This window comes from Akkermansia muciniphila, from assembly GCF_900184965.1.
Classification (GTDB): domain Bacteria; phylum Verrucomicrobiota; class Verrucomicrobiia; order Verrucomicrobiales; family Akkermansiaceae; genus Akkermansia; species Akkermansia muciniphila_A.
The window spans coordinates 1-57671 of sequence record NZ_FXYA01000162.1 but is presented as its reverse complement, the minus strand read 5'-3'; the positions used below and the strand labels follow the sequence as shown (position 1 = coordinate 57671).

The 57671-nt window shown below is 57.3% G+C and carries 43 protein-coding genes, 2 tRNA genes and 1 pseudogene (1 of these 46 running past the window's edge); 28 read left to right on the top strand and 18 right to left on the bottom strand.

What is annotated here, in order from left to right; genetic code table 11:
- The 5 genes from CI070_RS04765 to CI070_RS04740 all read left to right on the top strand — a co-directional run.
- Positions 1-1495 carry the 3' portion of a tetratricopeptide repeat protein gene (locus tag CI070_RS04765; protein WP_094137031.1) on the top strand. 1262 nt of this gene lie to the left of the window's left edge, so the window shows 1495 of its 2757 coding nt (coding positions 1263-2757); its start codon lies off the left edge, out of view; its stop codon occupies positions 1493-1495.
- Between the two features lie 33 nt (positions 1496-1528).
- A complete protein-coding gene (locus CI070_RS04760; RefSeq protein ID WP_094137030.1) occupies positions 1529-2362 on the top strand; it encodes an NAD(P)-dependent oxidoreductase in 834 nt (277 codons plus the stop codon).
- 12 nt (positions 2363-2374) lie between these two features.
- A complete protein-coding gene (locus tag CI070_RS04755) occupies positions 2375-3931 on the top strand; it encodes a hypothetical protein (RefSeq protein WP_094137029.1) in 1557 nt (518 codons plus the stop codon).
- 353 nt (positions 3932-4284) lie between these two features.
- Positions 4285-5202 (top strand): dihydrodipicolinate synthase family protein, encoded by a 918-nt coding sequence (locus tag CI070_RS04745; RefSeq protein WP_094137027.1) that lies wholly within the window; start codon positions 4285-4287, stop codon positions 5200-5202.
- Positions 5203-5221: 19 nt separating this feature from the next.
- Positions 5222-6403, top strand: a complete 1182-nt coding sequence (locus CI070_RS04740; RefSeq protein WP_094137026.1) for an AGE family epimerase/isomerase — start codon at positions 5222-5224, stop codon at positions 6401-6403.
- A gap of 66 nt (positions 6404-6469) precedes the next feature.
- Here the strand turns inward: CI070_RS04740 and CI070_RS04735 are convergent, their stop codons facing one another.
- Positions 6470-7084 carry an aminotransferase class IV gene (locus CI070_RS04735; RefSeq protein WP_094137025.1) on the bottom strand — a complete coding sequence of 205 codons (615 nt, stop codon included), beginning with the start codon at positions 7082-7084 and terminating at the stop codon, positions 6470-6472.
- Positions 7065-8081, bottom strand: a complete 1017-nt coding sequence (locus CI070_RS04730) for an aminodeoxychorismate synthase component I (protein ID WP_094137024.1) — start codon at positions 8079-8081, stop codon at positions 7065-7067. Before CI070_RS04730 ends, CI070_RS04735 begins: the two co-directional genes overlap by 20 nt.
- 30 nt (positions 8082-8111) lie before the next feature.
- On the opposite strand from CI070_RS04730, the gene CI070_RS04725 reads away from it, so the two are divergent.
- Together CI070_RS04725 and CI070_RS04720 are read left to right on the top strand one after the other, a co-directional pair.
- On the top strand, positions 8112-8729 hold the full coding sequence (locus tag CI070_RS04725; RefSeq protein WP_179218510.1) for an anthranilate synthase component II: 618 nt from the start codon (positions 8112-8114) through the stop codon (positions 8727-8729).
- Between the two features lie 115 nt (positions 8730-8844).
- Complete coding sequence (locus CI070_RS04720) at positions 8845-9981, top strand: NADH:flavin oxidoreductase (RefSeq protein WP_094137023.1); 1137 nt, start codon at positions 8845-8847, stop codon at positions 9979-9981.
- Positions 9982-10040: 59 nt separating this feature from the next.
- On the opposite strand, the gene CI070_RS04715 is transcribed toward CI070_RS04720, so the two are convergent.
- On the bottom strand, positions 10041-10745 hold the full coding sequence (locus CI070_RS04715; protein WP_094137022.1) for a YwaF family protein: 705 nt from the start codon (positions 10743-10745) through the stop codon (positions 10041-10043).
- On the bottom strand, positions 10745-11236 hold the full coding sequence (locus CI070_RS04710) for a pyridoxamine 5'-phosphate oxidase family protein (RefSeq protein WP_094137021.1): 492 nt from the start codon (positions 11234-11236) through the stop codon (positions 10745-10747). Before CI070_RS04710 ends, CI070_RS04715 begins: the two co-directional genes overlap by 1 nt.
- Positions 11237-11332: 96 nt before the next feature.
- On the opposite strand from CI070_RS04710, the gene CI070_RS13040 reads away from it, so the two are divergent.
- The gene (locus CI070_RS13040) at positions 11333-11677 is read left to right on the top strand and encodes a hypothetical protein (protein WP_143245691.1); all 345 of its coding nucleotides are present in this window, start codon (positions 11333-11335) and stop codon (positions 11675-11677) included.
- An 82-nt stretch (positions 11678-11759) separates the two neighbouring features.
- Here CI070_RS13040 and dnaB read toward each other — a convergent pair whose 3' ends face one another.
- Together dnaB and CI070_RS04700 are read right to left on the bottom strand one after the other, a co-directional pair.
- The gene (gene dnaB / locus CI070_RS04705) at positions 11760-13715 is read right to left on the bottom strand and encodes a replicative DNA helicase (RefSeq protein WP_143245690.1); all 1956 of its coding nucleotides are present in this window, start codon (positions 13713-13715) and stop codon (positions 11760-11762) included.
- A gap of 40 nt (positions 13716-13755) precedes the next feature.
- Positions 13756-13989: a hypothetical protein gene (locus CI070_RS04700; RefSeq protein ID WP_094137020.1), complete on the bottom strand. Its 234-nt coding sequence runs from the start codon at positions 13987-13989 to the stop codon at positions 13756-13758.
- Here CI070_RS04700 and CI070_RS04695 point away from each other — a divergent pair.
- Positions 13977-14543 carry a DNA-methyltransferase gene (locus CI070_RS04695; protein WP_256943593.1) on the top strand — a complete coding sequence of 189 codons (567 nt, stop codon included), beginning with the start codon at positions 13977-13979 and terminating at the stop codon, positions 14541-14543. The two genes, CI070_RS04700 and CI070_RS04695, sit on opposite strands and share 13 nt — an antisense overlap.
- Before the next feature lie 243 nt (positions 14544-14786).
- Here the strand turns inward: CI070_RS04695 and CI070_RS04690 are convergent.
- Positions 14787-15164: pseudogene (locus tag CI070_RS04690) on the bottom strand (aminoacyl-tRNA deacylase); the annotation flags it as partial.
- A 262-nt stretch (positions 15165-15426) separates the two neighbouring features.
- On the opposite strand from CI070_RS04690, the gene CI070_RS04685 reads away from it, so the two are divergent.
- Both CI070_RS04685 and CI070_RS14100 read left to right on the top strand, forming a co-directional pair.
- Positions 15427-16848 carry a cytidylate kinase family protein gene (locus CI070_RS04685; protein ID WP_094137121.1) on the top strand — a complete coding sequence of 474 codons (1422 nt, stop codon included), beginning with the start codon at positions 15427-15429 and terminating at the stop codon, positions 16846-16848.
- A gap of 186 nt (positions 16849-17034) precedes the next feature.
- Complete coding sequence (locus CI070_RS14100) at positions 17035-17484, top strand: pyrimidine dimer DNA glycosylase/endonuclease V (protein WP_094137019.1); 450 nt, start codon at positions 17035-17037, stop codon at positions 17482-17484.
- Between the two features lie 217 nt (positions 17485-17701).
- Here CI070_RS14100 and CI070_RS04675 read toward each other — a convergent pair.
- A tRNA-Ala gene (locus tag CI070_RS04675) sits at positions 17702-17777 on the bottom strand.
- Positions 17778-18023: 246 nt separating this feature from the next.
- Between CI070_RS04675 and CI070_RS04670 the strand changes: the two genes are divergently transcribed.
- The gene (locus CI070_RS04670) at positions 18024-18254 is read left to right on the top strand and encodes a hypothetical protein (protein WP_143245689.1); all 231 of its coding nucleotides are present in this window, start codon (positions 18024-18026) and stop codon (positions 18252-18254) included.
- A 62-nt stretch (positions 18255-18316) separates the two neighbouring features.
- Positions 18317-18931, top strand: a complete 615-nt coding sequence (locus CI070_RS04665) for a PA14 domain-containing protein (RefSeq protein ID WP_179218507.1) — start codon at positions 18317-18319, stop codon at positions 18929-18931.
- Between the two features lie 775 nt (positions 18932-19706).
- Here CI070_RS04665 and CI070_RS14785 read toward each other — a convergent pair.
- Positions 19707-20342: a hypothetical protein gene (locus tag CI070_RS14785; protein ID WP_256943588.1), complete on the bottom strand. Its 636-nt coding sequence runs from the start codon at positions 20340-20342 to the stop codon at positions 19707-19709.
- A 431-nt stretch (positions 20343-20773) separates the two neighbouring features.
- On the opposite strand from CI070_RS14785, the gene metH reads away from it, so the two are divergent.
- The 6 genes from metH (at position 20774) to CI070_RS04620 (ending at position 28823) form a co-directional block, all read left to right on the top strand.
- Positions 20774-24535: a methionine synthase gene (gene metH / locus CI070_RS04645; RefSeq protein ID WP_094137013.1), complete on the top strand. Its 3762-nt coding sequence runs from the start codon at positions 20774-20776 to the stop codon at positions 24533-24535.
- 17 nt (positions 24536-24552) lie between these two features.
- Positions 24553-25329 carry a threonine/serine ThrE exporter family protein gene (locus CI070_RS04640; RefSeq protein WP_094137119.1) on the top strand — a complete coding sequence of 259 codons (777 nt, stop codon included), beginning with the start codon at positions 24553-24555 and terminating at the stop codon, positions 25327-25329.
- Positions 25326-25829, top strand: coding sequence for a threonine/serine exporter family protein (locus CI070_RS04635; RefSeq protein ID WP_094137012.1), 504 nt, complete (start codon positions 25326-25328; stop codon positions 25827-25829). The genes CI070_RS04640 and CI070_RS04635 overlap by 4 nt, the downstream gene beginning before the upstream one ends.
- A 94-nt stretch (positions 25830-25923) precedes the next feature.
- Positions 25924-25998: transfer RNA gene (locus CI070_RS04630), tRNA-Gln, on the top strand.
- Between the two features lie 258 nt (positions 25999-26256).
- On the top strand, positions 26257-27585 hold the full coding sequence (locus CI070_RS04625; RefSeq protein ID WP_094137118.1) for a homoserine dehydrogenase: 1329 nt from the start codon (positions 26257-26259) through the stop codon (positions 27583-27585).
- Positions 27586-27605: 20 nt separating this feature from the next.
- A complete protein-coding gene (locus tag CI070_RS04620) occupies positions 27606-28823 on the top strand; it encodes an aspartate kinase (RefSeq protein WP_022196953.1) in 1218 nt (405 codons plus the stop codon).
- Positions 28824-29234: 411 nt separating this feature from the next.
- On the opposite strand, the gene CI070_RS04615 is transcribed toward CI070_RS04620, so the two are convergent.
- Positions 29235-29732, bottom strand: coding sequence for a thioredoxin family protein (locus CI070_RS04615; protein WP_161994035.1), 498 nt, complete (start codon positions 29730-29732; stop codon positions 29235-29237).
- Positions 29733-29847: 115 nt separating this feature from the next.
- Here CI070_RS04615 and CI070_RS04610 point away from each other — a divergent pair, with 115 nt between their 5' ends.
- Positions 29848-30567, top strand: coding sequence for a YwaF family protein (locus tag CI070_RS04610; protein ID WP_094137011.1), 720 nt, complete (start codon positions 29848-29850; stop codon positions 30565-30567).
- 83 nt (positions 30568-30650) lie between these two features.
- Here CI070_RS04610 and CI070_RS04605 read toward each other — a convergent pair whose 3' ends face one another.
- On the bottom strand, positions 30651-32024 hold the full coding sequence (locus CI070_RS04605; protein ID WP_143245688.1) for an NADase-type glycan-binding domain-containing protein: 1374 nt from the start codon (positions 32022-32024) through the stop codon (positions 30651-30653).
- 703 nt (positions 32025-32727) lie between these two features.
- Between CI070_RS04605 and CI070_RS04600 the strand changes: the two genes are divergently transcribed.
- From CI070_RS04600 to aat, 4 genes are all read left to right on the top strand, one after another.
- On the top strand, positions 32728-36270 hold the full coding sequence (locus CI070_RS04600) for an adenosylcobalamin-dependent ribonucleoside-diphosphate reductase (protein WP_094137009.1): 3543 nt from the start codon (positions 32728-32730) through the stop codon (positions 36268-36270).
- A gap of 276 nt (positions 36271-36546) precedes the next feature.
- Positions 36547-37479, top strand: coding sequence for a shikimate dehydrogenase family protein (locus CI070_RS04595; RefSeq protein WP_179218506.1), 933 nt, complete (start codon positions 36547-36549; stop codon positions 37477-37479).
- The gene (locus CI070_RS04590; protein WP_179218505.1) at positions 37472-38497 is read left to right on the top strand and encodes an A/G-specific adenine glycosylase; all 1026 of its coding nucleotides are present in this window, start codon (positions 37472-37474) and stop codon (positions 38495-38497) included. Before CI070_RS04595 ends, CI070_RS04590 begins: the two co-directional genes overlap by 8 nt.
- Positions 38494-39072: a leucyl/phenylalanyl-tRNA--protein transferase gene (gene aat / locus CI070_RS04585; RefSeq protein WP_094137006.1), complete on the top strand. Its 579-nt coding sequence runs from the start codon at positions 38494-38496 to the stop codon at positions 39070-39072. Before CI070_RS04590 ends, aat begins: the two co-directional genes overlap by 4 nt.
- Positions 39073-39450: 378 nt before the next feature.
- Here aat and ppdK read toward each other — a convergent pair whose 3' ends face one another.
- The 7 genes from ppdK to CI070_RS04545 form a co-directional block, all read right to left on the bottom strand.
- Positions 39451-42195 carry a pyruvate, phosphate dikinase gene (gene ppdK / locus CI070_RS04580; RefSeq protein ID WP_094137005.1) on the bottom strand — a complete coding sequence of 915 codons (2745 nt, stop codon included), beginning with the start codon at positions 42193-42195 and terminating at the stop codon, positions 39451-39453.
- 373 nt (positions 42196-42568) lie between these two features.
- Positions 42569-44116: a glucose-6-phosphate isomerase gene (locus CI070_RS04570; protein ID WP_094137003.1), complete on the bottom strand. Its 1548-nt coding sequence runs from the start codon at positions 44114-44116 to the stop codon at positions 42569-42571.
- A gap of 15 nt (positions 44117-44131) precedes the next feature.
- Positions 44132-45220 (bottom strand): tetratricopeptide repeat protein, encoded by a 1089-nt coding sequence (locus tag CI070_RS04565; protein WP_022197391.1) that lies wholly within the window; start codon positions 45218-45220, stop codon positions 44132-44134.
- A 96-nt stretch (positions 45221-45316) separates the two neighbouring features.
- Complete coding sequence (locus CI070_RS04560) at positions 45317-46210, bottom strand: class I SAM-dependent methyltransferase (protein WP_094137117.1); 894 nt, start codon at positions 46208-46210, stop codon at positions 45317-45319.
- Positions 46211-46410: 200 nt separating this feature from the next.
- Positions 46411-47115, bottom strand: a complete 705-nt coding sequence (locus CI070_RS13890) for a PEP-CTERM sorting domain-containing protein (protein ID WP_179218504.1) — start codon at positions 47113-47115, stop codon at positions 46411-46413.
- Positions 47116-47469: 354 nt separating this feature from the next.
- Entirely contained in the window at positions 47470-49614 is a 2145-nt protein-coding gene (gene scpA, locus CI070_RS04550; protein ID WP_094137001.1) for a methylmalonyl-CoA mutase, read from the bottom strand.
- 23 nt (positions 49615-49637) lie between these two features.
- Entirely contained in the window at positions 49638-51692 is a 2055-nt protein-coding gene (locus CI070_RS04545; protein WP_094137000.1) for a methylmalonyl-CoA mutase family protein, read from the bottom strand.
- 205 nt (positions 51693-51897) lie between these two features.
- Between CI070_RS04545 and CI070_RS04540 the strand changes: the two genes are divergently transcribed.
- From CI070_RS04540 to CI070_RS04525, 4 genes are read left to right on the top strand one after another with little or no spacing between them, the layout of a single operon-like run.
- A complete protein-coding gene (locus CI070_RS04540) occupies positions 51898-54531 on the top strand; it encodes a hypothetical protein (RefSeq protein ID WP_094136999.1) in 2634 nt (877 codons plus the stop codon).
- Positions 54528-55181 carry a hypothetical protein gene (locus tag CI070_RS04535; RefSeq protein ID WP_094136998.1) on the top strand — a complete coding sequence of 218 codons (654 nt, stop codon included), beginning with the start codon at positions 54528-54530 and terminating at the stop codon, positions 55179-55181. The genes CI070_RS04540 and CI070_RS04535 overlap by 4 nt, the downstream gene beginning before the upstream one ends.
- Positions 55182-55234: 53 nt before the next feature.
- Positions 55235-56236: a prenyltransferase/squalene oxidase repeat-containing protein gene (locus CI070_RS04530; protein WP_094136997.1), complete on the top strand. Its 1002-nt coding sequence runs from the start codon at positions 55235-55237 to the stop codon at positions 56234-56236.
- Positions 56226-57668, top strand: coding sequence for a hypothetical protein (locus tag CI070_RS04525; RefSeq protein WP_143245687.1), 1443 nt, complete (start codon positions 56226-56228; stop codon positions 57666-57668). The genes CI070_RS04530 and CI070_RS04525 overlap by 11 nt, the downstream gene beginning before the upstream one ends.
- Positions 57669-57671: the final 3 nt, after the last annotated feature.

The window sequence follows — 57671 nt, the reverse complement described above, 5'->3', positions numbered from 1 at the left end:
GGAAGAAAACCAGCTGCTGCGCTCCACCATCGCCAAGCAGCTCCGCATCCTTTCCGTGCAGGACCAGAGCCGCTCCCTGCTCATCAGCACCTATAAGCGGCTGCATCAGGAAAACCCGGATACAGCGGAAATAGCCTCCCTGATGGATAATGAAGAAGCCATCAGGCTCACCCCCGCGGAAAAACAAATTGTCAATGCCATTGCCAAGGATAACAATATCAATGTTCCCCTGACGGCTCAGCAAAAGGAAAAAATCAATAAGCTGGCTCAAGCCCTCTCTGCGGAACGCGGCAAGGCCGCCCAGCTTGCCCGGGATTTGGAACTGGCGCGCAGCCAGATGAAAACCAAAGCGGACAAATCCGCCAAAAACGACAAAAAACAGGCGGAAGCCCTGGCGCGGGCCCAGAAGGCCCTGGAACAGAAAAACATTCAGGTGGAAGAACTCACCCGGCAGATGGAAGAACTGAAAAGACGTTCCGCCGAACAGGCCCGCCTGGCCGCCATCTCCGCCGGGGCCATTACTCCGGACCAGGAAAAGGCGCTGAACCGGAGCATGGAAGCCACAGTGCGCCGGAAGCTGGAGGCGGAAGCCCTGGGACAAGGCGCCGCAGAAGCCTTCGCCAAAAAACGCTATGCCGCCGCAGAACAGCTGTACCGGACGTTGCTGGACTTCCAGCCGGCCCACGTTCCGGCCCTGGTCAATCTGGGGACTATTCTGCTTCAGCGCAACAAGGCGGAGGAAGCGATCAAATTTCTAAAAAAAGCCACGGAACTGGACGCATCATCCTCCCCTGCATGGTTCATGATGGGGGTGGCCCAATACCGCGCCGGGGAAGACCAGCGCGCCATCGCCTCCCTGACGGAAACGGTCAGGCTGGATCCGGCCAACGCCCTTGCCCTGCTTTACCTGGGCAACCTGGAAACCAGCGCCGGAAACTATGAAAAAGCGGTTATCCACTTTGAAAACGCCCTGAAAATCCAACCGGAATCACCGGACGCGCATTTCAACTTGGCCTGGACCTATTCCCGGCTGGGCCGCACGGCGCAGGCCCGCAAGAGCTATGACGCAGCCATCCGCAGCGGAGGCCTGCCGGATTCCGACCTGGAACTTGCCATTACCGGAACCACCACCCTGCCCCGCAAAAAGCAGGCTCCGAACCAGAATCCCTCATCCGCCGCAAAAGAGGGAGAAACCCGGCTGGCCGCGGCAATAAGCGATCCGTCTGTCATTCCCCACGAAGCCAATGAAGTGCCTGCTCATGTGGCGGAGGATCCGAATGCGCGGGAAAAGCCTTCCGCCGGTCCCAAACAGGTTGTCGTCAGCCACCGTCCGGAATCCGGGCAAGCCTCTCTGGCCTCCCAAATGAAGGAAACCGCCCCCGCGGCTACATCCGCACAACCTCCGGCAGAAGCCGCGACTGCCGCAACGGAAACGCCCAAGCCGGAAAAACAGGAACCTCCGCGCAGGAAAAGCCGTTTCCGAATCGGTTCCTGACGTCATTATCCTTTTCCCCACTGAATAAAAGCCATGCATCACGTTTCCATTTTAGGACTGGGCCTCATTGGCTCACGGATTGCACGCCATATGGCCGGGATGGGCGACACGGTCACCGTCTGGAACAGAACTCCGCGGGAGGATTTTCCAGAAGCGGTTCCTACCCCGGCGGATGCGGCCCGCGCTTCCAAAATTATTCAGCTCTACCTGAAAGACAGGAATGCCTGTCTGGAAGTGTTTGAACAAATGAGGGAGGCCCTGACACCGGAGCATATCATTCTGAACCACTCGACTATTGACCTGGCGACTGTCGGAAAACTCTCCCTGATGAGTTCCTCCATCGGCTGCACGTATGTGGATTGCCCGTTCACCGGCTCCCGTTTGCCCGCAGAAAAAGGGGAACTGGTTTACTACGTTGGAACGGATTCCACCACTCTGGACCGCATACGCCCCGTGCTGGAGCACAGTTCCCGGGACATCCTGCATCTGGGAGGCATTGGAGCCGGCACCGTCGTCAAACTGGTCACCAACATGGTCTCCGCCACCATGGTGCAGAGTTTGAGCGAAGCCCTGGCCATCTCCCAGGCGTACGGCATTTCCCCGGAAATGCTGGGCCAGGCCATTTCCCGGAACGTCATCGCCTCCCCTCTGGCCGCATTGAAGCTGCCCCTGATGGCAAAGCGCGACTTTTCCACTCATTTCTCCCTGGACAACATGAGGAAAGATAGTATTTACGCTCAGGAACTTGCCGCAGAAAAAGGAATCCACCCTCCTGTTGCCTCCCTGGTTTCCTCCATCATGGGTAAGCTGTGCCGGGAAGGTCATGCGGAAGAGGATTTCAGCTGTCTGGCGGAACAATTCGACTAACTTTTTCCGCGGATGAAATTCAGGGGAACATGCGTCTTTCTGTTGACGGCTCTTCTTCTGCCCCCTGCTGTCCGGGGGCAGGAACAGAAAGGGGCTGGCGATGTTTCTTCCGCGGAAGTGCGGCCGCCGGAAGAAGAAGCAATATCCGTCCAGGATGCGGCTTTTATTGATGACGCCTCGGACCGTCCTGTATTGCAGGGCAATTCCAATGTGAGTCCCGTTGTCCCCCCTTCGCCTCCGGCAAAAGCCGCCGCCGGAACGGAGGAACAGCCTGCCAGACGGCAGCCGTTCACCAGCGTTTCCACTTCCAGGCAATTTCATGTCACCGGGATGGACTCCCTGCTGGCCGGGGCCATCGCCACCCGGGCGGATGCCATACGCACCGCGCTGCTCAAGGTCCTCAAGCAGCCTGACGAATGGAAAAACGGCATCAACATCCGCCTGGTAGGAGAACCGGGAAGCCCCGTTCCGGCCAACCCCGTCCGCATGCAAACCGTCATTGTGGGCAACACCCTCTCCTATAACATTTTCATTCACCTGGGCCACGGCATCAACCAAGACAGTCTGCGCCGCGCCATCGTCTCCACCCTGCTTTATGAAATGATGCTGCGCACGGTGGATCCGGAAGGCCTGCCGGATAACGTCACGCTGCCCCCCTGGCTGATTGCCGGGCTGGAACAGGCTGTTCTGTGGCACAATAATGAAGCTGACCGCGCCATGTATTCCACCCTGTTCCAGCAGTCCGGCATTATGACTCCGGAAGAAATTCTGAATTGCCGGGAACCGGAAAAGGAACTGGATGCGACCTCTTACGCGGCCTATCAAACTTCCTGCGGAGCCCTGGCGCTTTGCCTGCTGAACCAGGAAAACGGCCCGGAAGGCATGAAACAGCTTCTGGACCAGGCTATTCTGGGCAATGACGATCCCGGAAACCTCATCAAACGCCATTTTCCGCAGCTCAGCCTGACTCCCACTTCCCTCCATAAATGGTGGACGCTTCAGCTTTCCCGCATGGCGACGCCTCCCCTGACGGAAACTCTCACGATTACGGAAACGGAACGGCACCTTCAGGAAGCACTCACCCTGGTCAAGTATGATCCGGATACCCGCACCACCGTCACATTTCCCCTGGATGACCTGGAGCAGGCCCATTCCCTGCCGGATCTGAACAGGCAGCTTTCTAATGTGGCCGGCAGCCTGCTCAACCTCAGCAGGCGTTCCTTTCCTTCATACCGGCCCGTCATTGTAGAATATGCCAAGCTGGTGGCCCTGATGCAAACAGGGAAAGTCAACAGCCGGGAAGCCGGCCCCAAAATCAGCCAGCTCCGGGAAATCAGGAACCTTTCCATGAAAACCGCCCGCCGCGTCCGGGATTATATGGACTGGTATGAAATCAACACGCGGTCCGGAACCGGCAAGACATTCGCTTCCTACGCGGCAGCCGTGAAAATCCTCCGGGAACAGGAGCAGCCGGCCAATACACCTATTTCCCGCTATCTGGACGACATTGAAAAACTGTACACCCTCCCGGCCAGGACTCCTGTGCCCTCCCTGCATGGGAAGAATTGAGGGAAGGGAGTTTTGCCGTCCCCGGCAAAAGCACTGCACTTCCGGAAAAACGTTCTCCCATGCCGGCAATGTTACCTTCATGGCAACACAAAATGCCGATGGGTTCTCCCCGGAAACCGGAAGGAGCGGATATCTGGCGCTATGAAGCAAACTGGTTGCCGGGACAGGCCAAATCGCCGCATCACGTTATGAACCAATAGACCGTTCCCTCCAGCGTTTTGAAGAATTCTCTGCATCTGCGCTCACGCGCATTTTTTCATGTGGTCTTTTTTGATTCAGGAGGATTCAGGGATTGTCTTTCCCAAGATGATTTGCAATCATCGCCCCGAATTATTTTCATATCACTACACAATATGGACACGTCATTGAAACTCCACGGCCTGGTGGCCGCCGTACATACTCCGTTCAAGGCGGATGGTTCTCTGAATCCTTCCAGCGTTGACGCCCAGGCCAAGCTGCTTGCCTCCCAGGGCATCAAGCTTGCTTTCATTACCGGCAGTACCGGTGAATCCTCCTCCATGCAACTTGAAGAACGCAAGGAAATCTATTCCGCCTGGAAGGAAGCCTCCGCCAAGCATGGCGTGGAAGTTATCGCCCATACCGGTTCCAACAGCGTCTGGGACGCCCGGGAACTGGCCGCTTTTGCCCAGGAGTGCGGATTCGTGGCCACCAGTTCCCTTGCTCCCTCCTACTACAAGCCCGGCACTGTCCAGCGCCTGGTGGAATGCTGCGCTTTCGCCGCCTCCGGCGCACCCGACCTGCCCTATTATTACTATGATATCCCCGTGCTGACGGGCGTACGCTTCAACCCGGTGGAATTCATCAAGCTGGCCAAGGAACAGATTCCGAATTTCGCAGGCATCAAATTCACCAATCCGGATCTGGCCCTGTACCAGACCACGCTGAATTACGACGAAACCGTGGACATCCCCTGGGGTGTGGACGAATGGTTTACGGGCGCTCTTTCCGTAGGGGCCAAGGGCGCCGTGGGGAGCTCCTTCAACTTTGCTCCGGCCCTGTACCAGAAACTCATGAAAGCCTTTGCGGAAGGCGACGTGGAAACGGCGCGCGACTGCCAGTGGAAGTCCGTGCAGATGATCAATATCCTGGCCTCCAAAGGGTATATGGGCTGCGCCAAGGCTCTGATGGGCTGGCTGGGCGTTGATCTTGGACCCGCCCGACTTCCGCAGGGCAACCCGACCGCTGATCAGCTGAAGGAACTCCGTTCCGAACTGGAAGGCATCGGCTTCTTCCAGTGGGCTTTAAACTGAACCCCGGAATCTGACCGATATGGCTGCAACTCTTGATATGCCCTCCCTGGGCAAGTTCTACCGCCGCCAGCTTCTGGAAGACGTTCTGCCGTTCTGGTTCCCCCGTGCCTACGACGAAAAAAACGGTGGTCTTTACCACTGTTTTGACGCAGACGGCACACTGGTGGACTCCGACAAATCCGTCTGGGCCCAGGGCCGTATGGCATGGATGCTGCTGACGATGTACAACAGCATCGAAAAGAATCCGGACTGGCTCAAATGGGCGGAAAGCGCTCTGGAATTCCTGAAAACCAAGTGCGTTGACCCAACGGACGGCCGCATGTTCTTTCATGTAGCCGCCGACGGCACCCCCATCCGTAAACGCCGCTACGCCTACAGCGAATCTTTCGCCGCCATCGCCTTTGCAGCGCACGCCAGGGCGACCGGCAGCCGGGATTCCGCCCGTGAAGCCCGCCACTGGTTCGACATCTTCACGGACAACTGCTTCACTCCCGGCAAGATGGTTCCCAAGTTCACCGGGGAACGCCCCACGACCGGCCTCGGCACCCGCATGATTACGCTGAACACAGCTCAGGAAATGCGCAAGTACCTGGGAGATGACGACGGCTTCTATACCGGCTGGACAGACCGCTGCATCAACGATCTCCGCACCCTGTTCATGAAACCTGACATCCAGGCAGTCATGGAAGTGGTGGGAACGGACGGCTCCATCATCGACCACTTCGATGAACGCACCCTGAACCCCGGCCACACTACAGAGGGAGGATGGTTCGTGCTGGAAGAAGCCCGCCATCGCGGCAATGACCCTGAACTCATCAAGGTGGGCTGCGACATGATTGACTGGGCATTCGCCCGCGGCTGGGATAAGGAAAACGGCGGCATGCTGTACTACACGGACGTGTACAACAAGCCCGTCCAGGAATACTGGCACAACATGAAGTTCTGGTGGCCGCATGATGAAGCGCTCATCGCCATGACGCTCGCCTACAAGCTCACAGGGGAAGAACGCTATGCCATCCGCCACGACATGGTGCGCAACTGGGCTTTCTCCCACTTCCAGGACGCGCAGCACGGCGACTGGTTCGGCTATCTGAATAAGGACGGTTCCCGGGCCAACACCCTCAAGGGAAGCCTCTGGAAATCCTTCTTCCACCATCCCCGCGCCATGTGGTGCTGCGCCCACTACTGCGGAGCCATTTAAGAAGAAATCAAATGTTTCCTGCCGGGCGGCCATTCCGTATCTACGGAGTGGCCGCTTTTTATGCCCTCAACGCAGGATGATATCCTCCGTCCGCACCACCACATCTCCGGGATCCAGCATGGCGTTAATCAGGGAACAGAAACGGAATTTGCCTATATCTTCCGCTTTTACGGAACATTCCTGAATGTCTCCGCGGGACAACAGGAAGGCGCGCTTGGTTCCCGGAAGCAGAAAAGTTTCCGGAGTAACCCAGGAGGAACCGTCCCCGAACACCACGTTGCTGTACCGCGTATCCGCCACCATCCCGTTCCGGAGAATCAGAGCTTCTTCGTCACAGGCCAGTCCCGCCCCTGCCGCCAGAAGCTCTGTCCGATCCTCCCACTTGCATGAATAATCCAGGCCGGGCATTTCCACACACGTCAACGTCTTCACCTGCCGGGGACGGTAAGGTTCAAAAGAGGTGCGGATCACCTTTCCCCGCGTATCATACGTGATATGGCATTTGTAAACGCCGCGGCCCTCCGGGCCGGAACAGCCCGAAAGAACGGAGGCCAGATCGGGAACGGGGGCGCTTTTCGAGCCATGAACACTGATGGCGGCCTCCACCCTCCGCTGGTGCCAGGGAAGCAGGCAGGGAGCGCCATTCTCCCATTTGACGGTTTCAAAAATCAAACGGCACATAAACTTTGGCAACAGCTTCCCGGTATTCCTCTTCCATCCGGCTCATGACGGTAATTCCTCCACCGCTCTTGTATATCATTCCCCGTTCATCCTCCTCCATGAAGCGGATGGAGACGGCGGAATCCAAATCCCGCCCGTTGAAAAAGCCGAAAATTCCGGTATAAAACCCCCTTTCCATATTCTCCGCTTCCGCGATGGCCCGGCAGGTAGCTTCCTTGGGCGCGCCGGTCACGCTCCCGGCGGGAAGCAGCTTCAGAAGGATTTCCCCCAGGCGGGAACGCCAGTTTTCCGGCAACAGCCCTGAAATTTCGGAACTGCATTGAAGAATAGAACCTTTGGACGTTTCTACAGGGCTGATATAGCGGTAGCGTTTTACCCTCACGCCGGTTGCCACCATGGAAAGATCATTGCGCATCAGATCCACAATGGTGGCGGATTCCCTATTCTCCTTTTCATCCGTTTCCAGCCAGCGGCGCGCTTCCTGCGTAGCGGACGGCGCCGTTCCCTTCATGGGAAACGTGGAAATGGAGCGCCCGCGCACCGTGACAAACGGTTCCGGAGAAAAGCAGACGCAGCCGCGGCCGTGCACTCCGGAAATCCGCGCGTCCGGCCCCAGCAGCATCCGGTAAGGCGCGCGGGCAAACCGGAACAGATGGCGCAACGTCAGGTTGGTTTCCACGGGGGTGGACACGCATAAATTCAGCAGGTAGGAATCCCCCCTCATCAGATGGTTCCGGACGGAAGCGAAGGATGCCGCATACCGGGACATGGGCTGGGGAGACGGAATGAACCGCAGCCGTTCCGGAAGCGGCGCTTCGCTGTCCTGACTTCCCATGGCGCCCAGCGGCAGGGAAAAAGCCGCCATGCGCTCCCTTTCCGTTTCCGAAGGTTCAAACAGCAGGTTATGGCCCATATCATGGGAGATGACAAAAAAGAACGGACATTCCGCACGGCCCAGGGCGTTCATGCGGCTGATGGTCTGCTCCCGTGTGTACATTGTCGGGAATTACTCTATCATGTGCGCGCCATGAGTCAACCGAACGTCTGGATCATCGACCACCGGGATTCCTTCACCTGGAACCTTGCAGAACTCGTCAGAAAGACGGGAATGGCCGTTCCGCGCGTGGTTTCCAATGAATCACCGGAACTGGAACAGGCGGTTCAGGCGGGGGAAAAGCTCATCCTGTCTCCCGGTCCGGGAACGGTGGAGGATGACTGCCACCGGGCCACCTTCCGCCTTCTGGAGCACCTGCCCCGTTTTACTCCGGTGCTGGGCGTATGCCTAGGGCATCAGATCCTGGGCGTGCGCTTCGGAGCCCGTCTGGAACACCTTTCCCGGCCCCTTCACGGAGCGCGGGAATTCATACGCAGAACGGAACAGTGTCCCATCCTGGAGGGATTGCCGGAACAATTTCCCGCCGCGCTTTACCATTCCTGGCGTCTTGCCTCCTTCCCCTGGCCGGCGGAGCTGATTGTCACGGCTAGGGATTCCGGAAAAAACGTGCAGGCCATCCGCCACAGGCATCTCCCTCTTTACGGCATTCAGTTCCATCCGGAATCCATCCTGACGCCGGACGGAGAAGCGCTGCTCCGGAACTTCCTGTCCCTTCCGGCAGGAAGCCGGGAAAAACGGCGCATCCAATGATTCCACCCCAGCCCCCGGCATCAGGAATGAACGGGACAAGACTGGAAGGTGTCTCACTCCCGTGCGGTTCCGGCTCCCATGCCCGGCCGCTTCAGAGATAACGTTTTTCCCCTTTATGAATGCACAGGACGAACTCAAGATCAGGGACATGGAAATCCTGTTCCAGCCTTTCCACTCACGCAAGCTCAACACTCCCACCCGCATCGTCCTCCCCGCCATGACCCGGGGATTTTCTCCCAACGGGGTTCCCACGGACCAGGTAGCCGCTTATTACAAAAGGCGGGCCGGGCATGAAGTAGGGCTCATCATCACGGAAGGCACGTTCATTGACGAGCCCAGCGCCTCACCTTCCTCCAACTATCCCAATTTCTTCGGGGGAGCCTCCCTGCGGGGATGGAAAAAGGTGCTGGAAGCCGTTCACGCTACGGATTGCAAAATAGCCCCGCAACTCTGGCATGTAGGCATGGCCCGGCCCTTCAAGGGAGAAGACCTGCCCCATCCGGAGCTGCCGCCCATCGGGCCTTCCGGAATTGACGTAAACACGCTGGAACAGACGGCTGAACCGATGAGCATCTCCAAAATTGAGGAGGTTATCAATGCTTTTGCGAAGGCGGCCGCAGACGCCAAACGGCTGGGTTTTGACGGTGTGGAACTGCACGGAGCGCACGGCTACCTGATTGACCAGTTTTTCTGGAAGGAGACCAACAGGCGCACGGACGAATACGGAGGCGACCTGACAGGCCGAACCCGTTTTGCCAGCCGCATCATCCATGCTGTCCGCAAGGCGGTGGGCAGCCGATTCCCCATCATCTTCCGCTTCTCCCAATGGAAAACGGGCCATTATGACGCCAAGCTGGCGTATACCCCCGAGGAATTGGAAGCTTTTCTGGCTCCGCTGACGGATGCGGGCGTGGATATCTTCGACTGTTCCACGCGCCGTTTTTGGGAACCGGAATTTGAAGGTTCCCGCCTCAACCTGGCCGGCTGGACCAGGAAACTTACCGGAAAACCCACGATTTCCGTCGGCTCTGTGGGGCTTAAGGGAGATTTTACTAATGCCTTTGACGGAGGGCCGGAAGCGGAGGCCGCCAGTGTGGAACCGCTGGTGGAACGGCTGAAAGCAGGGGAATTTGACCTGATTGCCGTAGGCCGCGCCCTGCTGGCGGATGCGGAATGGGCGGAAAAAATACGCCATGCGCGGGAAAAAGAAATCCACCTGTTTACGAAGGAAGACCTGAAAACGCTGAAATAACGGATCAGGCCTCTTCCCCCATTTCCGCAGTAATCATCATTCCCGCAGAAGAGACCTTTTTATTTCTTCCTGACGCGGACAGTCAGGTACAACAGCCGCAAAAGAACCAGGGCCGGAATCTGAAGCGTCAGCAAATACCACGGAACGGAACCGAAATATTCCAGAACAGTTCCAGCCGGGGCATACCGGGTAAAACCGTAATTCGTATCCAGCCAGATATTCACCGGAATAATCAAAACCAGGTAGGCGTCGCACAAACCCAGAGCCCGCATGTCGTCCCACGGCCGCGCGCGCCATTGCAGGACGGCGGGAAGGTAAAGGGCGGAAATCAATAAAAGCCCGTGCCCAACGAAAAAGGCGAAAAAGGCGGCGGAGGGAAAACCGTCATGAAGCATGGGTGTAATCAGTCCCTGGACGCTCGCCGTCAGCACGCCGAAATACGCCACGGCGCATGCCCAGGGCGTGCGGAACCACAGGGCAATAAAACAGACCAGCGTCATCAGACTGCAAAAATGCAGCGGAAGCCTGTCCTGCCAGGGTTCCCAATGTTCTCTGACGATGCGGCCGAATGTTTCCATCAGAAACGTCAACAGGAAAACCCCTCCCAGAATCTTTCCCACAAGCGAACGGCTCTCCATCCGGAGCCGCCGGCATCCCCACAGGAGCCCCCCTGCGGCCAGGGCCACGATGCCCAGGGCAGCCCAGTGCGGCAGGCTCCAACGGACAAACAGGGGCGCCATTTCTCCGGTCATAAAAAGATCCATCAACGGGAGGGAGGAGGTTCCGGGCACGCATGAAGTTTGGCGCTGATGGCCTCCACCTTAAGACGCAGAACACATACGGAACGGACCATGCCGGGGGTAAAATCCGCATCCCTGCCCGTCTGGTGCAGCATGATGCGGCGCAGGGCATGCGCCTTTTCCTCATCCCCCCGGAGAAATTCGACGACGCCACGCCCCATGACGCAGCCGTAGGCGTAACTGTACCGGCACGGCATATCCCCCTCCAGCAACACATGATCCCCATCCATTTCAAAAGAAACCTCCGGACGGTTTTGCAGGATATCCAGCTTCCTTCCTTCCCTGGCGCAGTGGAAAAACAGGCTCAGGGAACCATTTTTTTCTTCATAACCGAAGTTGAGAGGAACTATATACACCTCCCTGCCGTCCCACAGCCCCAGGCGGCACACCTTAAACCGGGCGATCATTCCCAGCAAATCCCCATGCCGGGTTACTTCCCTGTCTTTTCTTCTCATAAGCCGGCGTCCTCCATCCGTTCATTCATCCAAAAAACGGCATGTTCGTCCGGCAGAAAGCCATTCCGCACGGAAGAACAGGGAGAACCTGCCTGAATGTGCAGCATTCGAAAGCCTCTGCCCCTGAAAAGAGACGCCGGCGTGCCGGAATCTTCCGAAATAGCATGGAGCGGAACCAGACAGGGAGGGAATGTAGAACGGCTACTCATGGCGACGGAAGATGAAACGCAACAAAAAATACAGAGAAAAGACCTCCGGGAAAAGCTTTTTGCCCTCTTCTCTACGCATTTCCGGAACCGGGATGTTCATCATGAAACGGGAATATCCGCTACATCCGCAAAAATACCCTCCGCCGCGCGGCATAAATCCACAGGATTCAACTCAATCTGGCACCCCAGGCGTCCGCCGCTCACCACCATTTCCGGCTTTGACCAACCATAAATCACGGTAAGGGTGAATCCTTAAATAATCGTAAGGGTCAGGAGGGGGGAAAGAGAAAGGGTCAAGTGTCCCACATGGGACACTATTTTTTTTCCGGCTCGCGGGTGGAGAAACGCATGAGTTCCGCTTCAAAGCGGAGCGGAATGTCCCCGGTGGGGCCGTTGCGGTTTTTAGCCAGGTGGAGATTAGCTTGTCCGGCCAGTTGTTGCCGCTGGTCCTCGTCCTCGGCGTAGTAGTCGGAACGGTAAAGAAGGCCTATCATGTCCGCGTCCTGCTCGATGGAGCCGGATTCCCTCAAATCGGACATGCGGGGAATCCCGGCTTCTTTCCCGGCGCGCGTCTCCGGTCCCCGGTTCAGCTGGGCCAGCACGACGACGGGAACCTTGAGTTCCTTAGCCAGGGCTTTCAGGCCCGCGGATATTTCCGCCACTTCCCGTTCCCGGCTGTTGGCCGCCTGTCTGGACGTGGACCGCATGAGTTGCAGGTAGTCCACGCCAATGACGGCCAGTCCTCCCAGGTCGCGCATGACGCGGCGCGCCTTGGCCCGTAGCTCGTTGATGGAAATGGCCGCGGTATCGTCAATGACCAGCTGGGCCGCCCCCACGTCCTCCACGGCCCTCTTGAAATGCTGCATCTCTAATTGGGTCAGCGTGCCTCGCCGGACAATCTCCCCGCGGCGGACGCCGGAACGGGCGAAAAGAAGACGCTCCACAATCTGGACGGCGGGCATTTCGCAGGAAAAAAGCAGGGTCGGCTTCTTCTCATTGAGCGCGACATGCTCCATGATATTAAGCAAAAAAGACGTTTTCCCCATAGATGGGCGGGCCGCAATCACGAACATGTCCCCCGGCTTGAGGCCGTTGCTCTTGCGGTCCAACTGGTCAAAACCCGTGGAAAGCCCCTGAATGCGCCCCTTGCTGGCAATGAATTGTTCAAAGCTGGTGACGGCCTCCCGGACGAGGGCGGCCAGCCCTGGGCCGTCCGCGCGGCTCCTGGACCGCTCCCTTATCTGGAAAATATGAGTTTCCACGGCGTCCAGGAGGGCCGCTACGTCCTCCGGGTTGTCAAAAGCCTGCGTCATGGACTTGGCGGAGGCGTCAATGATGGACCGCAAGAGGGACTTGTCGCGCAGGGTACGGAGATAATGCTCAAAATACGCTCCGGTGGTGGTAAAGGTGTAGATTTCCGCCAGCCCGGCGTTGCCTCCTACGGCATCCAGCTGGTTGCCGTCCGCCAGGGCCTGCGTCACGGAAATGATGTCCAGCGGCAAATTGGCGTTGTACCGGACGAGGAACAACCGCCACAGCAACTGGTGCGCCGGGATATGGAAAAAATCCTCCGTCACGGCCAGCGCGGCGGGATGGACGATAAAGCCGTTGGGAGCGGCGGAACTGGCCGGAAGAACGGTTGATTCCACCAAATCAAACCCCAGCAGGCGGGGAATGACGCCGTCGCGGACGTACTCCGTCCCGCCGTAGGCCAGCGCGGACGCCACCTGAACGGAGGAATCCTCGGCCAGGGCCGTATAAGCGGAAGGCGAGGGGAAATAGACGCGGTTAGTCAGAGGTACTTTCAATTCTCCGAATTTGGCGCGAGCCAGGGTCAGCAGCTGCATCATGGTCATGCCCGCGGTCGCCGCCAGCGTGGCGGGATAGTTCGCCTTGGTGATTTTGGCGAACACTCCCTCAATAACTTTTGTCGCGACGGCGGCCCCCATTTGCCCGGCAAAAATGTTCAGGCTGGCGGCGGAAGATTCCATGAACTGGCGGTCGGTCAGACCTACGGTAGCCTTGGCGTAGCCATTCAAAACGACCTCCACGGCCCCCAGGGTTCCGGTCTCCTTTTCGTAGGCGTTTTCTTCATCGGAAGCGGTCAAAGAACCAATTAAGGGGACTTTCAGACTTGCCCCTTTGTTGACGGCTTCTTTGGAGTAGTCGGTGGAGAATTTCCCCAGGGGGGCCAGGGAATTCTTGAACGCCTCCAATCCCTTGGACACGATAATATCGTCGTTTAACTTGGTATCAATTGTTGTTGGCATCTTATTATATATAGTGTGTGGTGATGATTGGCGGGAGGGATTAGCCGCGGGCGGCAATCAGCTCTTTTTCGTGTTCACGGAAAAAGGCGAGGCGTTCCGCCGGGTCGGTGATGGCGGCATGCTGGGCAAGCAGGGCTTTCCCGGTTTTTGCCCCGTCCCCCTTGTTGTCCTGGGCCGTGTAGGTCTGGCGGAATGCGGGATTGACAGGCAGGGAGGCGAGCAGTTCCTTCGCCGCCGGGTTTTTCCCCCGCCCGGAAATACCTGTCTTCCTCAAGGTATCTTTCTTTTGATAACGACACCAGGGACCAGCGCACCCATTTTTTGTGGTCTGTCATGTGGATGCAGGAGGCTTTGCGGATAACCCGGCACGGCGGCTGGCTGATGGTCTTTTCAGACTGGCGGCAACTGCCCTTGACCTCGGACGCCTTACAGGTGGCGGGGTGGACATGGCGCGCCGTCGTCACCTGGGACAAGACAGAGGCTTGCCGCCCACACCAGGGCATGTTCCGCAACCAGTCGGAGTTTATCCTTATCGCCACGCACGGCAGCATCGGCAAGGAGCAGGAACGCCCGCGCGTGTTTCCGGCTGGCGTTTTCCGGCATTATCTCAAGCCGTCCGACAAGATGCACCTCACAGGCAAGCCTGTTCCTCTCATGCGCCACCTGATGACGGTTCTTCCTCCCGGTTCCCGCGTCCTCGACCCTTTCATGGGGAGCGGGACGACTCTTGTTGCCGCCCGCGACCTGGGACACATCGCCCACGGCATCGACCTTTCCCCGGATAATGTCCGCATTGCCGCGGACCGCCTGGGCGTTCCCATCCCCTGACCGCGGCCAGCCCGCGGAGGGTTCGCCGGGCTTCTGCGAGACACGCGCGGACCTCTGGCGGGAGTGTCTCACATGGGACAAATGACCCTTACGATTTTTCAAAATTGACCCTTACGGGCATTTATGGGCGTAACTTCTTGCGCCACCCTTCCATTTCCCCCTGAAACGCACGTATTTTCAACCGCTTTCAAGCTTCTTCAAGCAAATTCAACCCTTTTCAAGCATTTATGGTTGGTCACACGGCAGGGCCTCCGCGCTGGCATCAATTACAGCAGGGTATTTCCTTTTCATCCCCAAAGCCGTGCAGCCGCCGCGCACATACCCCGTCACGGCAGCAATATCCTTCACCGGAAGCATGGAAAGAGCCTTCTCTCCCACGGTTCGGGCAGCCTTTTTCAAGGAAAGCTCCGCGCCTATGGGGATCACGAACACGTAATACTGCCGTGGAGCACCCTCCGTTACCAGCGTCTTGTACATCTTCTCCTCCGCCAGATTCAGTGCTTCCGCCGTATGCCGCGCATCCACAAACTCGCGGCATTCATAGGAATAATGCCTGTACGGGATATGCAGCGCATCCAGCAGACGCATGGCATTTGTCTTTGCCTCCTTCTTTTTGGACATAAACTTGAAAAAGGAATGTCCCGGTAACATAGGGAAAAAGCCTTCCTTTGACAAGCCCGGGAGCCCCCGACGGCCTCTATGAAAAAGTGGAATGGGAAACGGGGCTTTCTCTGAAAGAACGGTAAGGACGGAACGCCGTTCCTCCAGGGCCGCCCGTTCACAGCGGAAAATTTCAGAAACGGCGGACAGCGAAAAAGGAAAAACGCCTCATTTCCGCAGAACCCTTGACTTGACGCTGGCAGAAAAGATAACATCCGGCATCATGGAAGATTATCGTGTCCGGAGAAGCTTTGGAGAACATGTCCTGCGCGGCTCCGTCCTGATTGCAGCCCTCTTCATCATGTCTCTGGGCATCGCTCTGTCCGCCAAGGCAGACCTGGGAGTCTCCCCCATCTCCTGCACGCCCTATGTGCTCAGCCTGGCATTCCCGCTAACCATGGGAACCGTCACCATCCTCATGCATCTGAGTTTTGTGGCCGTGCAGGCGGCCCTGCTGAAAAGACAGTTCCGTCCGGCGTATCTGCTCCAGATTCCCATTGTTTTTATCTTCGGCATTCTGACGGATTTTTCCATGTGGCTCATGGCGCCTCTGGAACCGGACGGATACCTGTGGTCCGTTATTCTCTGCCTGTTCAGCTGCGTGGTCATCGGGTTCGGCGTCTTTCTTCAGGTTAAGGCAGATGCCGTTCTTCTGGCCGCGGAAGGCATGAGCCTGGCCTTCGTCAAACTCTTCAAATGGGAATTCGGCGCCGTAAAAACCGGGGTGGACTGCACGCTCGTCTGCATCGGCCTGGCCTGTTCCCTCATCTTCCTGCCCGGATTGACGGGCATACGGGAAGGAACCGTGGTGGCCGCCGACCTGGTGGGAATGATCGTCCGTTTTTTCAACAGACACGTCTTCTGGCCGGACAGGCTCCTGGAACGGCTGGCAAACCCCGGAGCCTCAGGCGAACTTCTTTCGCTGGCGCAAACAGCCGTTTATGCTCCGGACGCCCCTCTGGTCATTTCCATTGACCGGGAATACGGTTCCGGCGGCCATGCCATCGGGAAAATGCTGGCGGAAAAGCTGGGCATCCGATTTTACGACTCGGAACTGGTGTACCTCACGGCCTCCCAGAGCGGCCTCACTCCGGACTACATCCGCAAGCACGAACAACAGCTTTCCAGTCGCTTCCTGCACGAACTCTACGCCCAGAACTACGCCTACACGGCGGAGGAACTGCCTCCGGAAGACGCCGCCTTCCTGGCCCAGAGCAAAGTTATCCGGGACATTACGGCCGGTCAGGCGTGCGTCATCGTGGGCCGCTGCGCCAACTTCATCCTGAAAGGGAGGCCCAACCTGTTCAGTGTTTTCCTTCATGCGGACAGGAACACGCGCATGCAGCGCGTTATTGAAAACTACGGGGTAAAACCTGGCGGCGCAGCCCGGGCCATGGATATCATGGACGCCCGCCGCCGCACCCACTGCCTGCACTACACCGGGCAGGAACTGGGCAATGCACGCCTCTACAACTTGTGCGTCAACACGTCCGACTATGGCCTGGAGCGCACGGTGGAACTGATTCTGGAAGCCATCAACACCAGAACCGAACAATCTTCCTCTGTAGAAACGATTCCCGTCCGCTCCGCATCTTTTCCCGAACCGGAGGCCGGCAGCATTCCCGGAGAAATATCCCTGGCCTGACCGGGGCAAATGCCTCAAACAGGCAATACTTATGTAAAAACTGCCTGACCGGTAAATAAGAAACCCGGCAGGAAAGCAGATGGCTCCTTCCCTATAAAAGCAGCCCCATCCCTCCAAACTTCCCCGGCTTTTTTCCGGCTGCGCAATTCAAAGCAACAAGATACGGCCTTTCTGAGTCCAAAAAGCATGAGACTCTGGTCACTCCACCCCTCTTACCTGGATGCTGTCGGCCTGGTTGCCCTGTGGAGAGAAGGCCTCCTGGCACGCAAAGTTTTGCAGGGGCAGACAAAAGGCTATATCCATCATCCCCAGCTCTTCCGCTTCCGGGAGACGGGAAACCCCATTCATGTCCTGGATTTCTACCTGAAAGGCGTCCATGACGAATCCATCCGCAGAGGCTACCATTTTGATTTAAGCAAAATTTCTCCCTGTGAAAACCGGCCCCCTTCCCTTCTCCTTCCGGAGAAACAGCTCGAATACGAATTCCTTCATCTTCTGGACAAGCTCAAGGAAAGGTCCCCGCGGCAATATTCCCTGTTGCGGCAAACGGCCGTTATCCTTCCCCATCCGCTTTTTCAAATAAAACCAGGAGATATTTGCTCCTGGGAGAAAAAGCCTGTTTCGTCATTAACATGACTTCATTCCCTTTTCCGGAAACTATTGATCTTTTTAATAGTGACGGCGATCAAACCACAGACATACGCCATTCCCATCTCATCACCCGGCAATTACTGCAGCGAACAGAATTACTGTAAACCTTTCCAACCTTTTGCTTTTTCAGGCTCATAAAGTGAAAAAACATGCCCGGCAAAGGAAAAGGCCTTAAAGCGGTTAACGCTTTAAGGCCTTTATTTGGTGGAGCATAGCGGGTTCGAACCGCTGACCTCTTCAATGCCATTGAAGCGCTCTACCAACTGAGCTAATACCCCTTTGACTTTCGTCTTGGTGCGTCCTGTTGAGGACGGGGGAAATCTATCATTTCCAAAGCGGGCATGCAAGCTTTTTCTACAAAAAAATTGTTCCGGGATAATTTTTCCGGAAAATACTGAATCTGGGAAGGGGTGCAAATCCCATGCAGACGAAAACAGGGACAGTCTGAACAAATGTGTTTGAATAAGACTCATTCCTGTTTTACCATTCCATAAATGATGAAACGCCCTCTTTTTACTCATCGCATGATATTCGCCTGCGCTCTGGCAATTTTGTTTCTGGCCGGTTCCGTTCATGCCCAGGAGACTTCTGCTGCAGGAAGGCCGCCGGCCCAGGCGGAGGACAGCGGCATCTCCACACCCCGCAGAGTCGCCGGACTGGGCGTTCTGGCGTTCCTGATCGGCTGGATGATTTGGAGAAGCAGTTCCAGCCGCCAAAAGGACAGAGGCCATGAACAGGAGATTCCCCGGGAATGACGCCGTTTTTGAAAGGCTGCCCTGCTTCCTGGCGTAGTCGTTGCAGGAAAGTGTCTCCGGCCATGAACATGATTCTACCCATCCTGAGCTTTCTGTGCGGCGTCATGCTGACGGAAACGGCTTCCGGCTCTTCCGGGGAGGGAAAGCCTTCTCCCGGCGTAGTGCAGGAATTATGGTTCGGCATTCCGGGAGCATCCGTAAAGGATTTGACCCACAGGAAAATTTTTGAAACGGCGGCCCCGGATGTCCGCACGATCAGCAATCTGGATGTGGAAAACCAGGGGGACAGGTACGGGGCCCGTTACACAGCCCTTCTGAAAGTCCCGGCAAGCGGGAAGTACCGCCTTTACCTGTCTTCCGATGATTCCGCAGAATTATGGCTGGGCAAGGATGCTACCCAGAAGGACATGACCTGCATCGCTACCGTCAAAGGATATTCCGACATCCATAATTGGGGCAATCAGCCCAACCAGGCTTCCGAACCTATCCAACTGGAGGCGGACCGGTTTTATTTCCTTCAGGTGATTCACAAGGAGGATGGAGGCCCGGACCACATGTCCGTAGCCTGGTCCGGACCGGACATCCCCTCTCCCGTCATCATCCCTGCCACGGCGCTGTTCATACCGCCCGGTATCCTGCCGGAAGAAAAAAAGCAATCCCCGGCCAAAGCGGACTGAAAAGCCCTTTGATTACCTTCCCTCCGGCCCTTCCCTGCTTTCAGGAGATAGTATCAATTTGCCGATGAGAAAATGAATATTTTTCATCAAACTCTATCCATCAATTATTTCCAATACGAAAAAACCGGACCTCCCCCCCCTATGGGAGAAGTCCGGTCTTTTCTCGTCGTTTATCATGTAGTTAATTGAAGCGGCCTGACACAGAAAAATGCCAAAACACCTTCTGAATCCAAATCTAACGGATTTAGAATCCGCAGTCAAGTTCCTACCTTGAAAGGAAAAGATTTGAGAAAAATCCCGATGTTCTTCGAGGATATCCATCTTGGATACAAAAAACTCTCAGCTTTTCATGTGAAGGATAAAATTTCAAGAGAGGGAAGAAGGCATTTTTGTTATTCATATCTTTTTTTAAATCCAAGAATCATTTATTTTCAATAATCTATCTTTCTTGCCGTCCATAAGGAACGGACATTGCCGTTTAGAAAAAATGCTTCTCCCCTCCTGAAATTTTTTATCATTAATGAAACTGCGGATTCTAAATCCGTGTTACGAGGAGAATACCTGAATGAGTGATTTCGAATAAAACGCCACCTGTCCCAAAGAGCCAAGAGATAAGCGTTTTCACGTGAAAAGAAGCCGCACGACGATTCCTTTTTTCAGAAGAAAGCAAGTTTGAAATCATTTTCAGTACGATTAAAAAATAAGAAATGATGTAGAATAGTCCTGCCGCGAGATTCTCAAAAGATTCCATCTGTTGATATTCAGCAAATTCATTCTATAAAAAACATAGAAAATCAATAAAATATTCTGAAAGGAAGGGGGGGGTATATTCAGTATCTCGTAACCCTCTGACCGTATAAATGATGTTGAATATACGGAAAAAAATACGGAAACGCGGGAAAGTTTCAACAGACGGAAGAAGCAGCGCTTTTAATAGACCTGAGTTGCTGGACAAAAGCAGATGCGTTTGCCACCTTTCCAGATGTTGCCGGGGGAGGTAAAAACAATCAGACATTAATGTCTGCGGCGCCTTGCCAGAAGGCCTCCCAGTCCCAGGAACGCCAGAGAGGATGTCGCCGGTTCCGGAATCTGGCTGGATGGAGAGGGAACCGATGGTCATGGAACAGCTGTTGCCGGATGTGCTGGCCCAGCCTCCCAAGGTGAGACCGTTCAAATAGAGAACTGACTTTTCATAGTTGATTTCCGTTTTATTGACTAATGCCGTGTCTCCAAGGAATGTCTCCACATAGGTAGAGCCGTCTTCCGCCAGGAAATAAAAGCCCAGGTGTTGGTGGTGGTGGAAAAACCGAAGGCCGTCGTTTGCGTGTTGTATGCTCCAAAGCCCAGGGAGAACACGGGGCCATTTCCAAGCTGAAGGCCGGACTTCATTTCTGAGGGGATTTTTATTCATCAAGTGTAGCTAAGAACGCCTGCCAACAAATCATTTTACTGGAAAAGTACACTTTCATCCCCTGTTCCGCTATCCGGCATGAATGACTTTCCCGTTATTGGAATAGCAACGGCCGTCCAGTTATACACCTGTTATTATCATTTTATTCACACATCTTCCCTCTTTTTTCAGAACCCGCATTCTTTTTTCTCAGGAAAAACATGAAACAGGAAAGACTGCATGGAAAGGGAAGAAAACAGGGAACGCTTCTTATGCCATCGAAAAATCCAGAACGAAACATACGATTTTTCACAGGCGTTTTTTACTTTCCGTAAATCATCGCCATGTCTTTTCCACCCCCTTGAAACCATTTCCCCGGAACGGAACGAGGAAAACGTGACGACAATTGTCCTTGTTCCAATGACGGGCGGGCGGTAGATTTTCCGCGCCATATGAGCAGATCATCCAGAACAGAACGCCTTGATTACCTGAAAGACCAGTTACGTAAAAGGGTTGTCATCCTGGATGGCGCCATGGGCACCAATATCCAAAAATTCAGACTGGAAGAGAAGGATTACCGCGGAGAACGTTTCGCGGACGCGGCACGCTATCCCAACGATTTAAAGAATAATAACGACCTTCTGGTTCTGACTAGGCCGGATATTATTCTGGATATTCACCGCCGCTTTCTGGACACGGGACGGGCGGATATTCTGGAAACCTGCACATTCGGAGCCACCAGCATCGGCCAGCATGATTATTTCTGGCGCCGTCCGGAAGAAGGCAGCCACAAGAACCAGCAGTATTTCCAGGAGGTGGTGGACGCCCCCGAATTGAAAGCCCTTGTCCGGGAATTGAACCTGTCTGCTGCCGCGCTCGCCCGGCAGGCGTGCGACGAAGCGGAAGCTGCAGACGGCAAGCCCCGTCTGGTGGCCGGCTCCATCGGCCCCATGCCCGTCACCTGTTCCCTGTCCCCCGACGTGAATGATCCCGGCTTCCGCGCCGTGAATTTCCGCCAGCTCAGGCAGGCGTACCGGGATCAGGCGCTGGCTTTGCTGGAAGGGGGAGTGGACATGCTGCTGGTGGAGACGATTTTCGACACGCTGAACGCCAAGGCTGCCCTGTTCGCCATTGAAGAAATTTTTGAGGAACAACCGGAAAGCTCTGTTCCGGTCATGGTGTCCGTCACGCTGACGGACAAAGCCGGACGCACGCTGTCCGGCCAGACGATTGAAGCATTCTGGAATTCCATCCGCCACGTGCGCCCCTTCTCCGTAGGCATCAATTGCGCCCTGGGGCCGGACCTGATGCGCCCCTTTGCGGAAGAACTGTCCGGACTGGCGGATTGCCACATGTCCGTTTACGCGAATGCCGGGCTTCCCAACCCGCTCAGCCCTACCGGCTACGACCTTCTGCCGACGGACATGGCCCGGTTCATGAAGGAATACGCGGACCAGGGCCTGCTGAACATCGTGGGCGGCTGCTGTGGAACCACTCCGGAGCACATCGGCGCCATTGCAGCTGCCGTGGAAGGAATGCCTCCGCGCGTTCCGGCTCCCCAAACGCCCGCGCTTCGCCTGTCCGGATATGAAGCGTACAACCATACGCGGGAAAAAAACACCCTCTTTGTCGGGGAACGCTGCAACGTGGCAGGTTCCCCCAAGTTCGCCCGCCAGATTCGTGAAGGAAATTACGAGGAAGCGGTATCCATTGCCCGGCAGCAGGTGGAAAATGGCGCGCTGGTATTGGATTTCTGTTTTGACGACGGCCTGATCGACGGGCCGCAGGCCATGGTCCGCTTCCTGAACCTTGTTTCCGCAGAGCCGGATATCGCCCGCGTTCCTTTCATGGTGGATTCCTCCAAATGGGAAGTGCTGGAAGCAGGGCTCCAATGCATGCAGGGCAAGGGAATCGTGAATTCCATTTCCCTGAAGGAGGGGGAAGAAGAATTCCTGAAAAAAGCGGCGCTGATTAAAAAGTACGGCGCGGCGGTCGTGGTCATGGCGTTTGACGAACAGGGACAGGCCGCCAATTACGAGGACCGCGTCCGCATCTCCAGACGGGCCTATGACTTGCTGGTAAACCGGGTGCAGTTTCCTCCGGAAGACATCATTTTTGACCCGAACGTCCTGACCGTAGGCACCGGCATTGCGGAACACGCCGATTACGCTCTTGATTTCTTCAAGGCCGCAGGCTGGATTTCCCGGAACCTGCCGCATGCCCACATTTCCGGCGGCATTTCCAATGTCTCCTTTGCCTTCCGCGGCAACAACCCGGTGCGGGAAGCCATGCATTCCGCTTTCCTGTACCATGCTACGCAGCAGGGGCTGGACATGTGCATCGTGAACGCCGGGATGCTGGAGGTGTACGACAATATTCCCAAGGACAGGCTGAAGCTGATTGAAGACGTTCTGCTGAACCGGAGGACGGACGCCACGGAACGCCTGACGGACTACGCGGAAAAACTGGCTGCGGAAAAAACCGGAGACGGAAAGGAGAAAAAAAACGTACTGGCCTGGAGGGAGCAGGACGTCTCCAAACGCCTGGAATATTCTCTCATCAAGGGCATTACCGAATTTGTTGACGCGGATACGGAGGAGGCTTTTCAGGAGCTGGGTTCCCCGCTGAACGTGATTGAAGGCCCTCTGATGGCCGGCATGAAGGTTGTGGGGCAACTGTTTGGGGACGGCAAAATGTTCCTGCCGCAGGTGGTGAAAAGCGCCCGCGTCATGAAACAGGCTGTAGCCTGGCTCACCCCCTATATAGAAGCGGACAGCAAAGGTGCCGCCAAGGCGGGAAAAGCCGTGATCGCCACTGTGAAGGGGGACGTGCATGACATCGGCAAGAATATCGTCGGCGTGGTGTTGGGCTGCAATGGTTTTGAAATGATTGACCTAGGCGTCATGGTCCATTGCGATACCATTCTGGACCGGGCGGAAGCGGAACAGGCGGATCTGGTGATGCTTTCCGGGCTGATCACCCCCTCTCTGGAGGAGATGTCCCATGTAGCCGCGGAAATGGAACGCCGGGGGATGACCATTCCCCTGATGGTGGGGGGAGCTACGACGTCAGCCCTGCACACGGCCCTGAAAATAGCCCCCCATTATCAAGGAGCCGTGGTGCATACGGAGGATGCCTCCCAGGTGGTGCCCGCAGCAGCCTCCCTGGTGGGAGAAAAAAAGGATTCCTACATTGCCGCCGTGAAAGCCCGGCAGGAGGAATTGCGCAACAATCATGAAAACAAACCAGTCCGAGACCTCCTGCCCCTGGAGAAAGCCAGGGAATTGCGGTGGAAGGGGGCGGAAGGCGGCTATCTCCCCCCCGTTCCCGCCCGTCTGGGCCCGGTTTCCATCGGCAGCCTGCACAGCTCCGTAAGCTGCGGCTGCTGCAGTGACGATCCGCGTTATTACGTAACTGTTCAGGAGCTTATCGAGCGCATGGACTGGACGCCTTTTTTCCACGCCTGGGAGCTGCACGGCACATGGGACCGCGCCCGCCGGGAGTTCCGCACCAAGGACCCGTCCAAGGCTGAGGCGGCCGCGGCTCTGTACCAGGACGCCCTCCGCCTGCTGGAACAGGCCGTGAAGGAAAACCGCTACCAGGCGCGCGGCGTCATAGGCATTTTCCCGGCCAATTCAACGGCCAGTCATGACGACATCACCGTCTGGGCGGATGAATCCAGAACCATTCCCCTGGCTACGCTGCTAACGCAGCGCCAGCAACTGGACAAACAGGGGAAACCCCGGCTGGCGCTGGCGGACTTCATCGCTCCCGAAGGCGTCAGGGATTACGTAGGAGCCATGGCGGTCAGCATCCACGGCTCCCGCCGCTGGGCAAAGGAATGGGAAGCCAGAAACGACTCCTACCGCGCCCTGCTGGTCAGCTCTCTGGCGGACCGCCTGGTGGAGGCTTTCGCGGCCATCGCCCATGATAAGCTGCGCCTTTTGTGGAATATTCCGGAAGGGTCCGGCGTGCGTCCTGCCTGCGGGTACCCCAGCCAGCCGGACCACCAGGAAAAGGAAACCGTCTTCACCCTGCTCCACGCCCGGGAGGAAGCGGGCATGAGCCTGACGGAAACATGGATGATGCAGCCCGTTTCTTCCGTCTGCGCCCTCGTCTTCTCCCATCCGGAAAGCACTTATTTCTCCGTGGGCGTCACTGGGGAAGACCAGCAGGAGGATTACGCCTCCAGAAAGCGGGCCTCCCGGCCCTGACCTCCCCTTTCCCTTTGATGCAGCATACCGACCAGATACAGGCCCTTTCGGAATTCCTGCTGGAATACGCCACCACCCTCATGGGCGCGGGAGTGCATACCAACCGCGCCGTGCGCAATATTTCCCGCATTGCCGCCGCGTATGGATACAGCGCGGACATGACCATTTTCCAGCGCAATATCACCATGAGCCTGATCTGCAAGGATGACGAGACGCTGCGCCGCACCTCCGTCCGGAAACTGAAACCTCTGGCGTTCAACCTGAACCTGATCCAGCAGCTCAGTGAATTGAGCTGGCTCCCGGTGGACAACAACGTCAGCATTGCGGAAATGGAACAGGCATTCCGCTCCATGGTGCGCACCAAAAGATTTTCCCGCTGGACGGACCTGCTCCTGGTCAGCGTGGGCAACGCCGCCTTCTGCCGCCTGTTTAACGGAGACCTGTGGGCCATGCTGACCGTGTTCGCCGCCACCATGCTGGGCTTTCTGGCCAAGCAGCAGCTTACCCGGCTGAAATACAATCCGCTGGGGGTCATCATCCTTTCCGCCTTCACCGCTTCCATGGCGGCCGCGTGCGCCGTCCTTTTCCAGATAGGCTCCACACCGCAGATCGCCCTGGCAACCAGCGTCCTGTTCCTGGTGCCCGGCGTCCAGATGATCAACTCCATTATGGACCTGATGCACGGCCACATCCTGATGGGCATTTCCCGCGGCGTCCACTCCATCATGATGATCGTCTGCATCGCCATCGGCCTTTCCGCAACCATGCTCATCGTCGGGGTAAACAGCTTATGAATCCGGATTTTATTTCATCCATCCTTCTGGACGGGCTGATGGCTGCCATCGCCGCCACGGGATTTGCCGTCATCTCCAATCCGCCCAAGCGCGCCATTGCCGTTTCCGCCGTTCTGGCGGCCGTCGGCCACGCTTTCCGCTTTTACATGCAGCATTCCTGGACCATTGACATTTCCAGCGCCACCTTCATTGCCGCCTTCACCATAGGCATGCTGGGCGTCATGACGGCCAAGCTGGTAAAATGCCCGGCGGAAATATTTGCTTTCCCTTCCCTGCTTCCCATGATTCCCGGCGTGTACGCCTATAAGACCATTCTGGCCCTGATGCAGTTCATGCAGGAGAACCAGGACGCGGCCGTCATGAACCGGCTGATCGTGGACATCTGCAAAAACGGCATCACCGCCTTCTTCATCATCTTTTCCCTGGTCATCGGCGTAGCCATACCCATGCTGATGTTCAAACGGTTGAGCTATACACGCGTCATCAAGCCGGGGCATTGACCTTCAAACAAGGGAGACAGGGCATTTTTCTCTTGCCAGACTGCGCCCCGTGTGGTTTACTACGCCCCGCAACGGCAGAAATGCCTGAGCAGACAGCCCCATAGTGTAATTGGTAACACACCTGATTTTGGTTCAGTATTTCTAGGTTCGAGTCCTGGTGGGGCTGCCAATCCAACCCTCCTTCAAGGAGGGTTTTTTGTTGCCTTTTTCAGGATTCATCCTCTCCCGGAGCGCGCTTGAACGCCATTTCCCATCATCCGCGCAAAATTCTTGAAAATCCAACAGCCGTACTGCCGCGCATGAAGCATGCGGTGGTGAAGGAGAAGGCCGGAAAGAGAGGTACTCCATGAACGGCTCGCATACGGCATTCCGGGACGGTAAAAGCTCTTGCGTTACAGGGATTTTTTTGCATAATCCCCCGGCAGGAATGACGGAAAAACCTATACAACTGGGGCTTGCCGGGCTGGGAACGGTCGGTTCCGGCGTTTATGAAACGCTGTGCCGCAATCACGCCCTTCTGGAAGCCCGGAGCAAGATTCCTTTCAGGCTCAAGCGCATCGCCGTGCGCAACCTGGAAAAGCCCAGGGAAACCGTCGTTCCCCGGGAACTGCTGACGGACGATTGGCAGGATTTGGTCAATGACCCGGAAATAGACATCATTATTGAGCTGATTGGAGGGACGCGCCAGGCTTACGACCTGGTGACGCTGGCCCTCCGGGCCGGCAAGCCCGTCGTTACGGGGAACAAGGCTCTTCTGGCCGAGTACGGAGCGGAGATTTTCAAGCTCTCCGCGGAAATGGGCACCCCCATTTATTTTGAAGCGTCCGCCGGCGGCGGCATCCCCATTATCCAGAGCTTGCAGAATTCCCTGATTTGCAACCACATCAATTCCATTGTGGGCATTATTAACGGAACGTCCAACTATATTCTTTCCGCCATGGGGGAACACGGGGCCGATTACGCGGACGCCCTGGCCCAGGCCCAGAAGCTGGGCTTCGCGGAAGAAGACCCTTCCCTGGACGTCAACGGCTGGGATGCCGCCCACAAGGCGCTCATCCTGGCGATGCTGGCCTACGGGACAACCATTTCCCCGGATAAAATTTACGTCAGAGGCATTGAGAACATCACCAGCCGGGATTTCGAGTTTGCCAAAAAACTGGGCTATACCATCAAGCTCCTTGTCGTCATCCGATACCATGAGGGGCAGGAAGACGCCCTGGAACTGCGCGTCCAGCCCTGTTTTGTCCATGACTGGCACATCCTGGCTTCCGTGAACGGCGTGTTCAACGCCATTTCCGTCAACGGGGATATTGTGGGGGAAACGCTGTTTTACGGCCGCGGAGCGGGCAAGAACCCCACAGCCTCCGCCGTCATCAGCGACGTCATCACCGCCATGCGGGAAAGCCGCTATCCGGAATACCATACGGGCTTCAATCCCTATGCCAAGGCCTGCGGGATCATGCACATTAATGATACGGTCACTCCGTATTACGTCCGCTTCCAGGTGGTGGACCAGCCGGGCGTCATTGCGGAAATAGCCCGCATTCTGGCCACCTTCGGCATCGGCATTTCCGCCACCTCTTCCCTCCCCAGCCATATTGATGAGGGCGGAGCCCCCTGGAACGACCTCGTTTTCATCCTCCACTCCTGCCCGTGGGGCCAGCTTCAGAAGGCGCTGGAGGAAATAACCCGCATTTCCTGCGTGGCGGCGGAACCCCGCGTCCTGCGCATAGAACATCTTCTTCCTCAATCCTAACCTACATATCATCCTGTTACATGGCTCTTATCGTTCAAAAATTCGGGGGCAGCTCCGTCGGCACCATTGACCGCATCCGCAATGTAGCGCGCCGCATCCATGAAACCGCCAGGGAAGGCAACCAGGTGGTCGCCGTCGTTTCCGCCATGAGCGGCGTGACGGACAAGCTGATCGGGCTTGCCAGGGAATTGTCTGAAACCCCTTGCGAACGCGAACTTGACGTGCTGATGGCCACCGGCGAACAGCAGTCCATCGCCCTGCTCTGCATGGCTCTGCATGAACTGGGGGAAAAAGCCGTGTCCTTCACGGGGGCGCAGGCCGGGATCACCACCTTCGGCAGCCACACGCGGGGGCGCATCCACAATATTGACCCAACGCTGATGAACAAGTACCTGCTGGAAGGCAACATCCTGATCTGCGCCGGCTTCCAGGGGGTTACGGAAGAAGGAATGGTCCAGACGCTGGGCCGCGGCGGTTCCGATCTCTCCGCCATCGCCATCGCGGCCGCCCTGAAAGCGGACGTGTGCCAGATTTTCACAGATGTGGACGGCGTCTATACCTGTGACCCCCGCGTGGTCAAGGACGCCAAGAAAATACAAACCCTTTCATATGACGAAATGCTGGAAATGGCTTCCAACGGATCCAAGGTGATGCAGTCGCGTTCCGTGGAATTCGCCAAAAAATTCGGTGTCGTCTTTGAAGTTCGCAACTCCATGAACAACAACCCCGGTACAATCGTGCAAGAAGAAACCCCCTCCATGGAAGCCGTCGTCATCCGCGGCATTTCCATTGACCGCAACCAGGCCCGCGTTACCATTACCGGCATTCCGGACCAAATCGGCTACACGGCCCAGATACTGGGCGCCCTGGCAGAAGCGGAAATCAATCTGGATATGATTCTGGCCAATACTGCCCATGACGGCTATGTCCGCCAGTCCTTTACGATGCCCTCCAACGAACTGGGCCGCGCCCAGGCCGCCCTCAAACCGGTCATGGCCGCCCTCGGCTCCACCGTCAAGGTGGAAACGGAAGCTGGACTGGCCAAGCTTTCCCTGGTCGGCATCGGCATGCGTTCCCATTCCGGCGTAGGAGCCACCGCTTTCAAGGCCCTGGCGGACGCCAACATCAAGATCGGCATGATTTCCACCTCGGAAATCAAGATTGCCGTGATGGTGGACGAATCCGATATTGAGGAAGCGGCCCGGGTAGTGCATAAGGCGTTCAACCTGGGAGCCTGATTTTTTCAGTATTTATCAACTCTTTTTTCCGCGCCGGTTCACGTTCCCGTGAACCGGCTTTTTCATGCGGCGAGAAAAGCAGCCCTTTCCCGGAAGAGGAACGCCATCCCCCGTTTCCTTCCAAATTCCGAATGAAGGAAGGGCCGTCTCTCTTCGCATGCTGTGGCGGGCGGAATAACCGTCATAGAAACACAGGAGAATGACGCCGCCCTTTCCCTGTTCCGGTTTTACCGGCTTGCCGCCCAGGTTTTTCAGCGTTCACCTAAAATCCATGCCTCCATGAACGGAATTCTCCGGGGGAAAGGGAAGTCCTTACAGGTACGGAGCAAAAAAGCACAACAAACAGAAGGTTCATCTACAGGGAATCCACCGTCCTCCGCACCGCGCAGGGGCTGCCGCAGTCAATCCCTGTTATTGCACCCGTATCGTCTGCTCAATCAGTTCGTTCAGGCGCGGCGCAGTAATGCCGCCAACCATATCCTTCAGCTTCATTCCTTCCAGATACAGAACCGTTAGAGGAACGGCTTCCAGGCCATATTTGCGGGCTATGTCCGGATAGGCGTCCGCATCAATCAGCACGGCAAATGCCTTGCCGTCCTGCGATTCGGCATAAGATTTTACCGCCTGGACGTAATCCATGGCCGGACGGCTCCATGAAGCGTAAAAAACAAGGAGTACCTTGCGGCCGGAAAGTTCCGTAAGCTGCCGCATGTCCTCTCCCTTGTAATCCATCCATACGGGGGCCTTTTTCTTGGGTTTTGCGGGCGGGAGGACTTTTTTGGGAGGGTCAAACGTCCTTTCCAGAGGACGCGGAGCGGGCTTTTTTTCCGCATAACGGGCGCGACGTTCACTGGAATCGTCGCACCCGGTCAGACCGGCCGCCAGCAAACCGCAGACCAATATGAACAAGCCCTGTTTCATCCGCAGGCAAGTATGCCCGGAGAAGGCGAATTTGCAAGTCTGAAACCCATCCCGCTTTTCTGCGTTGCCCTCTCCCCCCTCTTTCTGTTATGGTGAAGGTTGCATGAATGGCGTCCCTCCACTGGAATTCGCAGGTGTTTCCCACTGGGCGGCCCTGGCCGCACTCCTGGCGGCGGGAACCTGCATCCTGGAGCTGGGGCAGTCCTACAAGAAAACCGTCAGAAACCGCACTACCTTCTGGCTGGGGGCGGCCTGCCTGTTCAGCCTGGTTCCCGACCTGGCCGCCATGCTGGCCGATGAACCGGAGAAGAACTGGACATGGATGCTTCCCCTGCATTTCTGCTCCGTCATGCAGGTGGTGTGCGCCCTGAGCCTGTGGATACCCTCCCGGCGGCTGCGCTCCGTGGCCTATTACTGCGTGCTGTGCGCCACCCTGCAGGGGCTGGTGACTCCTTCCGTGGCCCATGATTTCCCCTCATGGACTTATGTTGCCTTTTTCCTGTCCCACGGCGTGACAGTAATCACGGCGCTCTACCTGCCTCTGGCGCTGAAATGGAAACCGGCGCGATGGGACTTCCTGTGGGCTTTTTTGCTGGCGAACGCGTATCTGGCCGCTATCCATCCCGTCAATATGCTCCTGGGAACCAATTACGGGTTTACCGTAGCCACGCCCGCCGGAGGTTCCGTGCTGGACTTTCTCGGGCCATGGCCCTGGTCCCTGCTGTGGATGCAGGTTCCTGCGCTGGCGCTGATGTACCTGCTCACGCTTCCCTTCCGCCGTTATCCCAGGGGCCGCACGGGCAGCTCCATGCTCCGCCACTGAAATGGGATTTTTTCCCCCTGTTCCGTCTGAATCCCCGCGAAAACGTCCCTCCCGTTTCCCAAAAAAAGAGCCCGGACAGGCCTTTATTGCACAATCGGCTTAAGGATGCCGATGTAGGTATCCGATGTCCCGGTTCCGCGATAAATGGAATTCATCCTGATTTTGATGGTGTGCACAGGCTGCCTGTAGTACGGAGGCACAACGATCTGCGGAGTCCAGTCATCCCGCAGCGTGGCGTCAAAAGTATAAGTTCCATTCAGCGTCACCTGGATGCTTTTGGGGCGGCTGAACATGGAATAGGCAATATTCGGGTGCCTTCGGGCTTCCGAATCCTTTTCCGGGTTGGTTACCGGGGAAATGCCGGTCTCCAGCATGATGCCCAGAAGCCGGCCGGGTTTCCTGAGCCTGATTTCCAGTGTTTCCCCCTGGCCGTCTCTGGAAACGCTTTCCGCCCAATAGCCGGAACTTTTCTTCAGATTCTCCGGGGAACATGGAGCCCCGTAAGGGTCCCTGTCCAGAGTGGAACTGGCCGTTACATCGTACTGGTCCGTCAAAACGCCTTTTTCTCCGCGGACGGTAATCCGCCCATCCTTGTCCAGCACCCAACCGGGGCCCGGAGTCAGCACCACGGAGGGAGCGTAGGGCCTGCCGTTCGCTCCCAGCAGAGACCAGGTATAAACGCCTTTGGGCGTCGTCACAATGGATTTGGCATCCGCAGAGGGATCCAGCTTAACAGACTGGTTGGTCATCTCCGAGCTGTACACATTGACCACCGCCCTAGGGGTGCCCCCTGTCCAGGTCATTACCGGAGCGGTAAACAGCGTCAGGCGCGGTTCCCCCATGTGGACCTTTGGTTCCGGCGTAATGGTAACATCCTGCGTATAAGGAACGGCAAACTGGAAGGTAAGAACATGGATTCCCGCCTTATTGGGAACCTGGGCCGCCAGCCAGTGAGTTATTCCGGCAATGGGGAACATGGAGGGAGCGTCCGCCTGAAAATGCCTCCCCTCCACCAGGGAATAATCACATTTCAAATCATCCACGGACGTCACGACATCCTGAACCGCTTTCGTAAAAGGGATGCTTCGTATGGGTTCCTGACTGGCGGCATTGGCCTGTTCATCAGGCGGCTCATACTGGAACGGCACGCCTACGGAAATGGTCTTGCCCTTTACTCCCCTGGGGATATCCAGCGCGCAGGTGTAAATCAGGAAAGCCTGGTGCTGCTTCAGGGAAACAGTAACGTCCAGGGCGTTCAGCCGGATTCCGTCCGCCTGCGTCAAATCCATGGGAACGGGCAAGCCGGGAACCGGAGCAATGCATTGAAGGGATATCTCCTGCTGACGGGGCTGCGTGGCTTTTTCCGCGGCGGTCTGTTCCTTACGCTGGGGTTCGGCGGCCATGCCCGGCACGCAGCAAGCAATGCCGGCCAGCCAGATCAGGGTAGCCAATCTCATGACCGTTAGATTAACGCGCTGCAGCCCGTTCATCAAGTCCATTTAGGGGAGGGAGGACAGGCCCTTTCCGTACCCGCCCTTTCCCCTGAACAACAAAGGGCAGCCTTCAGCCCTCCCTTTAACCAGCAACGTCCACAGCAGGAAACATTCGTTCCAAACTCCGAAACGCACGCCTCATGCCCTATGCAAACCGCCGAGTTGATGCCGGGACATCCTTCTACCGGAGAGTCGTAAACATGGTTCCAGGTACAACCAGGTAAAAACACACCAAGGAGCATTGGAGGGTTTTCACGTCATAATACAACACAATTCACTCATTGGCAACAGTTAGACCCCATTGTTGCGTATTTGCAAGAAGACCGTATTTTTTCGCCCACCAGGCGCTGTTAACGCGCTCTTATTACCAGCTTTTTTATGAACCGCCCGCCTGCCGGAAGAGCCCTCAAACACCCTGCGATATCATGCGCCAAACAAAAAAAGGAAGCGTGCAAAGAACAGGAAAAAATCACGCAAGACAGGAGAATTTTTTCTAGAAAACAGGACAAACAACACAATATATAGTGTATATAAAAAAATACTGTACAATATTTCCTTTTCATCAGGATTATTTTTCAGTAGATAATGCACACGCTACGCGCCGCCGCCCCACGACGAAGCGCAAGCCTTACGGGATTGTTCCCAAATCTTTCTACTTCGCAAGCCAATGACCACAGACAACTCGCAAACCATACTCAAACTGCGCACAGGCCAGGAAATTATCCTCCCCCAGAGGAAAGACCTGCTGGGCGGTTTGAAATTCACCAGAAGATTTTCACACAATGAAGTCCACCCCTATGATGAAGTGGACTGGACGCGCCGCGACGTCCGCATTATGGATTGGAAAACCGGCAAGACCATTTACGAGCGTCTGGGTCTGGAAGCTCCCGCCCACTGGGATGACAACGCCGTCAAAATCACGGCGGACAAATACCTTTTCGGCAGCGAACCCGGCTCCCTGGAATATGAAGACAGCTTCCGCAATATTTACGACCGCATTTCCAATACCTATACCGTATGGGGATGGGAAGAAGGTTACTTCGCCACGCTGGAAGACGCGGAAATTTTCAATGAGGAAATCAAGGCCATGCTGGTGCAGCAGGTATGGGCGCCCAATTCCCCCGTCTGGTTCAACATCGGTCACTGGGAGCAGTGGCGCTGGGGACGCCCGGACCTGAGGGAAAGCTATACAGGCCACGGCAACAAGGCCTACCATACCAAGGGGACCAAGAACAATCTGAAAACCTTCACGGTCCAGTCCACGTATGAATATCCCCAGTGTTCCGCCTGTTTCCTGACGGAAGTGGGAGACAGCATGGAGGATATTCTGGACCACCTGACGACGGAAGGCCGTATTTTCGCGTCCGGTTCCGGCGTGGGCATTAACCTGTCCACCCTCCGGTCCTCCAAGGAACCCATCAGCGGCAAGGGCCGGTCCTCCGGTCCCATCTCCTTCGACCGCGGCTGGGACCGCATGGCCGGAGCCATCAAATCCGGAGGCAAGACGCGCCGCGCCGCACGCATGGTCCTGATGTTCAGCGACCACCCGGATATTTTCGAATTCATCAATACGAAGAACCGCCAGGAAGACATCGCCAAGGTTATCCTGCGCGAACACAACGTGCATGTGGAGCTCAAGCAGATTGCGGAAACCAAGCTGGTTGCCGGCACTCCGGCGGAAAAGGCCGCCGCACGCGTCATTCTTTCCCTGCCCCTGGCTACGCGGAACAGTTTTGACCCGCACATGGATGCCCTGCTGTACGGGGAAACGCTCTCCCACCAGAACGCGAACCATTCCGTTTCCCTGAAGGGGGATTTCTGGCAGGCGCTCGCCAATAACGGCAACACCTATACGCGCTGGGTCACGAATCCGGCCCACATCGAACAGACGTTCCGCGCCCAGGAACTTCTGGAAGCCATGGCCCAGTCCATCTGGGACAACGGGGAACCCGGCGTGCACAATAACGACGTGATCAACCTGTGGAACCCCGTCAAGTCCATCGGCACCATCACCACGTCCAATCCCTGCTCGGAATACGTCTTCCTGAACAATACGAGCTGCAACCTTTCCTCCTTCAACGCCTACCGCTTCCTGACCAGGGGAGAGGACGGCAAGCCAGTTTTCGATGCGGACGCCCTGACCCACGCCGCCCGCCTGGCCATGGTCTGCGCGGACCTGAATGTGGAACGCGGCGGCTTCCCGATTGAAGAAATCGCGGAAGGCACTTACAAGTACCGCACCACGGGCATCGGATTCGCCAACGTGGGCGGCTCCCTGATGGCCCTGGGCGTGCCTTACGATTCCGACGAAGGCCGCTGGATTGCCTCCCAGCTTTGCAGCGCCCTGACGGCGGCCTGCTGGACGGCCTCCGCGGAAATGGGCGCGGAACTGGGCTCCTATGTGGAATACCCCGCCAGCAAGAAAGACCTGCTCGCCGTGCTGCGCCTGCACAACGCAGCCCAGAAACTGGCAAGCGCCCTGCCCTCCCAGAAGGATTCCAAGACGCTGGACGACCTGATTGAAAACATCATCGCCAATGCCGGAGGGATCCTGCCGGAAGCGCAGGGGCTCACCGCCTCCTATGCCCTGCATGCCTACCTCAAGAGCTTCAAGGCCCCCACCATGATGAACAGGGAGCGCATCGCTCCCGCGGCCAAGCTGGCGGAAGCCGCTTCCGACATGTGGGCGAAGGTGATCAAGGCCACGGCGCACCGCAACGCGTTTGTTTCCGTAATGGCCCCCACGGGCACCATTTCCGCCCCGCTGGGCTGCTATGACGAAGGCACCACTTCCATTGAACCGGACTACACGCTGGTGAAATGGAAGCAGCTGGCGGGCGGCGGCTCCCTGAAGATGTTCAACCGCCTGGCCCTGGAAGGCCTCCGCGCCCTGGGTTACCCGGAAGACTTCGTCAATGAAGCCGCTCTGGAAGTGGCGGGTCTGGACGGCCTGATTTCCGCGTTCCAGGGGAATATGGATTCCGTCGTGAACCAGCTCATTGTGGACCCCTGCAATGACCAGGCCGGCCCCGTGCGCCTCGCTTGGCGCCGCCTGCTCTCCGGCACGGAATCCCGCAGTGAAATTCAGGAAAAAGTGGCCTATATCAGCAACCCGGCCAACATGGCCGTGCTGACGGCGGACGAACTAGCCGTAGTGAACGGGGCCGCTCATATTGAATCCATTCCGTGGCTGAATAAGAAGGACCTGCCGGTCTTTGACTGCGCCGCCACCAACGGCAACGGCATCCGCGCCATTTCCCCCGCCGGCCATGTGCTGATGCTGGGCGCCCTCCAGCCCTTCATCTCCGGCGCGTGCTCCAAGACGGTCAATATGCCCGTCTCCGCCGGCGTGCAGGATATTTACGATTCCCTCATCATGTCCCACGAACTGGGCGTGAAGTGCATCGCCATCTTCCGCGCCGGCTCCAAGGCGAATGCCGTTTACGTGGTGGATACCCCGGAAACGCGCATGTTCAAGGCCAACCACGTCTGGGAACAGCTGGTGAATGCCGGCTCAGACGCCATTGACGAAATCATCGCGGAGGCATCCAAGCCGCGCCAGCGCAAGCTGCCCGGCCGCCGCCTGGGCCAGACCGTCAAATTCTCCGTGGGAGGCCAGCTGACGGGCTACCTGACGGTAGGCGTCTATGCGGACGGCACCTGCGGGGAAGTTTTCGGACGCCTGGGACAAGTCGGTTCCTTCGCTTCCGGCATGTTTGAAGCTTACTGCAAGCTCCTCTCCACCGCCCTTCAGTTCGGCGTGCCTCTCAAGGAAGTGGTTAAGGGATTCCGCAATTACTCCTTCGAGCCCTCCGGGTTCTGCCGCGTGGGGGATGATACGGAGGCGGATACCTGCACGGAAATCCGCTCCTGCGCTTCCGTGGTGGATTTGATTGCCAAGATTCTGGCGTGGCTTTTCCCTGAAAGCAACGGCTACCGCCTGCGGGACGTGTTCTCCATCCCCAGCGTCAGCCTTCCGGGCCAGGCTCCGGATACGACGGTAAGCGTGCTGCCCCCCCGCATCATCACCGCTCCGGCGCATCCCGCTACTCCGGCCCTTCCGGAAATTCCCGTCGGAAAGGTTCCGGAAGGAACAATGCTCAACGGAGCCTCCCTCTGCCCGCAGTGCCACTCCCTGGCCTATGTCCAGGACGGCAAATGCAAATCCTGCCGCTCCTGCGGATACAAGGACGGCGGCTGCGGGGAATAAATCATTCCATACCCGCTCTTTCCGGGCGGAATCCGGTTGCTGCCGGGTTCCGCCCGGCGAATTTACGGAGAAGGGATTTTTCCCCTGGTACAGGCCCCGTTCAAGACGGACGGCCTTTCAGCATACCATGCCCAGGCCCCGCCCAGACTCAAACTTCCGAAGGAAGCCAACAAAAACCGCAGCGCGGGAAAAGGAATGATAGGCGTTTGCCTTGAAATCCGGCAGCATTTCATTCATAGTCCGCCGCATACGCCTGAAGCCGCACCTTTATCTTCCATGAAACCCTACTATACCCTGGCTGACCTTGTGGATGAAGGACATCCGTTTGACGCCGGGGAATCCGTTCTCGCCAGGCTGGCCGTGATCGGGTTTCCCATTGCCCATTCCAAATCTCCCGCCATGCAGCAGGCCGCGCTGGACGCGGCGGGCATTCGCGCCCGTTATATCCGCATACAGGCCTCTCCGGAAGAATTCGGGGAGGTGGTGCGGCTCCTCAGGGAAAGGGGATTCACGGGGGCCAACGTGACGGTGCCCCACAAGCAGGCTGCCTGTTCCCTGTGCAGTGACACAGACGCCCTTTCCCGCGTCACCGGCTCCGTCAATACGCTCGTCTTTCAAAAGGACGGTTCCGTCTCCGGCTTCAACACGGACGGCCCGGGTTTCGCCCGCGCCATCCGGGAAGAATTTTCCGTGGATTTGCGCGATTTGAAAGTGGCCCTTCTGGGTTCCTGCGGCGGAGCCGGGCTAGCCCTGGCCTACACCTGCGCCATGCAGCGCTGTGAACGGCTGACGCTGGCCGGAAGATCGGAAGAAAAGCTTCAGGAGCTTAAAAACAGGCTGAGTTCCTTCTTCATTGACGAACACAGGCTGGAAGGAGCCTCCGACCGCCTGGCGGCCCACCAGAACAATACTCCCCGTTTCAATGCCGCCGTGGAGGATGCGGACCTGATCGTCAACGCCACCTCCCTCGGCCTGAAGCCTACGGACCCTTCCCCCGTGCCTCCCGCACTGCTTTCCGCCCACCATCTGGTTTACGATTTACAGACGCATGACGATGCCTTCCAGATGGAAGCCCGCTTTCAGGGCGCCAGAGTTTCCAACGGCCTTTCCATGCTGGTTCACCAGGGGGCCCTCTCCTTTGAACGCTGGTTCGGCGTCAAACCGGATATTTCCGCCATGCGCCGGGCCCTTGAACAAAAACATGACTGACGCCACCTCCCATTTTAACGTCCATGCTTTCCGGAACGCGCTGGTAGAATGGTTCAGACGCGAAGGGAAAGACTACCCGTGGAGGCGGACAACGGATCCGTGGCACATCCTGGTTTCCGAGCTGATGTTGCAGCAGACGACCATTCCCACCGTTCTGGGAAGATATGACAGGTGGATGCGCCAGTTCCCCACCCCGGGCCATCTGGCCGCCGTGGATGAGCAGACGGCCCTGCGCTCCTGGGAAGGACTGGGCTATTACCGCCGCGTGCGCTCCCTCCAGGCCATCGCCAGGGAAATCGTCAACAAGTTCGGAGGACGGTTCCCGGACAACGCGGAAGGGTTGAAACGCCTGCCGGGCATCGGCCCCTATACGTCGGGAGCCCTTCTCTCCTTCGCCTTCAACAAGGCGGCTCCCATCGTAGACGCCAATGTGGCGCGCGTCCTGGCCCGCATTGACAATTATTCCGTTCCCGTGGATTCCACGGAAGGCCAAAAATACCTGTGGAGCCGCGCGGAAAGCCTGGTGGACCCGGAACATGCCCGTGAATTCAATTCAGCCATCATGGAACTGGGGCAAACCTGCTGCAGTATCAGTTCCCCGAACTGCCTGCTGTGCCCCGTGCGCCCCTTCTGCTCCGCGGAACGGCCGGAAACGCTTCCCGTCAAAAATCCCAAGCCGCAAGTCACCCGGGTGGAGCATCACGACATTCTTTACATCCGCGGCAAATCCGTCCTGCTGGCCAAATGCCCGGAAGGCAAGCGCCATGCCGGCATGTACCGCTTCCCCCAGAGGGAGGACGAGCACACCCTTTCCCTGCCCCATGTCCTGAAACAGACCTACAGCATTACCCGCTACAGGGTGACCCGCTACATCCACCATGTGACGGATACGCCTCTCCTCAGGGAAGGAGAGGAATTCGTGCCGCTGGACAAAATCCACGGTCTGCCTATGGCCTCTCCGGACCGCAAGGCGCTGAACTCCCCTGCCCTGGGCAAACTGCTGGACCATATCAGATGAATGACAGATTAACGCCGGAACTTGTCCTCTCCGCCTATTGCCAGGGATGTTTTCCCATGGCGGACCCGGAAACGGGAGAAATCTCCTTTTACGAACCGGACCCGCGCGCCCTGATTCCCCTGGACGACCGCTTTCACATCCCCCACGGCCTCAAACGGGCTTTGAATAAAAAACCTTTTGAACTCCGGATGGACACCGCTTTCCCGGAGGTGATCCATGCCTGCGCCCGGACGGACCAGCCGGAAGAACAATGGATAGACGGACAGATTGAAGAAGCATACGGCAAGCTTCACGAGATGGGCTTTGCCCACAGTGTGGAATGCTGGGACGAGGAAGGGCTGCAGGGAGGCCTGTACGGAGTAGCCCTGGGAAAAGCTTTTTTCGGGGAAAGCATGTTCCACCGGAAAACGGACGCCAGCAAGATTGCCCTGGTGGCCCTGGTGCAATACCTGCGGGCGCACCAGTTCCTTTTCCTGGATACCCAGTGGACAACGCCGCATCTGCTGAAATTCGGAACCTATGAAGTGCCGGCGGAAGAATACCGGAAAATGCTGAAGCGAGCGCTGGCAGGATAATAAACCATGTTTTCATTGTCCGGAATAAACAGCCGGAATGGATTCTATGGCGTTTATTCCCAACTATGGAAAATCCGGCAGCGCACCGGATTGCAAGAACTGTTGGTCATTTTTCTTCAGCCTTTATCATCAATACTCGAACCATCAAGCCGAACCCTATGCTCGAATATCCAGAAAGCATGATTCCGGCATAAAAAACGCCGGAATTGAAATTGGCGGCCTCCGGGAAAGGCGAGAACTATGAAGGTATGTCCACCCGCGCGCATGGAACAATCGGCCCGCAGGTTCAAGCCATATCCGCCAAGGCTATTCCATCCGCTAAAAAGCCCGTGGTTCCGGAGAACCACGGGCTTGTCTATTAACCCTTAACAAAAAGGTTTATTCCTGTTCCAGAGCCGCCTGGGCCGCGGCCAGACGGGCGGTCGGGACGCGGTAGGGAGAGCAGCTCACGTAAGTCAGGCCCAGCGTGTTGCAGAACTTGACGGAAGCGGGGTCGCCGCCGTGTTCGCCGCAGATGCCCAGCTTGATGTCCGGACGGGTGGAGCGGCCGAGTTCCACGGCAATCTTCATCAGCTTGCCGACGCCGTTCTGGTCAATGGAAGCGAAGACGTTCTTCTTGATGATTTCCAGTTCCTGGTACTGCGGCAGGAAGGAGCCGGAGTCGTCGCGGCTCATGCCCAGGCCCGTCTGGGTCAGGTCATTGGTGCCGAAGGAGAAGAACTGGGCGGTTTCCGCGATTTCGTCAGCCGTGACGGCGGCGCGCGGGATTTCAATCATGGTGCCGACGAGGTAATCCACTTTGGCGCCTTTTTCCTCAAATACCTGCTGGGCCACCTTGTCAATGATGGCTTTCTGGATGTCCAGCTCCTTCTTGAAGGCCACCAGGGGAACCATGATTTCAGGCACCACGGCAAAGCCTTCTTCCTGGGAGACTTCCACAGCGGCTTCAAAGATGGCGCGGGCCTGCATTTCCGTGATTTCCGGATAGGCGATGCCGAGACGGCAGCCGCGATGGCCGAGCATCGGGTTGAACTCATGGAGTTCAGATACGCGGCGCATGATGACTTCCACAGGCATGCCGATTTTCTGGGCCAGGTCAAGCTGCTGTTCCTTCGTCTGGGGAAGGAATTCGTGCAGGGGCGGGTCCAGAAGGCGGATGGTGCCCGGCAGACCCTTGAGCGCCTTGAAGATGCCCTTGAAGTCCCCCTTCTGATAGGGAAGGAGCTTGGAAACGGCGGCTACGCGGTCGCTCTTCTTGGTGGAGAGGATCATTTCACGGACGAAGTCGATCCGGTCCCCTTCAAAGAACATGTGTTCCGTGCGGCAGAGGCCGATGCCGGTGGCGCCGAAGGCGATAGCGGTTTCCGTCTGCTTGGGAGAGTCCGCATTGGTGCGCACTTTCATTTTGGTGCAATCGTCGCACCACTGCATGAGCTTGGCGAAGTTCTGGTAGGTGCGGCTGTCTTCCGGCTTCATGGTCTTGGAGATCAGAACCTGGATGATTTCAGAGGGGGAAGTTTCCACCTTGCCGGCGTATACCAGGCCGCTCGTTCCGTCAATGGAGAGGTAGTCACCTTCGCTGACGGTTACGTCGCCAACGGAAACGGTGCGGTTGTTGTAGTCCACAATAATTTCATCCGCGCCGCAAACGCAGACTTTGCCCATCTGGCGGGCAACGAGGGCGGCATGGGAGGAAACGCCGCCGCGGGCGGTCAGGATGCCTTCAGCGGCAATCATGCCGCGCAGGTCTTCCGGAGAGGTTTCCAGACGGACCAGCAGAACCTTTTCACCTCTGTCCGCGGCTTCCACGCAACGTTCCGCGTTCAGGTAGATGCGTCCGGTGGCGGCGCCGGGACCGGCGGGAAGACCGCGGGTCAGAACCTTGGCGCTCTTGATGGCTTCACGGTCAAAAATAGGGGTCAGCAGCTGGTCCACCTGATCCGCAGGAATGCGGCGCACGGCGGTCTTCCAGTCAATCAGGCCCTGTTCCACCATTTCGCAGGCGATGCGGAAAGCGGCCACGCCGGTACGCTTCCCGTTGCGGGTCTGGAGCATGTAAACGGTACGGTCCTGAATGGTGAATTCGAAGTCCTGCATGTCGTGGAAGTGGTTTTCCAGCACTTCGCGAATGCGCACCAGTTCATTGAAGGCGGCGGGCATCACTTCATGAAGGGCAGCAACGGGGGCGGGCGTACGCACGCCGGCCACAACGTCTTCACCCTGGGCATTCATCAGGAATTCGCCATAGAATTCGTTTTCGCCGGAGGCGGGGTTACGGGTGAACGCCACGCCGGAACCGGATTCCTCGCCCGTGTTGCCGAAGACCATGGCCTGCACGTTGACGGCGGTGCCCCATTCGGACGGGATGCCGTATTTCTGGCGGTACACGATGGCGCGGTCATTGTTCCAGGAACCGAACACGGCGCCAATGGCTCCCTGAAGCTGTTCCCAGGGGCATTCCGGGAATTCATGGCCGGTGCGTTCCAGTACCAGCGCCTTGAAGCGGGAGACCAGTTCTTTCAGATCGTCGGCGGAAAGCTTGGTGTCTTCCACGTCCTCGCTGCCGAAGCGTTCTTTCTTGATGGCGGCGATGGCGGTTTCAAAAGGTTCGTGGTCTTCATCCGGGGTTTTCTGCACGCCCAGCACCACGTCGCCGTACATCTGCACGAAACGGCGGTAGCAGTCCCAGGCGAAGCGGGGGTTGTTCGTGGCCTTCACCATGGCTTCCACGGATTTTTCATTCAGGCCGAGGTTCAAAATCGTGTCCATCATGCCGGGCATGGATTCACGGGCGCCGGAACGCACGGCCACCAGCAGGGGCATAGCTTCCGTATCGCCGAACTTGCGCCCCAAGATCTGCTCCATTTTGGCAATGCCTTCCTTGACCTGCGCGTCAAGCTGGGCGGGATAAGTGCAGCCGTGATCGTAGTAGTAAGTGCAAACCTCCGTCGTGATGGTGAATCCGGGAGGGACAGGAAGGCCGATGCGGGCCATTTCCGCAAGGTTGGCGCCCTTGCCGCCCAAAAGATTTTTCATGCTGCCATTGCCGTCAGCGGACCCTCCGCCGAAAGAATAGACGAATTTGTCAGTAGATGCGCTGCACGCGCAGGAATTGGTGGACATATCGATTATTGTAGTCGAATTAATGATTCTGCCCAAACATCGACCAAAGGAGCCAACAGAAGACCCAATAGCGAGTTAGGGTCGAATGAGGATGCCTTCAGCCCCTTGCTTTGTCAATCCGAAATTGTACGGAAAACAAAAATATTTTTCAGAGTTTTCGGGAGAAAGAAAGCATGCCGAAACACTGTTTTTCCAGCCTGTCCCGTCCGGGGGCGCTTCTTCCTCCGGACAATGCCGCTTCCTGTTTTCCGGCAGTCCCGGAATTATCCGGGAAGAGAAGCGCAGCAGGTTTCTTTTCACGGTTGACCGGAAAAGAAAAACGGACGCCTACCAACCGGATAGGCGTCCGCCGAACTATTATATGCCCTGTTTTTTACGCCTTGCAGAAGGTGTCTTCATCCGCGCAGTCAGCCTGCACCCACTTGACGGAGGAATCACCGGAGGCTATGTGCACGAGGCAATGGTACACGGCTTCCTGATCCGCATCCAGCCGGGCAGCCATCTGGGCGGCTGTTTCCGGGGCGGTTCCCAGAGCGCTCCTCACCCTGCCCAGCAGGGCCAGGAAGGAACCCGCCGCTTTCTTGCCGGCTTCCACGCCCGGCTGATGATAGGCGTTGATATTGACCAGAGAAGCATAGAAGGAGACGGCGCGCTCAAACAGGGCGATCAGCATGCCGAGCGTTTTGGCGTTCACCTCCGGGATGGAGATGGTAATGGAGGAACGGCCGGATTCCGCAAGCGCCTGGCGGGTGCCGCGCAGGAAGCCCTGCAGGAAGTCTCCGCAGGTGGCGCCCGCTTCCACTTCCACCGCATCCGCGGAACATTCGCGCACTTCAATGAAGGTGGCGAAGAAGTTGTTCACGCCGTCACGGAGCTGCTGCACATAGGCATGCTGGTCCGTGGACCCCTTGTTGCCGTACACGGAAATGCCCTGGCAGACTTCGTTGCCCTCCAGATCCAGCCGTTTGCCGAGGGATTCCATAATGAGCTGCTGGAGGTATTTGGAGAAGAGCACCAGGGCATCCTTATAAGGGAGAACCACCATATCCTTTTCCCCCTTGCCGCCGGCAGCCTTGTACCAGGCCAGCGCCAGTTTCATGGAGGCGTTGCATTTCACGCAGTCCCGGCGCGTCTTTTCGTCCATCAGGCGCGCGCCTTCCAGCAGTTCATCCACGTTCACGCCCTGAAGCACGGCGGGAACCAGCCCTACCACGGACATGACGGAGGTGCGGCCGCCCACCCAGTCTTCCATCGGGAAGCGCTTGAGCCAGCCTTCCGCCTCAGCCGTTTTGTCCAGCCGGGAGCCTACTCCCGTGACGGCAACCGCCTGGGGAGCGAATTCCAGCCCGTTCTTCCTGAAGAAATCCTGGGCCACCAGCATGCCGTTGCGGGTTTCCGGCGTGCCGCCGGATTTGGAAATAACGACGACAAGCGTTTCTTCCAGAGGGAGGGATTCCAGCACCCGGTACATGCCGTCCGGGTCCGTGTTGTCCAGAAAGAACATGTCCAGCCCCGCCGCAGGAATGGCGTCCGCCACCAGCTCCGGGCCAAGAGCGGAACCGCCGATACCAATGACGAGGGCCGCGGAATATTGTTCCGCGCGGGGAGGCGTTATTTTGCCGTCCAGAACATCCCGTCCGAAGGCTTTGACGTCCGCCAGGGGACCATCAATGGCAGCCTTCAATTCCGGCGTGGGAGCCAACGAGGAATTGCGCAGCCAGTAGTGCCCCACCATGCGTTTTTCATCAGGATTGGCAATGGCGCCGGATTCCAGCGCCTTCATGTCGGCAAACGCCTTGTCGATCCGCCCCTGCATGGAAGACAGGAACGCATCGTCCAGCGGAAGTTTGGAAAAATCAAGGGAGATGCCCAGTTCTGGGTAGCGAACGAGTTGTTGTGCGTATAAGCTCATGATGGTCATGGATTAGAAAAAGAATTAGCGGAGTTTTTTCAGGACGCTTTTAGCCTGCACGTCTCCCTGGTCCGCCGCTTTCTGGAACCATTCCCGGGCTTTGGCCATGTCCTTGGGCAGGCCGAAACCGGTCTGATACATCACGCCCAGGTTATATTGTTCCGAGGCATAGCCTTCCACAGCCGCCCGACGGCGCGTGCGGGCCTGTTCCCTAGCTTCCGCAGCGGTTAGTCCCAGAACCCGCGCCGCGTCCGGCCACGCAGCTCCGAATCTGGAGGCGGAAGGGGCATAGCCGGCAGCTCCGGCCTTGCGGTGCATTTCCTCCGCTTTTTTCTTATCCCTCTTCACGCCGTATTTGCCCTGGTCATACAGGAACGCCATGCCCCAGTAGCCACGGGGGCAGCCCAGTTCCGCCGCCTGCTGGAAGCATTCAAAGGCATCTTTATACTTTTTGGACCCCATGGCGAGCACGGCGTCGGAAATGTGGAGTTCCGCCTCCTTCAAGCCGGGAAATTCCGGGATGGCCGCCCATTCCCTTTTCAGTTCCTCCCTGTCCCTTTTGGACTTGGGAGGCATGCCGGAGGGACCGGAAAAACGGAAAAGGGGGAAGTAGCCCTCCATGGCTCCCATGTTGCCCAGGCCGGACATGAGGAAAACGCCGGGAGATACCTTCCACATGTGCATGTACTGGATGCGGCCTTCCTGAAGAGATTCCCTGGCCACCCATTCCGGCATGTTCACCGGTTCCCCGAACTGTTCCGTCAGGCCCACCAGAAGGGCCTTATAGGCGGATTTCAGTTTGGTTTCATATTCGGAACCGCGGTGCTTGCTCCGGGAATAGAAGACAACGGCCCTCAAGCCGCCGGAGGGGTCATAGTCAAAGTTCAGGGCAAAGGTCTGGCCGCCTATGGCCTGCCTGGTTTTAAACACGCCGTTGAGTCCGGTGCGTGCGAGGAGGGCATCCGTGGGCGGACCTTCAAGCTGCTTGCTCCGCCTCAGGGTTTTCAGCACCTGATCCTTGTCCATTCCCACCTCCAGCCCCTCATAGAGAGCGGCAAGGAGAGGGGCACACGTGAGAGCGAAGAGCCCAGCAACATAGGCTAGTTTTTTCATAGAAAAAAGTAATTGGACGGCTTTCTATCAAAGCGGAAGCATTTTCAAAAGGATAAAATGCGTCAGCCACAGAGAGGAAAATTTTTCATAAAATATTTATTTCCAATCTATCCACAATCTTTTCAAATAATCCTCCCCGGAGAAATCCGGAGGCATGGGGTCACGGGTCAGGCGGAAACCGGGAACGGCCTGGGCCACCATCCTGCGGAAGTCCTCGTGGCCCAGCTTGCGGCAGTTGCTGGTGCACAGCATCCAGCCGCCCGGTTCCAGACATTCGCGCGCCAGGGCCACCAGCTCCCCGTAGTGGGATTCCACCCGGAACACCTTCCCGCGGTCATCCCGGGAAAATGTGGGAGGGTCCAGGATAATGCCGTGAAAGGTTCGGCCCTGCCTGGCGAACCGTTCCAGCCAGCGGCGCGCGTCCCCCTTGCAAAAATATTGAGCGGAAGGGTCAATGCCGTTCAGGATGAAATTTTCCCTGGCCCAGTCCAGACACGGCTGCGCCAGATCCAGCGTGGTTGTCTGCGCCCCCCCCAGGGCGGCGTAAACGGAAAAGGCTCCCGTATAGGCAAAGGTATTCAGCACCCTCATGCCCGGAGCGCTTCTTTCCCTTACCCGGCGGCGGTGGTCGCGCTGATCCAGAAAAATTCCCTGGGAATACCCGGCGGCCATGTCTATTTTGAAACGCACTCCCTGCTCCATGGCCGTAAATTGCAGGGGAAGGGCCGGGCCGGCAATTTGGAAAGGCGCTTCTTTCTGGTTTTGTTCCAGCTTCTTGTGGAATACAGGCATGCCCGTACCCCGAAGTTCGCTTTCCAAGTCCGCAGGAATGGAACAGCCGCGCGTGGAAACGAGAATACGGTCCGCCATCTGATCCACAAAGACACCGGGGATTCCATCCCCTGCCCCGTCCATGACCCGGAATATATCCGTATCCGGCGGAATCAATTCCCTGTTGCGTTCCACGCAATGATGATAATTTCTTTCCACGGCAGAGCAAAGAGTAACGGATGAAAAACGTTCCCGCAATGTCAAAGAAGCTGGAACCTCATTTACGCAGGAACAAAAATCTCCCAGAGAAAAACGGTCTTCCGGCCGGCCCGGTGTTCTCAAACAGGACGATTATAAAAAATTGCCTGCAAGATAAATCCTGCAGGCAACAATATTTTTAACTGCCGGAAAAACGGTCCTCAAGCTCTTCGGCGGCGAGCCATCAAAGCCATCAGCCCCAGCAGGCTCAGGGATGCCGTAGCCGGTTCCGGCACGCTGGCCGTTTCTCCGGAAATAGCCAGAGCATTGAATGTAGGCGTATGGGCGGAACCCGGCGTATTTACCGTCAGAGTGATTTCCCCATTTTCATTGGCGATAACGTTGCTGAGGGTGTATCCCGTAGGAGTCCGGGCCTGAATTGTCTGAGAGTTCGCACCTATGGAAGGAGTCGCGCTGGCGTAGGTATTGGAAGTTACCAGGGAATTCCAAGCACCGGCGCCTTCAAACGGACACCCGGTAACAAGGGCAATCTGGTAGGAGGCGCCAGCCACCAGACCGGAAATAGTCAGAGAGAGCGCAGATCCTTTAGGGCCGGAGATGAAGGTCTGCCAGGAGTCCCCGAAAGAGACCTTGTTTTCCATGAAAGAATCCAATCCCTGCGTATCAAAAGAAGTTCCTGAGGAAACCCAGTCTCCGGAGGCCGCGGAAGAGGTAGAACTCAGATTCGCGGAAGAGGACGCCGTAGCCAAGGTTGCAACAAAACCGGAACCGGAATCCGTTACAGAAACAGTCTTGGCAGGAGGTTCCGGAAGCAGGGAACTGTTAAAATCAAACAATACAGTAGCGGCGCTCGCGGAAAGAGCGGATACCACAGCCAACATGGAAATAGAGGCGATTTTTCTCATAAGTACAGATAAACAGCAACTGATTTCAGTCAGTAACGGATTGACTATCCGATGAAGAAATTCTGGCATTGAAAATGTCTTGAATCATCAACGTATAAATATTTTAAATTGTTTATAATAAATGATTTATTCTGTTCGAAACAGATTGCGGAAGTCAAATTCGATGAAATATATTTGAAATATTTTTAATTCATTTTGTTTTTTCAATCCGTCTTTTCATCTGCGCCATCTGCGTAAATTCCTTGTTTTTAAAAAATAATTTGACATCGGATAGTCAATCCGCTCGCAAAAAAAGAGGCCGGATTTTTCATCCGGCCTCTCACATATTATTAACTGATCAACAGAAACTTACGTTTAGTCAGCGTACTGTTCGTTAAGAGCTTCCATGATCTCCCTGGAAGCTTCCGGAATGTTGGTGCCCGGGCCGAAGATGGCCACAGCGCCATGTTCCTTCAGGAAGTCATAGTCCTGGGCGGGAATAACGCCGCCGCAGAAGACCAGGATATCCGGACGGCCCTGCTTGGCAAGTTCCTCCACCAGGGCGGGAAGCAGCACCTTGTGGCCGGCGGCCAGAGAGCTCATGCCGATCATATGCACGTCGTTTTCAATCGCCATTTTGGCAGTTTCCTCCGGCGTCTGGAAGAGCGGACCCACGTCCACGTCAAAACCGAGGTCGGCATAGGCGGAGGAGACCACCTTGGCTCCGCGGTCATGGCCGTCCTGGCCCATTTTAGCGACGAGGATGCGGGGACGACGCCCCGTGCGTTCGGCGAAGTCATCCGTCATCTTGCGGACTTCCTCCACCAGCGGATCTTGACCATAGGATTGAGCGTACACGCCGGTAATGAGTTTGATTGGTGCTTTATGACGCCCGAAGTGTTTTTCTAGGGCGGAGGAGATTTCACCCAGGGAGGCGCGGGCCTTGGCTGCCTTAATGGCAAGGTCAAGGAGATTGCCTTCCCCCGTGCGGGCGCATTCGGACAGGGCTTCCAGCGCGGCTTCGCACGCGGCGGAGTCCCGTTCCGCGCGCAGTTTTTGCAGACGGGCGATCTGGGCTTCCCGGACAGTGGTGTTGTCCACTTCCAGAATGTCGATCTGGGCTTCCTGCTCCAGGCGGTATTTGTTGACGCCGATGATGGGTTCCTTTCCGGAGTCAATGGCGGCCTGGCGGCGCGCCGCGGCTTCTTCAATGCGCATCTTGGGCAACCCGGTTTCAATGGCTTTGGCCATGCCGCCGAGTTTTTCCACTTCCTGAAGGTGGGCCCAGCCCTTGCGGATGAGCTCATTGGTCAGGTATTCCACGTAGTAGGAGCCGCCCCACGGGTCGATCACCTTGCAGATGGAGGTTTCATCCTGAAGCTGGAGCTGGGTGTTGCGGGCGATGCGGGCGGAGAAGTCCGTCGGCAGGGCGATCGCTTCATCCAGGGAGTTCGTGTGGAGGGACTGCGTGTGGCCGCAGGCGGCGGCCAGGGCCTCAATGCAGGTGCGGGTAACGTTGTTGAACGGGTCCTGTTCCGTGAGGGACCAGCCGGAAGTCTGGGAGTGCGTGCGCAGAGCCAGGGACTTCGGGTTCTTGGGATTGAACTGCTTGATGAGCTTGGCCCACAGCACGCGGGCGGCGCGCATTTTGGCCACTTCCATGAAGTAGTTCTTGCCCTGGGCCCAGAAGAAGGAGAGGCGCGGAGCAAAGGCGTCAATGTCAATGCCGGCCTTGATACCTGTGCGGACATATTCCAGGCCGTCCGCAAGCGTGTAGGCCATTTCCAGGTCCGCCGTGGCGCCGGCTTCCTGCATGTGGTAGCCGGAGATGGAAATGGAGTTGAACTTGGGCATGTACTTGGAGGTGAACTCAAAGATGTCCGCAATAATCCTCATAGAGGGATCAGGCGGGTAAATGTAGGTGTTGCGCACCATGTATTCCTTGAGAATGTCGTTCTGGATCGTGCCGGAAAGCTGGTCCAGCGTGCAGCCCTGTTCCTGGGCAGCGACGATGTAGAAAGCCAGCACGGGGAGCACGGCGCCGTTCATGGTCATGGAAACGGACATCTTGTCCAGAGGAATGCCCTTGAAGAGAATTTCCATGTCCAGAATGGAGTCCACGGCCACGCCGGCCTTGCCCACGTCACCCACCACGCGGGGGTGGTCGGAGTCATAGCCGCGGTGCGTGGCCAGGTCAAAGGCAATGGAAAGGCCCTTCTGGCCCGCCGCCAGGTTGCGGCGGTAAAAGGCGTTGGATTCCTCAGCCGTGGAGAAGCCGGCATACTGGCGCACCGTCCAGGGGCGCGCTACGTACATGGTGGCATACGGCCCGCGGAGGTTGGGAGCCACACCGGCCGTAAAGTCCAGGTGCAGGCAGTCGTCGTACACGCTTTCCGAATAGGTGGGCGGTACGGGAATTTGTTCATTGGTCATCCAGGTTTCCGTTTCGGAAGCCGGGGTTGCGGCACCAGCCTTGATTTCAGGATAGGAGGCGGATGCAAAATCAGGAATATTGCTCATTGGATGAAATAGGTTGGTGGTTGTTAGAGGCCGATCTTGTTCTGAATAGCTTCAACGGTGTTGTAGCAGTTGGCCTTGACGTAGATGAAGATGTCCACGCCGGCTTCCTTGAACGCTTCCACATGGTCGGCCGGATAACCGGCGAGGGCCACCATCATGTCCGGCCTGATTTCCTTGAGCGCCTTGCAGAAGGCGGGGACGATTTCCGGATAAGTGTCATCCGTGGAGCAGATGACGCATACGGCGCAGCCGCTTTCCGCAGCCGCCCTGGCCGCGTCTTCCGGAGTTTGGAAGCCGGACGGATAAACCACATCCAGACCGCCGGCGCGCAGGAAGTCGCGGGAGAAGTCCGCACGGGCCTTGTGCTGGCGAAGCGGCCCCATGTTGGCGAAGAAGACCATCGGCCGGGAACCCTTTTCTTCCACCCAGGCGTCAGCCTTGGCGAGCAGGGATTCAAAACGTTCCGCCAGGCGGCGCTTCGGCAGGGCTTCCATTTCCAGAGGTTCGCCGCACTTGCAGTCAACCCCGGCCACCAGGGCCTTGTTGATGAGACAGGTGGAAAAGCCTTCTCCGGCGGCCTTGCAGGCGGAGTCCACGCTCATTTCCACTTCCGGGAGCTGGATATCCGCATTCTTGCAGCAGCCGTGCCCCTTGTGGGCGGAGCAGCAGGAGCCTTCCGGCGCCTCCAGCTTCTTCTCTGCCAGGTTGACATACTGGTTGACGCCCACGATGGACTGCCGGCGCTGGTCCGCCAGTTCGTAACGTTTGGCGGCGGTGGCGTTCACCTTCTTCTGGATGGCGCCGGCTTTGAGAGCCTTGACGATGCCGCCTTCCTTTTCGATGCTCTGGAAGAACTCCCATATCTTCCGGGAGGTTTCATCCGTCAGGTTTTCCAGGTACCAGGAACCGCCGGCGGGGTCAACAACCTTGTCCAGATTGCATTCGCCCAGCAGAATCAGCGGGCAGTTGCGGGCAATGCGGCGGGAGAATTCGTCCGGCATGCGCACGGCAGCGTCAAAGGGCAGAACGTCAATACTGTCCACGCCGCCCATGATGGCGGAGAACGCCTGGGCGGAACCGCGCAGCAGGTTGACCCAGGGATCCACCTTGGAGAGGGTCCAGAAGGAGGTGCGGGCATGGAGCCTGATCTTGGCAGCTTCCTCGCTTCCTCCGCATTCTTTGACGATGATGGCCCAGAGTTCGCGCAAGGCGCGGATTTTGGCGATTTCCAGGAACAGGTTGGCGCCGATGGAGACCGTAAAGCGCATGTGCGCCGCAGTTTCATCCACGGAGAGGCCGCGTTCCTCCATGGCGCGCAGATAGGCCACGGCAGTGGACAGCATGGCGCCCACTTCTTCAAAGGCGGAAGCGCCGGAATCCGCGTAAGGCAGCCCGCTGACGCCGATAGTCTGGAAGCCGGGAGCGTTGGCGACGGCCCATTTGGTCATTACGACCATCTGGTCATAGTAGGCGCAGATGCCTTTTCCCCCGCAGAGAGATCCCTTCATCACGGCTTTCCCCACCGGGTCATACAGAACGCCGCCCCTGAGATCCGCCGTCTTGACGCCGGCGGCCTTGCAGGTGTTCAGGAACATGGAGAGGGTTCCCAGGCCGCAGGAACCGGGAGTGACATATACGGGAAGCCCGTCCAGCCGGACGCCCTTGAGAGCCGTATCCCAGTCAGCCTGCTTGCGCAGTTTCAGGCCGCATTTGCAGTTGAGCTGGATGTTTACGGCGGTCAGGCCGCGGTCCAGGTCATGCAGAAGCTTGGCGTTGAAGTCCTCCGGAGAGGAAGCGGGAATGCTCTGGGCGATTTCGCAGGGCTTTTCTATATAGCCCAGGGCGCGCGTTCCGCGGCGGTACGGAAATTGCCCGGCAGGCATCACCGGGGAATGTTCATCCCACTTATTATAGATAGGATGCAGGGTAATTCCCTCCACAAGCTTGGTAAAAAGCTTCTTGTCAAAATCAGCCCCTTTCAGGGCAGCGACTGCTGCCTCGCGCCATTCGGCGTATGTGGCTGGTGCGAATTCTCCGAAATCAATTTCCGGAGCCGTTGTTTTATTTCCCTGTTGCATGGCGAAGTCAATGGGTAAGGCCTAATATGTTGGTTTTTAACTACGCGCAAACCAGGCCAAGTTTAAAGCGCAATATTATTTTAGAAAATCAAACTGTAAAGTCCAGCGAGAAAAATACTCCCGTCCGCCCGAGAATGCGAATTTGTTTCATCACGCGAGGCAAACTTGCAAAAACAATGACAATGGAGTAAATACGGGCATAAGCATGCCTCCTTCCACTACCGTTAAACTTCCTGCCCAGCTGGTCAGGCAGCTTCGAACTTTCCGCCGCCGCCTCAGAACGGTGAAGATGCTGGAAGCCATATGCCTTGCAGGCATTGCCGTCATTCTTTCCTACGCGCTCCTGTACCTTTCCGACAGGTTGTGGGAGACGCCCCCCGCCGTCGGCTGGTTCCTGTTCTTCATTGCCGTGGCCGGTCTGGCGGTGTTTATCCCCTGGTGGAGTTTCCGGTGGGTGTGGCAGAGGCGCACGGAAGCCCAGCTGGCGCGGCTGATTTCCCGGACGGACGCGGCCCTGGGAGACCGTCTCCTGGGCGTCATTGAACTGGATGCCGAAAAGGGCGGCCTCCAATACAGTTCCGAAAAGCTGAAAGAAGCTGCCATGGAGCAGGTAGCCCGCGAAGTGTCCGCCCGGGACCTGACGGTGAACATCCCCCGGCCCAGCCACAGGAAGCTGTTCGTCCTGCTGGCGGTTCTCGCCGCAGGCACGGCGGCCGTATGCGCGGTAAGCCCGGAAGCGGCGGGGAATGCCCTGAAACGCTGGGTCCACCCGTTCAACCCTCCGGAACGCTACACGTTCACCCAGCTGGACTCCACCCCGGATTCCCTGGTTATTCCCCTGGGAGAGAGCTTCCTGTATGAGATCCGGCTTGCGGAGGGCACCAAAGCCAGTCCGCAGACGGCAGAATATTTTTTCCGCAACAGGGTAAGCCAGCAAGCGCCCCTTACGGACGGCGCATACAAAATCCATATTCTCCCCATGCAGCAGGCGGACTGCCTGGAGTTTTTTGCAGGGGATGCCGTGCGACGGCTGAAAATCATCCCGAAGAGCCGCCCCTCCCTGCTGGGCGCCGAAGCCGTCGTGGCCTATCCTGCCTATATGGCGCGCTCCAAGGGCCGGGAAGCCATGCGAGCAGGAGTCATTTCCGCCCCGGAAGGCTCTACGCTGACGCTGAAGGTGTCCGCCTCCCAACGCCTGCAGTCTGCGGAGAACGCGCAGGGGCAACCGCTCCGTATGGAAGGAAACAGCGTTATCATTCCGAATATTCTCTTGGAGAAAGAGCCCAGGGAAATAGAGTTTGGCTGGATGGACAGCGACGGGCTGACGGCTGCCCGGCCCGTGAAGATACGCCTGGAACCCGTTGAGGACAAGCAGCCTTCCATTTACCTGAGAGGCGGAGAAAACGACCGCTATGTGCTGGAGGATAGCAGCATAGAGCTGGAGGTAGAGGCGGCGGACGATTTCGGCCTCCGGGAAATAGGGGTGGAATGGCAGGGTGAGAAATCTTTTTACGACGACGGGAATAAGGATGGAAACGGAGCTTCAGCGCCACAACCGGACGGCGCGGACAAACCGGCGCCCGGACTTCGCGGGGAGAAAATTCTGGCGGCCGGCCAGCCCACGCAGACCGGCCTGAAAGGAACATTCCTGTTCCAAGCCAGGGCGCTGAAGTTATCTCCCCAGCGCGTCGTCGTCCGCGGGTTTACGCAGGATTACAAACCGGGAGGCAAGCGCGTTTATTCGGAACCCATGATTATCATCGTCCTTTCCAAGTCCGAGCACGCCCAGATGATCCGCAATGAACTGGAACACATCACCAGCGAGCTGGAAGGCATGATCCGGCGCATGGACGCCATGGCGGACGAGGCAAAACGGCTGAAAGGAATGGAAAGCGGCAAATTGAAAGATGCGGAGTCCCTGGAACGCCTGCACGCCCTGGCCGATGAAGAACAGGCAGGCAGGCGTGAGTTGGGCGACTTGCTTAACCGCTCGGAAAACCTGTTTAAGGAAGCCTCCCGCAATTCCCAGATAGACCCGGCCGGCATGAAGGAATTCATGAAAGGAATTTCCATGCTCAAACCCATTCCTGACGGGCCCATGAAGAAGGCCCAGAAACAGTTCCGGGATTCCGCCTCCGAGGGCCGCTCCGAGCAGGAAAGCAGGAAAGACCTGAACGACGGGGAGAATTCCCATTCCGAAGCCACACAGGCGCTGAAAGACGCCATGAACCAGCTCTCCAAGTCCGCGCAGGACATGGAGGCCAGCACCTTCGTGGCACGGCTCAGGCAAGCCGCATCCAAGGAGGATTCCATCGCCCATGCGCTGGCCGGTCAGATCAACGCTATTGCGGGCATGACCATGGAGGAGCTTGACCCGTCCAGCAGGCGGGAAATGGAAACCATCGCCACCCTTCAAAACGCCTCCACACAAGACATAGGCTGGATTCTGGAAGATCTCAGCTATTACAAGTCACGCACCGGGGAACGGATTTACAGCGACCTGTACAACCAGATGAACGCTTTCTCCCTCCGCGAGAAGCTGGATCTGGTGCACGGCAACATTCTGAATGCAATCACGGCCCGCTCCATTGACGAGTCCCGCCTGTACGCCTCCACCCTGCGCCATTGGGCCAAATTGATAGACGACTATAAGAAGAGCCGCCGCGGCAGCGGGGGAGGAGGCGGAGGCGGGGGAGAAGGCCAATCCTCCATTTCCGACGCCGAGTTTGAATTCATGCTGAAAGTCATCCGCATGATCCAGCAGGAACAGGATATCCGCATGCGCACCCGCGCCGCCGAACAGGAATACCGAAAACAACTTACTCCCCCTGCCCCATGAATACCGCCCATTTTTCAGCCATGGTTCTGGCGCTTTCCCTGCCCTGCGCCGCCGATCCAAAACCCGCTCCGGAATATTCCGCCAGGCACAAGGAAACGGCATCCAAACTGGCGGTACAGCAGGACGAGCTCCAGGCGGACACTTCCGACCTCATCCTGGGAGAAACCAATGAGGAGGTAGTGGATCTGCTGAAAAAATGCCGCCATGCCATGAATGACGCCGTGGACCTGCTGGAGGTTTACAATACCGGCGGCCAGACGCTGGCCGCGCAGTCGGATGTGATTGAATTGATTTACCAGGCGGCCAAAGCCAAGATGACCGGAGCCGACGGCCAGCCCAAGCCGGGAGGGAGGGCTCTTATGGACATGCTGCGCCAGCTGCTCGGCATGGATAGTGATGCTCAGTCCGCAGAACAGCAGGAAGGTAATGAAAAGGGACAGGGAGGTTCCCAGAGCGGCAGCGGCAACAATCCCGGAAGCAAAGCGGATGGGAAATCCAATATGGCCTCCGCCCAGGATAAAGGCGTTTCCAATCCGGACATGACGGCGGAAACGCGTTCCGTTCCCAAATCCACCGGCATATCCGCAGACGACATGCCTTCCGAATTCCGCAAGGCGCTGGACGCCTATAACAAGACCCTGCAAAAATAAGACGCGCCTCCCCGGACAGCCCCGTCACGCATGAACAACAGCTTCCCGTTTCCATGAAAAATTTCCGCCTCTTCCTGACCGTTTTTTTAGCCTGCTGCATGACGGCCGCGCCGCAAAACGCTGCGGCCCAATCCCCCCTGAAAACGTCTTCTTCCGTTCCTCCCCAGGTGGAGCTGATGTACGTGAAGGGGCTGCGCTATCTTCAGAATGCCCAGAAACCGGATGGCACCTATGATGGAACTTACGGGAGGGAACCCGGCATTATCGGCTTTTGCCTCATGTCCGTGCTGGCCCACGGAGACGATCCGAACGCGGGGCCGTACGCCACCATGGTGCGCCGCTGCGTAGATTACATCCTGTCCAGGCAGAACAAGGGGTCCGGCTACATTGGGGATTCCATGTACAACCACGGCTTCGCCACTCTCGCCCTGGCGGAAGCGTACGGCATGGTGAGGGACGACCGCATAGGCCCCGCCCTCCGCAAGGCCGTGGCCCTGACACTGACCGCCCAGAAAAAAAACAAATCGGGAGGCTGGCGCTATTCTCCGGATGCCACGGACGCGGACAGCACGGTGACCGGCTGCCAGCTCGTCTCCCTGTTCGCGGCGCGCAACGCGGGCATTCCCGTGCCGGACGCGGCCTTTGAACGCGGCCTCAAGTACATGGCCTCCTGCCGCGACAAGAAAGGCGCCTACGGCTATACCGGCCCGGAGGGGCCCCGCGTTACCCTCACGGCCATCGGTTCCCTGACGCTGTCCCTGGCGCGCCTTAAAACGGACCCGTCCTTCAGGGATTCCTTGGCCTACCTGAAAAAGCACCTGAATTACCGGGATTCCGCTTACCCGTTTTATTTTGAATATTACATGTCACAGGCCCTGTTCCATGCGGATCCGGAAGCGTGGAAGGAATGGAATTACAAGAATATGCGCTACCTGGGAGCCTCCCAGGCGCCCAACGGGTCCTGGCTTTCCGACCATTCCGCAGCATATTCCACTTCCGCCGCCCTGCTCTCCCTTGCGCTTAATTATAGATTTTTACCCATCTATGAACAATAGAATCCGCCTTTCCCTGATGCTGGCCCCGGCCTGTCTGCTGGGCGCCTGGGCCAATTCCGTCATCGACGTGGTTACGGACAACAATTACCGTCTCCGCGGGGAAATCGTTTCTTACGGAAAACAGGGAATCGTCATCAAACACCCGGCCATGCGCCAGAATGCCGTCATTATTCCGTCGGAAATCCGCGCTCTTTACTTTACGGGAACCGCATCTCCGGATCTTCGCGCCAGAGACAAAATTTTCATGGCTATGGGGCACCGGGATATTATCCCGTGCAACATCATTTCCGTCACGCAGGACAAAGTGCAGTACCGGGATATGCTCGGCCATGAACGCTCCGTGCCGCGCAGCCAGGTGGCCGGGTTCCGTCTGAATACTTTGCAGGAAAAGGGTTTCTGGCAGGAACCGCTGGTTTTTGACAACAGCTGGGTTTATTCCGGCAACCGGGAGGAAGACTACCGCACCCAGGCGGGAAGAAGACTGATGAATGCCCTGAAGCCGAAAATCCAGGGGGATAAGTACCAGTACCGGCTGGGCAACAAAGATTACCCCACCTGGATACCCCTGTACAAGAATATCGGTCTGGATCCTTCCTCCTTCATTTTCCGCACCACCATCACCATGAACGGCAACAATGACCGCTCCGGCATTGTCTTCTGTTTCGGCGGGAATGAGAACATTCCTTTCCGGTCCAATTCCGGCAGCAGCCTGAACAGGCTCATGCTCAGCATTTGCCCCGGAAGATGTATTCTGCTCCGGGAACAGAAGTCCGGCATCCTCGTGCTGGGGGAAGCGGCTATTCCGGCCCCCGCCCTGACAGAGGGCGTGGATATTAAATTGACGGCTTCCCGCCAGGAAGGAAATAAACAGGTTTACGAACTGTTGATAGGAGACCTGCCGCCCATACTGACGACAGACCCCAGCCCGCCGGAACAGCCATTGCAGGGAGACGCCTTCGGCCTCCAGATGGAAGGGCACGTCTCCCTGACCATCAGCAAACTGGCCCTTTCCTCCATCACCCTGAGCGCCAAATCCGCGGCCAAAAACGGAAATGCAGAGACAGACCTGGTCCTGACAAAGGAAGAAGACACCATTCCGGGCTCCATCAGCGGTTACGATAGTAAAACCGGAATGTTGACGCTTTCCACGGACAAGGATTATCCGGGAATTCCCCGCGATCTTTCCATCCCGGCCAAGTATCTGGATACCGTCTTTTTTGCGGAACAGAACAGAAAGGACGGTTCCCGACCCACGGCCCGCCACGGTCTCCTGATGAAGGACGGTTCCCGTCTGCACGGAGATATCCTGAGCATGGATTCCCTGAACATCATCCTGCGGCATCCGCAGCTGGGGCAAATTTCCCTGCCGCTGAAAAACATCACCCGCGTGGAATTCCTGAATCCCGCCCGTCCCTCCCGTTCCACTCCCTGATTG

Excerpts from the sequence above, each read along its gene's own strand:
- CI070_RS13040 (WP_143245691.1), top strand. The coding sequence starts at position 11,333 with ATGTGCAGCATTCGAAAGCCTCTGCCCCTGAAAAGAGACGCCGGCGTG.
- CI070_RS04595 (WP_179218506.1), top strand. The coding sequence starts at position 36,547 with ATGAAACCCTACTATACCCTGGCTGACCTTGTGGATGAAGGACATCCG.
- CI070_RS04605 (WP_143245688.1), bottom strand. The coding sequence starts at position 32,024 with ATGAGATTGGCTACCCTGATCTGGCTGGCCGGCATTGCTTGCTGCGTG.
- metH (WP_094137013.1), top strand. The coding sequence starts at position 20,774 with ATGAGCAGATCATCCAGAACAGAACGCCTTGATTACCTGAAAGACCAG.
- CI070_RS04725 (WP_179218510.1), top strand. The coding sequence starts at position 8,112 with ATGAGTCAACCGAACGTCTGGATCATCGACCACCGGGATTCCTTCACC.
- aat (WP_094137006.1), top strand. The coding sequence starts at position 38,494 with ATGAATGACAGATTAACGCCGGAACTTGTCCTCTCCGCCTATTGCCAG.
- CI070_RS04685 (WP_094137121.1), top strand. The coding sequence starts at position 15,427 with ATGGAAGATTATCGTGTCCGGAGAAGCTTTGGAGAACATGTCCTGCGC.
- CI070_RS04530 (WP_094136997.1), top strand. The coding sequence starts at position 55,235 with ATGAAAAATTTCCGCCTCTTCCTGACCGTTTTTTTAGCCTGCTGCATG.
- CI070_RS14785 (WP_256943588.1), bottom strand. The coding sequence starts at position 20,342 with ATGAATAAAAATCCCCTCAGAAATGAAGTCCGGCCTTCAGCTTGGAAA.
- CI070_RS04745 (WP_094137027.1), top strand. The coding sequence starts at position 4,285 with ATGGACACGTCATTGAAACTCCACGGCCTGGTGGCCGCCGTACATACT.
- CI070_RS04720 (WP_094137023.1), top strand. The coding sequence starts at position 8,845 with ATGAATGCACAGGACGAACTCAAGATCAGGGACATGGAAATCCTGTTC.
- CI070_RS04535 (WP_094136998.1), top strand. The coding sequence starts at position 54,528 with ATGAATACCGCCCATTTTTCAGCCATGGTTCTGGCGCTTTCCCTGCCC.
- CI070_RS04715 (WP_094137022.1), bottom strand. The coding sequence starts at position 10,745 with ATGGATCTTTTTATGACCGGAGAAATGGCGCCCCTGTTTGTCCGTTGG.
- CI070_RS04610 (WP_094137011.1), top strand. The coding sequence starts at position 29,848 with ATGAATGGCGTCCCTCCACTGGAATTCGCAGGTGTTTCCCACTGGGCG.
- CI070_RS04590 (WP_179218505.1), top strand. The coding sequence starts at position 37,472 with ATGACTGACGCCACCTCCCATTTTAACGTCCATGCTTTCCGGAACGCG.
- CI070_RS04665 (WP_179218507.1), top strand. The coding sequence starts at position 18,317 with ATGAACATGATTCTACCCATCCTGAGCTTTCTGTGCGGCGTCATGCTG.
- CI070_RS04620 (WP_022196953.1), top strand. The coding sequence starts at position 27,606 with ATGGCTCTTATCGTTCAAAAATTCGGGGGCAGCTCCGTCGGCACCATT.
- CI070_RS04625 (WP_094137118.1), top strand. The coding sequence starts at position 26,257 with ATGACGGAAAAACCTATACAACTGGGGCTTGCCGGGCTGGGAACGGTC.
- CI070_RS04740 (WP_094137026.1), top strand. The coding sequence starts at position 5,222 with ATGGCTGCAACTCTTGATATGCCCTCCCTGGGCAAGTTCTACCGCCGC.
- CI070_RS04730 (WP_094137024.1), bottom strand. The coding sequence starts at position 8,081 with ATGTACACACGGGAGCAGACCATCAGCCGCATGAACGCCCTGGGCCGT.
- dnaB (WP_143245690.1), bottom strand. The coding sequence starts at position 13,715 with ATGCCAACAACAATTGATACCAAGTTAAACGACGATATTATCGTGTCC.
- scpA (WP_094137001.1), bottom strand. The coding sequence starts at position 49,614 with ATGAGCAATATTCCTGATTTTGCATCCGCCTCCTATCCTGAAATCAAG.
- CI070_RS04710 (WP_094137021.1), bottom strand. The coding sequence starts at position 11,236 with ATGAGAAGAAAAGACAGGGAAGTAACCCGGCATGGGGATTTGCTGGGA.
- CI070_RS04735 (WP_094137025.1), bottom strand. The coding sequence starts at position 7,084 with ATGTGCCGTTTGATTTTTGAAACCGTCAAATGGGAGAATGGCGCTCCC.
- CI070_RS04760 (WP_094137030.1), top strand. The coding sequence starts at position 1,529 with ATGCATCACGTTTCCATTTTAGGACTGGGCCTCATTGGCTCACGGATT.
- CI070_RS04600 (WP_094137009.1), top strand. The coding sequence starts at position 32,728 with ATGACCACAGACAACTCGCAAACCATACTCAAACTGCGCACAGGCCAG.
- ppdK (WP_094137005.1), bottom strand. The coding sequence starts at position 42,195 with ATGTCCACCAATTCCTGCGCGTGCAGCGCATCTACTGACAAATTCGTC.
- CI070_RS04545 (WP_094137000.1), bottom strand. The coding sequence starts at position 51,692 with ATGCAACAGGGAAATAAAACAACGGCTCCGGAAATTGATTTCGGAGAA.
- CI070_RS04670 (WP_143245689.1), top strand. The coding sequence starts at position 18,024 with ATGATATTCGCCTGCGCTCTGGCAATTTTGTTTCTGGCCGGTTCCGTT.
- CI070_RS04640 (WP_094137119.1), top strand. The coding sequence starts at position 24,553 with ATGCAGCATACCGACCAGATACAGGCCCTTTCGGAATTCCTGCTGGAA.
- CI070_RS04635 (WP_094137012.1), top strand. The coding sequence starts at position 25,326 with ATGAATCCGGATTTTATTTCATCCATCCTTCTGGACGGGCTGATGGCT.
- CI070_RS04565 (WP_022197391.1), bottom strand. The coding sequence starts at position 45,220 with ATGAAAAAACTAGCCTATGTTGCTGGGCTCTTCGCTCTCACGTGTGCC.
- CI070_RS04755 (WP_094137029.1), top strand. The coding sequence starts at position 2,375 with ATGAAATTCAGGGGAACATGCGTCTTTCTGTTGACGGCTCTTCTTCTG.
- CI070_RS04525 (WP_143245687.1), top strand. The coding sequence starts at position 56,226 with ATGAACAATAGAATCCGCCTTTCCCTGATGCTGGCCCCGGCCTGTCTG.
- CI070_RS14100 (WP_094137019.1), top strand. The coding sequence starts at position 17,035 with ATGAGACTCTGGTCACTCCACCCCTCTTACCTGGATGCTGTCGGCCTG.
- CI070_RS04540 (WP_094136999.1), top strand. The coding sequence starts at position 51,898 with ATGCCTCCTTCCACTACCGTTAAACTTCCTGCCCAGCTGGTCAGGCAG.
- CI070_RS13890 (WP_179218504.1), bottom strand. The coding sequence starts at position 47,115 with ATGAGAAAAATCGCCTCTATTTCCATGTTGGCTGTGGTATCCGCTCTT.
- CI070_RS04570 (WP_094137003.1), bottom strand. The coding sequence starts at position 44,116 with ATGACCATCATGAGCTTATACGCACAACAACTCGTTCGCTACCCAGAA.